The following is a 57671-nucleotide window of genomic DNA, read 5'->3' on the forward strand; positions in this document are numbered from 1 at the left end:
AAAGTAAGGACGATGGAACAAGCAACAGCGTTAAAAAATACCTTAGAGCGTATCGCCAAAGAATTTTCCATCCAACTCAATAGTGTTTTTACAGATGGAACCCAACCCGTTGGTCGTGGCATCGGGCCTGCTCTTGAAGCAAGGGATGTATTTTCTGTGCTTTCTTGTCACCCCTCAGCACCTCAAGATTTACGAGACCGTGCCTTAACCCTGGCAGGACACCTACTCGAATTTTCTCCCGAAGTTGTATCCGGTACGGGCAAACAACTGGCAGAATTCCTATTGAATAGCGGAAAAGCATTAACAAAATTCGAAGCAATTTGCCAAGCCCAAGGTGGATTTTTTGATATTCCGTCCGCACCCTACACCCAAACCATTGAATCCACACAAACAGGCAAGGTTACGAGCATTGATAATCGCTTAATTGCCCGTCTTGCAAAACTAGCCGGGGCACCCAAATCAAAAGCAGCGGGAGTTGAACTCTTAGCGCCTTTAAACACTAATGTAGAAAAAGGCCAACCTTTACTCATTGTTCATGCAGAAACTCAAGGTGAGCTTGATTATGCCTTGGCGTTTCATCGACAAGGGCATCCTGTTATCCATATTGAGGAATCCCCATGAAGCCAACACCAATCCTCTTTTCCCTGTTTGGCAGCGACCATTTTGCCAAGGCGATGCAGCCGCAACTGGGGTATGAAATGGGCAGTATCACACTGCACCAATTTCCCGACGATGAAACCGTGATTAACATCAAATCTTCAGTGAACGACAAAAACGTCATCATGATTGCTGATTTAACCCATCCCAATGACAAAATACTGCCTCTTCTCTTCGCTGCTGAAACAGCCAAAGAATTAGGAGCAAAAAAAATAGGTCTCATCGCACCCTATCTTGTTTACATGCGCCAGGATAAACGGTTCCAACCCGGAGACAGTATTACTTCTCACTATTTTGCAACACTGATTTCAAACTATTTTGATGGCTTGATGACTATTGACCCTCATCTTCATCGTTGGCATGCTTTAAATGATATTTATTCCATCCCAGCAATTGCACTGCATGCAACTAAGCCCATTGCCGCTTGGATTAAAGCTAATGTACCTGATGCATTGCTTATTGGACCCGATGCTGAAAGCGCGCAATGGGTTTCAGATATTGCTCAAAGAATTAAAGCACCCTTTTTAGTTCTGGAAAAACAAAGAAAAGGCGATAATCTCGTTGAAATATCCATTCCGCAAATTAGCTTATATCAAAGCCATACACCCATCTTAGTCGATGATATTATTTCAACCGCAGCCACCCTGATTAAAACGGTCAATCATTTAAAATCACTCCATATGAAGCCTCCTATTTGTATTGGAGTACATGCCCTATTTGCTGGCAATGCCTATGAGGACTTACAACAAGCAGGAGTAAAGCAAATCATCACCTGCAATACCATTGCCCATGCCTCGAACGCAATTGATGTAACGGATTTGATGATTCAAGCAATGGATGATTTATTTAAGACTTAAGGAGATAAGATGGAGGACGCCATTGAATCCATAAAACAGACTATGCGAGCAGCCAATTACCTCTCTGCCGCGCAAATTTATTTAATGAACAATTGCTTACTGGAACAACCACTTACCTTTGCAGACATCAAACCACGCTTATTGGGTCACTGGGGTACTTGCCCAGGCATTAATTTCATCTATGCTCATCTTAATTATCTTATTAAAAAACACAAATCATCCATCCTTTTTGTGCTTGGTCCAGGTCATGGTTATGCAGCACTACAAGCCAATCTTTTTATTGAGGGGACTCTAAAAAAATACTATCCAGAAGCAACACATACCGAACAAGGAATAGCTTACCTTATTAAAAATTTTTGCTGGCCTTATGGTTTTCCAAGCCATAGCAACCCTGGAACTCCTGGTGTTATTTTGGAAGGAGGTGAATTGGGTTATTCACTCGCTACAGCTTATGGTGCTGCACTTGATAATCCTAATCTTATTGTCGCTTGTGTTATTGGCGACGGTGAAGCTGAAACAGGACCAACAGCCACAGCCTGGCATTTGAATAAATTCATTGATCCTGCGACTAATGGTGCCGTTCTTCCTATTCTTCACCTAAATGGATACAAAATCTCTGGCCCAACCCTTTTTGGCCGAATGAGCAATAAAGAATTGAAATCACTCTTTTATGGCTACGGCTATCAGCCATTTATTGTTGAAGGTCAAGCCATTCATCAAAAAATGATGGGTGCGCTTGATCAGTGTTATCAAACCATTCGAGCCATCCAAGAATCATCTCGCAAGGGCAACCTAAAAACACCGCCAAGACTTCCAATGATGATTTTAAAAACCTTAAAAGGCTGGACGGGAATTAAAACCTTACATGGCCAAAAAATTGAAGGCAATTGCCTTTCTCATCAGGTAGTCGTCACACAAGCCAAGACTGATCGTTCAGAACTACGACTTCTAGAGCAATGGCTTAGGTCTTATCATTTTGAAACCCTGTTTAATAAAGAAAATGGATTTAACGAACACATTCGCTCTCTCGTTCCTGATAGTAAGTTATGCATGGGTAATAGCAGACATGCCTTTGGAGGCAAACCGCAAGTCAAAGCGCTTAAGCTTCCTACCATCGAACACATTGCAGAAGACGCAACCACTCCAGGAACAATAGGCTCAAGCAGCATGCGATGTACTGGAATTTATTTAAATGAACTGTGTCAATTCAATACAATTCATCGTAATTTTCGTCTCTTCTCCCCTGATGAAACCTACTCCAATAAGCTCGATAAAATTTTTGAAACTACTCAGCGCGCCAATGTGCAATTGAAAAAAGCATGGGATAAGGATATAAGCTCCGATGGACGAGTCATTGAAATGTTAAGTGAGCATGCTCTTCAAGGACTCATGCAAGGTTATGTGTTAACTGGTCGTCATGCGATTTTTGCCTCTTACGAAGCTTTTATTCAAATCGTCTCCAGCATGACGGATCAATACATGAAATTTTTACAAATTGCCCGCAACATTCCCTGGCGAGGAGACATCCCCTCTTTGAATTATATTTTAACTTCTTCAGGATGGCGGCAAGAACATAATGGATTTTCGCATCAAAATCCTGGTTTTATATCAAATCTTCTACAAAAACACGGCTGTTTTACGCGTTCCTTTTTTCCACCGGATGCCACTACTATGCTGGTGGTTTTAGAACGTTGCCTTACTTCCTGTAATGCAGTCAACGTGATTGTTGCAGGTAAAACACTAGAACCCCGCTGGCTAACGCCAGAATTAGCAAGAAAAGAACTTGAGCAGGGTCTGATGATTTGGGATTTCGCAAGCGACCTTAACCCAGATATTGTCCTTGCAGCAGCAGGAGACTATTTAACCAAAGAAGCCCTTGCAGCCATTACTTTGATTCAAGAGGACATGCCATCCATTAAAATTCGTTTTGTTAATATTCTTGAGCTTTCCGCTTTAGGCTTTGGAAATTCTGATTGTTCTTTTTCAAAAGACAATTTTAATGACTATTTCACAGAAAATAAGTCTGTCATTTTTAATTTTCACGGCTACCCCTCCGTCCTGCAACAGTTATTATTTACGATGGGCGACACCAGTAGATTTCACATTCATGGTTATGTGGAAAATGGCTCTACAACGACTCCTTTTGATATGCATATTAGAAATAAAACCAGTCGATGGCATCTTGCCAAAGAAGTATTCTCCCTTATGGCAGAACAAAAAGTTATTTCTCAGCAGGATAGTGCAGCGCTTAATAAGAAATATGATAATAAGCTCTTAGAGCACCGTGTCTATATTAAAAAACACGGTATCGACCCCGATGAAATCGAACAATGGCAGTGGAAATAAAGTCATTTAATGTGATCAGGAAAATATCGATAAAGGTGAGAATGGCGAATTATAAGTGCAAAACAAGCCCACAAAAGCGTATATGAATAATTCAAATAAAATAATGGTATCCATGAAGAAATTTGTTTGGGTATTATATTTCCTTAAACGCGATCCCAGAGTTAATTGGAACGCTAAATTAGTTGTATTTATAACTCTCGCTTATGCATTAAGCCCAATTGATTTAATTCCTGATTTCATTCCTATTTTAGGATCGATGATTTAATCATTATCCCTTTAGGAGTTTACTTAGCTATTAAACTAATACCTCAAGAAGCTTGGAATGACTGCAATCGGCTTGCAGAGATTTCTATTGATAAGGGTAAATTATTACCCAAAAACTGGGTGGTTGCGTCAATTATTGTGTTCTTATGGGTAATATTTATCGCTCTAGTTGCTAAATGGCTATGGCATTTTTTTCCTACTCAATGGCCAAACCTTATTTGACCTACACTTTATTCGCTTCGCTCATTCTGTATATAAAATTCATGCAGTTTTTCCTGCAATAGCTTTTTATCCGGCATTGAATTTTATATTCCGCAATCAGTGCGGGAGAAACTGTTCTATTTAAAGAGTATTCAACCCACCTCATTATCTTTGCTCGCACAAAAAAGAACACCAATTGCAGGATTTTAATGTGTTTTCTGGCGTCACGATCTAATGCTTCCAAATAAAATGATAATTTCCCAAGATATTCGGGTTCAAAACGCCCTACTTTTAAGCAACGAGACAATTCAATCCCCTATGAAAAAATAATAAATCCAGCAAAAATCTCGCCCCAATTCAATAAAAAAATCTTTAAGCTTTGTAAGTCAACCTTGATACAAATCTGATTCACTGTAACCATCAGGTAGTCCTAGAAACTCCACCATATATGTATCTTTAAATATACCAATAGAACCTAGATGAGACTGAGTTAATGTCATAGATGCTTTTGCTGGGCTTAGGACTTTTCTCTCGAACAAAGCTGATTTAAATTGCCTTTCTAGCTCTCTTTTGCTCCACTGTTCATTCCCCTAGTCAGCCATTTTAATCTGAAGGCTGCGCCTATTCAAACACAGTCTTCAAAACAAAATATCGACATTTATACTACAGCGATTATCGCAGCCCTATGGATAGGTTCAGGCAAAAATGGAGGTTCTTTTTTTATTGCATAAAACCCATTAATACTTGGCCTAACCCCATCAAACGATTCCTGCACCTCATCGGATTGATACACATTTATTTGTTCCAGGCGAATAATCTGTTGCTCCTGTCTGTCTAAAAGCTTGCGATACCTCTGATTACTTTCTTCTAGTTGTTTTGTAACCACTGAAAGTTTGTGTTCGGCCTCACAAATTCGGTCTGCTACCTCAACAAAGCTTTTCTCTTTATTGTTTAAAAATTCCTCCAATCTTTTTTGAAAAGCAGCCCGCTGTTCTTTGTCTTGAATCACCATGTTAGAAAATGTTTCCACTGTTCCACTTAAGACAAGTCCAACAGCCCTCGCCTGTTCCACTTCTTTCCCCATTTTTTCTTTAATGTCATCAAGTTTTTTTATTTTATCAGACAACTGATTTTGATTTTCTTTATATGCCTTTACAACCTGATCCAATTCTTTTTGAGTGTTTTCTAAAGCTTGAGACTGCCCCTCTAAAGAGCTTTTAAGTGTTTTGGCAGTAAATTCGAGTTCAATCTGAGTTGCACGCAGTGCTTTTTCGGTATCAGTAAGCTCATTAATTTGCGACTTTAATGATTTAATCTGTTCAGAAAATTGTTCGATATTCACAGTCAGGCGCGCATTTTCTTTCTGGAATGCATCAATTTCAATGGCCAGTTGTTCGCGTAAGAGCTCTAAAGTTGAAATAACCGAGTCCAGCAGATCAGCAAGACTTGAAATTCCTGCCTTTAAACCTTCGATATTATCTGTATTTTGACTCTGATGATTTTCAAGAAGGATGTGGCTTACCGTATAAACAATCCCAGTAACAATACTGAGCGTAATAAGGGCTACAAGATTTGCCATGAGTCCAATCATCAAAAGAGGTACGGTGACCACTACACCTGCGGTAATTTTTTGCCACAAAGGGATTTCGTTCCAAAAGCTGGCAGCCCGAGATAATAGACTTGGATTTTGATTCATCGCCTGAATTAATTGATTCAGATCTGCTTTAATTTTTTGTATTTTATTTTGAGTAGTTACAATCTTCTCAAAACGTTCTTTATCTTTTTTTGTTTTTTGATTGAGGTCGTCCTGCTCCTTGTTTTCTGACTGATGGAGTGAAGACACCAACTCAAGTTCCAGTTTTTGATACGTCATGATTCTTCCTTACAATGAGTGAGTCATCCACTTTTTAAAATGCTAAACAGTGTCACATGATTATCAGGCTAATCTTAAAATAAACATGGTGACGGGAAATCTTTTAAATTATTGAGTTAATTACCAGTACCTTTTACGTATTGGATTGAGATGTAATTAAAGTTTTTGTGGTAAGGTCTAACAACCCTAAAGATAAGGTCTTACGGTTGCTCATTGAGGGGGGAAATAGATTTTTAATATTTAGAATGTTACTCATTACCACGCTTCCTTAATTTGGTTTGAAACAACAATCAACCGAGCGCCTTTCCTGGAGCGGTTAAATCTTGATCATTCTATCGAATAATTTGTGTTCAGTCATTCTTTTTTTAGTGACTCAATAGTCTTAATGGTGCTGTAGATATAAGGTTACCTGAACGGATGCTTTTTGGATCCCACCAGCCACCTAAAGGTTCGTTTTCATCAAAATACTCATGCACTTTTTCAAAGGAATATTGGGATAATTGTTCGTATTCTGATTGGGGTAACAGCATGTAGTGCTCTTCGTCATCGATAATAGAGTTTAGCATCGTTCCAACCAGGCGACATCCATGCCATTTTGCACGGGTAGGGCGGTTTGATTTTAAGATAATTACTCTACTTCTATTCAAAAAAATGGCATTCAACGCACGCATTACCAACTGAGCTTCCCTTTTAGTATCGAATCTATCTATGTTTAAACAGAGTTATTCTAAACGCGTTTTAATAGCGCTTAATGAAACGACGTTTTTTATGCAACTAAAACCATTGGTTATAGTCAAAACAACGCTTAAAACTAAAATATGGAAGTTGATTTTTTTACTTAAGTGCATAAAAATTGACTTTCAGTGATGTTTTGCTAAAAGCTGATCCTTTAAACAAGAAATCATCAAACAAAGTCACTTTAGTAATTGCTTTTATCTCTTTCTGTTTTCTAACTACCACTTAATTCTATTTTTTATTAGATAAATCTTCTAATAAAATTTTTCCCTTTTGGGACAAACGATATTCTTGTAATCTACTTTTAAGCTTATCTGGGTTAGTACGTTCGATTAACTCCTCCTTGAGTAATTGATCAAGATAATTACGTTGAAAAGTTTCTCGATGCCTGATTCCTGCTACTTCTTGTAGATCTATATTTTTCAGTTCTCCTTTTAGCTTGCATGCTCTGAGTACTCACTCAATCCATGGATCCACTTGTCCGGTCATCGATGACGATTTACGCCAAATGGTCGTTTTTAATCCCTCGGATATCGAAAACTCAGGTTTGGGCAATCCAACTTCACGACAGCGACGAATCATATCGCCAGTTCCAGTCCCCATACGCTCAATATATTTCGTTAAATACAGCGGTTCGGCAAGCAATGGGTTTCTTGGAACAGAGCCAGGTGGATGACGCAATTTTTCTAAAGTTAACGAAGGAGGAAGCCCTCCTGGATTCCAAATTTCCAATCGATCAGCAAACAGCATGACCTGCACGCTTCCATTACTATCGTAGTCGCAGCCAAAGGTCAATTTCAAATTTTTTATAAAGATGAACACGATCAGCGCTAGTACCTGCCTGAATTTATCGCAGAAACAGAACGCTCCATTTTTATGATTGAAATAAAAGCACGTAAGGATTTACAGACACAATGGTGCTTGCAAAAAAGAAGCCTACAACGTGGTGTAATCATGCAACAAACCATGCAAAAACGTACAACGGTAAACCATGGCATTATTTACTTATTCCACATGACGAGATAGCAGAAAATAATACAATGGATGGATTTTTTTTAAAATTTAAAAATTGACTTTCTCTGACCAAAAATTCCAGAATAAAATAGATTTCTAAGGGAGAATTCAAGTATTAATTTCACTTAGACTTTAAATTATAGTTACGGTACCCGCAATCACACTTCAGAGACTCACTAGATCCTTTTAAGGGTATAACGTGAAGAAGTGTATTACACTGTTGACACTTAAACCTCTGCACAAGGGAGAAATAAGCATCGCGAATTTCTTTAAAATCGTCAGTTCCCATATTAGCCCATGAATTAAAATGAACCGTTGCATTCATTCCCCACATTTCACTTCTTGCCTTAGCCAAGCATGCATCGAATTCCTTTTTCTCTAACTCATAAACACCACTTAATTCAGAGTTTTTCCACGATTTTGCAGCGCTATTTGCTTTTTTCAATAAATCACCATACCTCGAAGTTACACCCGATAGTAGCTCACCCAGATCATGATCTCCAGACGCACTCCTTGGAATACTAGCTGAGAATCTTACGGACAATTCATCCATAAAATATTCAAGAAAGCGCCTAAGTGAGTGTGAGGCTCTTGGTATATTTTCATCAGCAATAAATTGGTCAATATCTTCCCAAGAGTCTTTTTCATCCCATACAGACGGTCCGGTATCAACAGTCCAATTTTTAAAATGCAAAATGGTTGAATGATTAATCAGGCCCTCTGTGACCATTTGTTTTTTCCAATACTCATCATGAGTTGTAATAATAAATTGTGTATTGGGAAATTCTTTCTTTAACAATTTACAAAAACTTTTACGGTGATCAGCATCAACAGACATTAATACATCATCTAAAATGGCTAATGTGAAATTATTGCCCAAAATTTTCTTCATCAACGCTAAATAAAGGCATAACCCCATACTGTCTTGATGGCCCTCGCTGTGATAGGCTGCAGGAGGAAATTTACCTCTATCATAAAAATTAACTTTAAACTCCAAAGCGCCCTTGTCAACGCTTAGATCGCCAACAAACGTAGACTCATCCTCTTTATTTACAATCTGATAGTAGTGGCTAAAATCTTTCTGAACCTCATCATATAAATTACATAACCTGTCCTCTACAACAGTATTAAATGTAGAAAGCATTTTTTCTGTGGTAACAAGCTTAGCATGCTCATAAACCCATTTCTGTTTAGATTCCCAATAATCGGTTAATCTTTCTTGGCAAATAATTAAATAACTTTTTGACTCGTCTTTTAAAGACTTTTCAGGTAATTTTCCAACCTCTTCTTTTAACGTAATTATTTCTCTTTTTAATGACTCAAGATTTGAAATTCCAATACCACCTATATCTAACAGGCTTTGGTAAGCATCAAAGTCTGACTCAAGATAGGCAGATATTAAGGCCAACTCCTGTCTTGTTTTGATCATCTCTGTCGTTTTGAACGATAATTTACCTGATAGTTTATTTAATAAATTTACTATATCACGCAGAGCGCTCTGCCAATAATTGGAAATAGCATGAGTACTAATTAAAAGATTGTCCTTTATTTCTTTTAAACCGGAAATTTCTATTATTTTATCTTTAATAATTTTTTGAAGCTCTTCGTCCTCCCATTCTGAGTTACAGAAGGGGCAAACATTATCGCCGATCAGAGGAAGTCCGATTTCATAAAAATTCAACTTGCTAAGATCTCTCAATTGAATTGTTTTAATTGAAAGTGCTTTGTATTGCTCAAGAAATTTAGTTGCTTGATTAGAAAATAAACCATTCTGGTCTTCAAAAATCATCATCAGAGAGGATAATTCGTGTACTATTCCTTTCTTATCTAAATCGACACTCTTTGAATTCTCCTGCATTTCTCCAAACGCTATCTGTGTAAACTCGTCCAAATGAATAATCGGTTCCAATTTTAGATTGGCTCTATGTTTATTAATTACGCATAATATTGAATCTTTATTTAATTCTTCAACAGTAAGCCATTCCCTTAATTTCTGCTTCTTTCTTTCAAATTCTTGTTTTTCAGCAAATTCTGCTTTAATAACTTTATTTTTAGCTCCCAAGAGAGAAGCCCTGATCTCATCGATCTTACTGATTTGCAGTAATGCTTGTATCTCTTTTGATCGCCTGCCTGGCTCAGAGAGCACAAACTTTAAAATTTCTCGACGAGATAAAACCAGTTCTCGTCCCAAAGGAAATGATTTAACCTGTGCCAATAAATCGCCACTGACGACGGGGTTGGTTTTAAATTTACTAGGATTATTACAATCACGTATTATTCTTAATTTATCACTAAAGTTCGCACTTTTTAGTTCAATCTCAACTTGTGCAGATTTGGGATCGTCTTTGAAATCCACGTGAGGACCATGAACTTTCACACTCACATCCCCCCGCCCTTCCCCTGATAATCTGCCAATCTCACCGGAGAGAGCAAATTCAATAGCATCGACCACTCCACTTTTCCCCGAACCATTTCGTCCGTGAATAACCCATGATTTACCAAGAATTGGAATAGTTAAATCTTTAATTCCGCGGAAATTCTTAATTGTTAGTGACTCAATCTTAATCATAACTCGTCATTCTCTTCATAAAGTAAGATTTCTATTTTCTGAGTCGTCACTTTTTCATTACTATGAAGAAGCTCTTCTAAGTTTTTGATGAAACCCTGTTTTATAAGATTGTTATCTTTTAGTTCATGAATAAAACAATCAATAATGTCGGTGACAATTTCATTGGTGCCCATATTTGCCTCATCATAAACATAGAATATTCAAATATAGTATCATAAGACTCAATCTTTAAGGACAAGAAGATAACCTTTCTGTTAAGCCCCTTTGGTCAACTGACAAAACAAGCTAATCTTTTCCATCTGATCTAGATTATTTGCACAAGTATCAAACAACAGAGGACTATAAATGATAATTGCCATACATTGAGCCCGCGTAACTGCAACATTAATCCGATTCTTATCGAACAAAAAATCAACTCCACTAGGGGACTCATTACCCTGGCTTGCACACATACTTAAAAATACTATAGGTGCTTCCTGGCCTTGAAATTTATCTACACTACCCACCTAAGCTTGCTCTCCTAAAGCATGCCGTAGCTTGTTTACCTGATGATTATAAGGTGCAACATATAAGATATCTTGCCAATTAATGGGCGTTTTCTCTCCTCTTTATCAATAAATGTTCGGCCAAGAAGAGCTTGGGTTACTAGTTAGGATGTGTGGACATGTGGCGAACTTTTGATATTCGCTAATCAACTACTCTCTTTTGTTAATTATCATAATAAGCCAATTAACTTCGATAATACCTCCATTCAGCATTAATTTTTGCTGAAACATTTGTAGTAAATTGTTGCGATTGACAAGCGTTTCACTCTTCGCACTTTTCATGTGGTTTTGTTAGAAGTGGAACTTGTTATGCCCTCCCATAAAACCACACCATTTAATAACTCATATGCATTACAGAATTTATTCATTTATTTATTGTTTAAAATCAATAAGTTATAAAAAATGTCCCCGGGGGACAATTTATTGATTTAGTAACAATTACATGAAATTAAAAGCATTTGTTCAAACAGAAACTAGATTAATTTCTAATTAAAATTTTATTCAGCAACTACTCTAAAAATAATTGAGATCACTAATAGCTCATGGGAAAAAACCAATTAATTTACATTTGCAAATAATTAAATCTCATTCTTTTAGTACATTAGTAATTAATTTTTTAAAATTTAATTACATCAAGTATAAAATTATTAGAAACACACATTTATATTCTCAAAATAATGAGATACCAATAGCAACTTGAGAAAAGTCTATGATTAAATTAGTTATTAAAAATCGTTAAACAGGAAACCTTTACAAAAAACGCACCACCGAAAATCCACTTATCAATTTCAATAGAAGCATTAATACCATTTTGTTCATCCCTAATGCCAAAGAGAATGTCAAATAGAATTAATAGAGTCACTCATTAAAGGGATGAATGACACGAGTTAAAGTACTATCAACTTAAATTTGGCCAAGCTGAGATCAGTATATTGGGAGATTACAATGCCTTAAAGGAAACCGAAAATATAACGTTACCCTGTAGAGCTAATTAGTATAGCAGTATGGAGCTATCAACGTTTTTAACAACAGCTATCGAGACGTATCTAAGAAATATTATATCGTGGCATTGAGGTTAGCTATGAAACGATACGTCAATGGCGATTTAAGTTTAACCCTTATTTTAAGGGTGTGATTAAGAAGAGGATACCTAAACCTTCTGATAAATGCATATGGATGAGCAACAGCTTAGCATTAATGACTAAGTGTACTACTTATGGCGTGCCATAAATGAAGAGGGGTATGAGCTAGATGTGTTCTTGCAAAATCACCGTAACAAAAAATCTTCGATTCGCGTCCTATTTTGTCTATTGTGCCCTATACCAAGCAGCGAGCGATTGTAGTAGGAAAATTAAAAAGCCATTCGAAGCTATTTAGCAAATGAGCAAGGGCGCACCGTGCATCGCTCACATAATGAACCCAATAAGCAGATCGAAAATACCATAAGCCGCATGAAGAAAATAAACCTAATTCATTTCAAATCATCAGTCAGTGCAAAGGTCATCCGAGATCTCATGGGGAAAAAAAGAAATCTGTTCCCCGTTCTCGGAGGACAACACCAAATCGGAGACACAATAGAGAGTCCAATTCCAAAAAGCAATGGAACTTGGACAATTAGCAGCATGATTCTTTACGCCTGAAATTCGACACTCACCGCTTTCTTGCGTTAACAAAAGTCAAGTTGGCGATATAAGAACAGTCAACAAAAAACGAGAAAAATATCAAAGAAAATTCCGAGATAATCTATTTTAAAATTCATTATGTAAAAAGCCCTCATAATATCTAAAATTTTCAAGGAAAAATACAGTTATCTAACCTAACATTTACTGCATAAAGGTCTATATAAAAAATAAAATATCCCATAAAGGTACACCATTAACATATACCTACACAATAAAGCCCCATAAAGCTACACATATAATAAAAACAAGGGATTAACCCCATATTTCTACACACAAAAACTCATAAACCTACACTATACATCCCAAATACATACACAATGAAAATGTAATAAACAATTAATAATCAATTAGTTACAGATAATTCAAGTAAGGAAGTTATGAAAAGAAGAAAAAAGATATATATTTTCTTTTTTTTAAAAAAACTTGAATAGTACAAATTACCGCTTGCAAATTGATTTCACTAAAGTTAATCTAAAAAAAGTAATAGTACAAAACACCTTATTCTAAAAAAGGGAGGACGGATGAAAGTAATTACAACAGCTGGAAACAAAGGAGGTATTGGTAAATCAACCATTGCTCTCACTCTTGCACAGTATCTAGCTAAATGTAAAAACATGAAAGGGGCATTCATTGATCTGGATCCGCAAGGAAATTCCTCGTCTAGCTTGATTCCAACTACCAGAGATCCTGCTCACCCAACCGGTTATATGCCTAAAGCCCATCCAGAATGGGATCCAAATAACTTACCAGAAGATGATCCACATTGGGATGGTGTTAGTAGTATTGCAGACATATTCATAGGAAAATCTATTTATCCATATCCAACCTGGGTTGACAATTTAGATTGTTTCCCTTCTTTTGCTTCATTACTAGAAGATGCACAACGTGTTTTAAAAGTTGATGTGAAAGAAAAAGTTATAAATCGCCTTAAAGAATTTACCGAAATGCTATCAACTCATAGTGATTATCAATTTGTTATTATCGATACGAATCCACAATTTGGCCCACTAACAATGGCCGGATTGCGCGCAGCAAGCCATGGTCTATTGCCAACTGAACTTGAACAATATGGTATTAATGGAACCATAGGAATGATTCAGGCGATTTCACAAGAGCAACTTAGAAGAGTAAAGGACGATACTATCAAAATAGCTGGAATTTTACCTAACCAAGTGCGTAAAACAGCAGTACATACGAAGTTTCTTAATGATTTGCGTTCAATAGAAAAATCAGAAGAATGGTTGTTACCTCCTATAGCTCAAAGAACCATTTATTCCGAATTGGTAGTGGAAGATGCAAAACCTAATTGTGTATTTAATCTACCACAAACACATCTAGCGAGAGTTGAAAGTGAAAAATGGTGCTCTTATGTATATGACAGGGTATTTCATAATGTATACAAAAAAATAGAGGAAAAGGAGGCTTCTTATGGTTAATAAATTCAAATTAAATCCTGTCAAAACGGAAGCTATATCAAGATCATTAGCAATTGCTAATGATTATGCAGGGGAGCTATCAATAGAAGTATTGTCCTTGGATAAAATAGAACTTGATCCGGAAAACAATCGTGAGCTAGCACTAACTCTTCATGATGCTATAAATGGAATAGAACCTTCGGATCCTGACTACGCAAAAAAGAAAAATGATTGGAAGTCACTTGAATCATTGGCGAAAACTATATTGGATGATCAATTAATTAATCCCATATTTGTATACAGATTTGGGAACAAATGTCGTTTAATTGCTGGCGAACGCAGAACATTAGCCTCAGCAATTGCTGGCAAAAAAGAAATTATAGCAAGAATCGCAAGTCAACGACCTGTTGGTACAAAGTTAAGAGTTCTACAGTGGATTGAAAATAATGAACGAGTAGACTTATCTTTAGCTGAAAGAGTTGCGAGTATTGAGGCTATTGTTAAGGAATATTTAAACGAAAATAAAGAAATAAATGATAACGAGAAAATAACATCAAAAATTTTAAGTGACTTAACGGGAATGTCCATAACACAATCTCGAAGATATATCCTGATTTTGCAAGCAAGTTCAGAAATAAAACAGGCGATTGCTGAAGGAAAAATAGAGAATATAAAATTAATTGAATTAATTATTTCAGTTGAAAATGCAGAGCATCAACAAGTTCTTTTAAAGGCAGCTATAGAAAATTTATCTTTTGATGCAATTGTTAAATTAAAAAAAGAACTTGAAGTTTCCTTAGTTACAAAAAAAGAAATAAGAGGGCGTAAACAAATAAATGTTAGTTTAGGTAAGGTAAAACCAAATATTGCAAAAATTATCTTTGATGCCTTAGTTTCAAGCAGCATTTTACGCGAGAACATTGTCGAGCAAATGAATACGATAAGCAATAATGTCCAATGGAATAATGGTAAATCGGTTGAGGAATGCTTTAAAAAAATACTTCCTCTAATTGCTCAGGAAATGTGATTAAAATGAATAAATTGAAACTCAATAATAATGAAGACGACAAGAAAATTATTACATTTACTATTAATAAAGAAATCAAAGAGTCGCTCAAAGAAATTCTGTTAAATTCTGAAAAATATAATTTAAAAAAGAAAACTGATTGGGTGAATGAAGCCATAATAATGTTGAAGGAAAATCCTGATTACAAAGAAATGGTGCTTAATGCAGAAGGGAATAGTGAAAACTTTGTATTTGATAAAATTTACATGACATTTGAGCAACGATGTTTTTTTTCTGATATGAGAAATGAAGTTGTAAAGGAATATCCTGATATAAGAGGCCCTCAAGCCGCCATAATCCGCGCTGCTATTTTGAGTAGAATAATGAGGAAAAAATAAGAAAAAAGGCCAAACGGAGTGGAACCGGTAATGTTCGCTGAAAAAATAATACGCAAACATGTCGCAATTATTCATGCATACTCGTTAATGAGTGTCTTGCAACGAAAAATTGTTAATGTGCTTTTGTATGAAGCAATAAAAGGAGATGGCCGCATACATAACCATCAAAACTCGGTTGCTGTTGAATGTAACATGCCTTTTTCTAAGCTGTTAAAAGCAGTTAAATTTAACAGTAATAATACTCAATATCTAAAAGAGTCTATTGATGGGTTGGCATCATTAAAAATACAATGGAACTTATTGAAAGATAAGGTGCCTACAGACATTTCTTTTTTAAACTTACGAGTGTTACATGGCGCACCCACATTTTATCAAAATAATACCATCAATTTTTCTTTTCATAAAATCATGCTTGATTTATTAGCTAATCCATCTATATACGGTACTATCGACGTTGATCTGCAGTCTGAATTTGAATCGAAATACGGTCATGCTCTCTATGAAAATAGTACACGGTTTATTAATTTACAAAAGAATAAAATTATTCCATTAGATACCTTCAGAAAAATTTTAGGAGTTCCTGAAGATAAATATCCAAGCATGCGAGAGCTTACGAGAAATGTTATTTCACCCTCGTTAGAAGAGGTTAATGATCGAGCTAATTTTGCTGTTAGCTTGGAACCAATAAGAATTGGTAGAAAAATTACTGGATTCGAAGTATTAGTTAATAACAAAAAAAATACATCAACATCAGAAGTCAGTCGCATTGAAAATGCTAAGATATATAAAGTAATAAAAACAATTTTTGGTACATTAAGCGAATCAATATTAGAAAATATTATAAATAATTATTCAGAAGAATACATCCAAGAGAAGATTAGCTATACCAAGAAATATGCAAAAAAAGAGAGCACAGGCTTTTATCCTATTCCATATTTTATTAGTGCTTTAAAATACGATTATAAATTCAAAGAGGAGGCTAAGCCTGAAGGTTCTCACGAAAAAGAATCTAATGAAGAAATTGAATGGGAAAAAAAATTATTTGTTTTACAGGCAGAATTCAATCATTGGGAAAAATTATTTGGTTATACTAAACCTGGAGATAATCAAGAGCATGTTAAAAAAATGCAAAAATTTGTTTTGGAGGCCCAAGAAAAATTAAACCAACATTACTTAGAAAAGCCAACTAAAGTGGAGGTGGTTTAATATGAAATTCCCTGCATTTGAGCCAATTAATCTAAAAAATGATATCCAATCTTTGGAAGCAATCGATCTGCGTTTATCAAAAATTTATCCAGATAAAAATCAAGCGAGGAAATTTTTTAGCGATATTTCACTAGAAGAGCTGGCTTCGTCAATTCGGCAACATGGAATTATACAGCCTATTCTTGTCAAAGAAATGGATCCTAATAAAAATGAATATCAAATTATTGCAGGTGAACGGCGTTGGCGTGCGGCTAAAATAGCTGGATTAGAAAAAATACCTGCCATCATTCGAAAATATGATAATGCAAATGGGATGGCGGTTTCTTTAATTGAAAATATTCAAAGAGAAGATTTAAACCCATTGGAAGAGGCGCAAGCTATAAAGAGATTAATAGATGAGTGTTGTATGACTCATGGTGAAGTTGCTGAAACTTTAGGCAGATCACGAACAACAGTTACTAATCTTCTTAGATTGCTTACTCTTACAGATGAAGTAAAAGAAATGCTAAAAACAGGCTTATTAGAAATGGGGCATGCTAGAGCCTTATTAAGTCTGTCGAGTGCACAACAAGAAGATGTTGCAAAAATAGTTATCAATAAGTCTTTATCAGTTAGGGAAACTGAACAATTGGTTCAACGCTCAAATATGCCAAAAGATAGGCAAGAGTTTTTTCTTTCTCCCCAATTTGAGCAAAGAAAGAAAGAGTGGATAGTACAATTATCAAAAAAACTTTCATCTACGGTTAACATGCATTTTAATTATGGTGGCAAAGGGAAAGTAGTTATAAGTTTTGATTCTTTAGAAGAGGCAGACTGGCTGATGTCGCATCTTAAGGTGGAAGGGTAATGCTATTTTTTATAGGTGGATAATTATATGGAAAATCTTAAGTTGTTACCTTGGGTGTTGAGTTATAATTTTATTGGTGTTTCGATACAAGATAATTTGTTTTAATTTAGTGCGTTGGCGTGATTTTTGTGGCTGTGGTCCGATAGTTATTTTTGTAGTGCGTTTCTTCGAAAATAATCCTGATATGCAATTGATAGCCAGCATTAAAAATTTCTGGTTATATAATAAAATCAAATTATGCCCAAGATATGAATATGTAGGATATAGGATTAAAAATGGATGCTGTAAAAAAAGATCGGAAAGGGGTTGTTTATTTGCATTGGTTGAATGCAATAACCACATTTAGTTTTGCTGTGTTGTTCTCCTCATTATCTCTTTATTTAATAAAGAATATTGGTTTAACTCAAATGCAATCCAATGGGATAGTTGGATTTTTTCTCGCGTCAAATTTTATTTTACATTTTGTAGCTGGATACATAGGCGATAAGTTTCTAAGTAATCGATTACTATTCGCTATCTCAACACTCATACAAACATTAGGCCTAATAGTTCTTAATTTTTCTGATTCATTAGTTTATCTAGGATTAAGTTTATTTTTGATTGGCTGCGGCTTAGGCTCTACTTGTATTAACTGCCTTATTACCCAGCAATTTAGTAATCATGAAAATGAATTACGAGAAAAAGCGTTTTTTCATAATTACAGCGCAATGAATATTGGATTTCTTTCTGGTTATATTATGGGAGGATTTATCGATATTCACGATCGATACGAGCACTTATTTGAAGTAAGCAATTTAATTAATTTGATTACCGTGTTTTTTATCGTTAAGTCATGGCGCTATTTTGATAAAAACAAAACAAATACGCGAGAGGAAATAAAAAAGGGTAGAGTAGGGCTGTTGTTAATTGTACTTATTGTGCCAATTCTTTTTGCTGGATTTCATTATTCCTGGCTGGCAAATAGTCTCATACTTTGTATAGGTGTTGCTGCTTTAATTTATATTACCTTATTAGGACATTGTTTAAGTACTAGCTTTGAGAGAAATAAAATTTATTCTTTTGTATTTTTAACCGGAAGCTCTATTGTTTTTTGGATGTTGTATTTTGTCGGACCAATAGGGGTTACGCAATTTTTGAAATATAACGTGGATATCTATATCGGCTCTTATTATATTCCTCCGCAATGGCTGATGAATTTGAATTCTATTTTTGTAATTGTTGGTTCACCTATAGTAATTGCTTTATTCGAGAGGTTAAGAAAAAAACACATCATTATTTCTATATCGAGACAATTTATATATTCCTTAGTGTTTATTGCGTTATCGTTTTTGGCACTAACTATTGGTATAGAAAATTCCAATGCTAATGGATTAACTAGCATGAGTTGGATTGTTGCGCATTATCTTTTCCAAGCCTTAGGGGAGTTGCTTCTTGCTCCGGTAGGTTATGCGATGATAGGAAGTCTTGCTCCGGAAAAATTGCAAGGACTCATGATGGGAGTATGGATGATGGCGTCAGGAATAGCAGCTACCTTATCCAATTACTTTTCCAATTTAATGACCCAATCTGAATCATTAAATCCGATTGTGAGTAATGAACATTACATGGGTACATTTACTCAGTTAAGCCTTTATGCCATTTTTGGTGCATGCATTCTTTGGCTATGCTCTAAAACTATTGAAAGCAGTATACAAAAAACATCAAGTAGCTCGATAGAGGGAATAGCATAATCTAATGCAGCGAATATTCGGCTTGCAATTTTGATAATTTTGCTTCCTCCTGAGCCAGTATTTTTAGAAAGTTTTCCAATATATTAGGGTTTTTTATCGTTTTAATATCTTTTTTAATGCCATTAATAAGACTTTGTTGCACTTGCAGTGACTTTCGTAGTTTTATGTTAGGGCAGGGCGGTTGAGGCAAATCATAAACATTTTGCAGGCGGTTATGTGTGGCAACCTCGTTCAATCCAGAGTAACCGCACTCTTCTTTTTTAAGAGTTAATCGTGCTACTTGCTCCTGCTCTTCTTTTTCTTGATAGCGTTTTGCTTCAGGAGAATATTTATTAAACCCTTTTGGTGTTTTCCAGTGATTTGCGCGAAGAAGTTGAGAGATAATATTAATTTTATGCTGGAATGTGCCAATGTTTTGAAATTGTTCCTGGTTGTTTATTGAAAATACCACTTCATCAAAAACTTTTTGGGGTGACGATAATTTTACTCCGTGCTGTCTTTGCACATTCAACAACATCCCTTTAACGATATTGAGTTCAGTAAGTGCTAATGTATTGCTTGAATTGTTATGAATAATATTATTAATTACTTTATTTTGATCTTTATTAATGGATTCTCTTAAAACGGGAGAATCCATTCTCTCGTTTATATCGTGTGCAGAATTAGGGCTCTTTTCTTTTATCTCAATGATGTTTTCAGGTTCCTTAATGATCAATTGTAATTTGTTTTGAAGTAACTCTGAAATTGCTATAAATGAACGCGGAACACCGTAATATTTAAATCTTTTACGAATAATAAACCCTGCTTCCTCCAGGTTTTTGAGATAGATATATGTGCGGCTTTCACTAAAGCCCAGTTCTTCTGCAAGCTCAGGGATTTTTTTAGTAAACCATAATCTATTCTCACGCTTCAAAAGAGTGCCTTGATGATGAAAGATAATTTTATCTAAAAGAAGGGCTTCTTTCGGGCATTTGGTTAATGAAAGAAGCTTGTTAAAGCCCAAATAATAAATCGAATTGTTCATAATACATCCATGTGCAGAAAAGTTTACTTAATTAACCCTGATGTGGTCAGCATATAAATTAATTGGGGTGTGGTTTTGCAATTGAAACTTATTTTTAGATCACTGAGTCGATAGAGAATGTATCGTTTAGACTTTTTTGTGTCCTCAGCAATGTCATTCACATGGCATCCGTTGACTATCATCTTGATGATTTGATTATCTACATGGTCGATTATCATCATATAAACTCCGTTTTTATTTAATGCATTTCAAGTAACATAATTTATAACTTGAAAAGCGTTATTGCAATAAAAAATTTTATTTTTAGTAAGTATTTTTGTTACATAAAATGCATCGTCGTTGAATATACTCAACTTCTCCTGTATTATTTCTCTCACTAACTGGACTTTGATGTTGATATCATGAGTGAATTATCTTGGGATCAGGTAAAAGCAGGCATAGCTAGAGTTAACAAGCGACTTTATGACGTGTTAGAAACCATCGATGGTATTCAAAACATGCTTTTTTCGGTGCTTGACTATCAATATGGGCAAATCATTGCAGATGAACATCATTTTTATTTGCCTAATACAGGCGGAAAATTACCGTCTGTTCCCTTTTCAATGGTTTTAGAGAAAAAACTCGAAATGTTCATTGAATTTAAAGGAAAATCAAGTACTCATCAAATATACAGCGAAGGGGATTTTTTAAACGTTAGTTCTTTGTACAATGCTTCAAATACGCATCATCCTACAGATATATTGCAAATATCGTCTGGTGCAAGGAACACGTTTTTGCTTTGCCCTGTGGCAGACGCAAGGCCTCATGCAAGTTTAGAACGATATTTTAAAGCAGATATTCCGGTTCCAGATGATCTTGGAAATCATTATTTAACGTTTAAGAGCTTGTGTGAAGCGGCTAATTGTAACTGGCGAGCCAAATTGTTAGTGTTCCCCTCTGAAATCGTTGCATTAATTAAAGCCAATAAATTACCGACTCTGTTAAGTTTAATCATGGAATTTGATTCTAATCAAAATGGATATTATGCAAATCTGCCTTTTTATAATTATCTAATGGCTTATATTAGAGCCAATCATCCTGAAATATCCCAGAATGAATTTACTAATAACGCGATTAGCCAATTAATTACTATAGGTACAGGACAGGTTCCTGGTTATGGTTTAGCTGTTAGTGATGACTTGTTGCCGTTGGATTTTATTGTTGAAACCTATCGTGATATTTACAAATCGAAATACACCCCTTTTGTTATGGAACCGGTGCATTTTGACAAAACTAAAAACAATCCCGTGTTTTATTCGATCCTCAAAGAAGAGATGGCTTTTAAGCCGACTTCTTTTGCTAATAAACCGCAGCGCTGTGAGTTGATCTATGATACGTATCTCCAGTATGCAGATTATATAAATAAATTGGGCCATTTTAAAAACACACCCTTTTTTGATAGTGCAACGATGCTTGAGTTAACCCTGTTTCATGAAAAGAGAAATCAAGTCACTAATAATTTATTTAAATTACCAAAAGAAACTATTTTTGATTACGATCCTCGATTTTTAGAAATAACCAATAAACTTGGTTATTCCGTGGAGCAATTTCCTTCGAAAACTGCTTTTTTAGTAGGATGCTTTGGTATTAAATATAATGAAAATAAAGACATTGCTGTGCATTGATCCTCTCCAGGATTATGAATTAATTGATTGTGATGTACTCCGTCAAAAGGGAATCACTCCTGTCTTTTTAATAAAAGAGCCCTCTAAGGCGGTTAAAGATCGGGAACATATATTAGTAAACTCATTTTTCTATGAAGATCTATTGACTATTTGTGCTTCGGTTCGCCCAGATTTTATTGTATGTTTTTCAGAAGATATGTTTGTGGATATCGCCAAGATTCGAGAGCATCTCAATATTTCTGGTATGAACTTGAATAAGGCCATGTTATTAAGTCATAAAGATCTCATGTATTGCCAGTTAGATGATTCATTTCCCTATCCTAAAACAACCACATTGATTGAGTCTCCAACTTTTACATCAATTAAAGAAAAAATAGGCACTCAAGAGATTTTTATTAAACCGATTAACTCTTCTGGATCTTATGAAACTTATCATATTAAAACGGAAGGGGAGTTTTGCCATTTTTTAACCAATAAGAAAGAAGGCGAAGAACAGTACATCGCTCAAGCGTATGTTGCCGATGATTTATATCATTCGGAGTTGGCGATATTTGATGGGAATATATTATTTGTGGAGGCCAGAAAATATACTCACCCAAACCATCTCATGGTCAGTAAAAATGTACCTATTTTTAGTCTAAATATTTTAGATGAACATCAGAGACAAGCAGTATTGGATGCTTCAGTGAAAGTATGCCAGTTATTAGGGTTCCATAACGGAGTACTTCACACCGAGTTTTTCATGAGTGAGGATGGTTATATTCAATTTATTGAAACCAATGCCAGACCACCAGGTATTGGTTTAAATAAATTATATCAAAAAAAATATTCCATCAGTCTTGAAACAATTTTATGTTGTATTGTGTGCGGCGTTGAGCCTCCAGATTTAGTAGAGAATCAAAGACACTTTGTGTGTGGTTACTTTCCTAGAAAACAAGGAGTGATAAAGAATATTAAAAAACCCGAGCTTAATGTTCAAAATGAATGGACTTTTTTTGTTAAACCAGAGGACACAAGTGAATACATGGCACATATGTCTAAGTCAGCGATGGTTCTTTGCTGGGATGATTCTCTTGCTAAGATAAACAAGGCAGGAACTTTTCTTGCCGAGCAAGATATTGTAGAGGTTTATTGAGTTGAATAGATTAAAGTCTCATCTTCGCTGCAGATGAGTTTTTACCTAGGTCTTTAAACAGTTGTTCGTTCATATGCACCACCCTAGTTAGATATGTATGAATTATATATATCCTTTATATAAAAAGCTACAGGTTATAAGAATGTATGAATATCAATTAATAGAGTTTAGTTCAGAACGAAAAGAAATCCAATTGGTTTCTAATAAGTCAAATTTACAACAGATACTGGCCGAATTTTATAAAGAGAAATATGAGCAGTTGTTTGATGAAGAGGGTTGCTCTAAGGGATACATTTCCGTATTCATTAATTCAAAACAAATGACATCTACCAAAGACATTACGCTTCGTTTTAATGATGAGATCTGTATTGTCGCCTCTATATCAGGAGGATAGCGAGAATGGACCGATACAAACGGCAAACAGCGGTTATTGGGGAGCATGGCCAACAACTAATAAATAATGCGTCGGTGATGATTATAGGGCTTGGTGGTATTGGAAGTCCGGTGGCTCAATACCTTGCTGCAGCAGGTGTAGGAAGGTTAATTCTGGTTGATGATGATAAAGTAGATTGCTCTAATTTACATCGACAAATTTTATTTAATGAATCTGATGTTGGGTGTTATAAGACTGAGAAAGCAAAAGATGTTTTAGGCAAAGTGAATAGTAATGTGGTTATAGAGACACATACTAAAAAATTTGATGTGGATTTGGGGGGCTCTTTAAGTACCGATATCGATTTGATTATTGATGGAACCGATAATTTTGAAACACGCTATCTGATTAACGATATTTGTGTTTTAAAAAACAAAGTATTTATCAGTTGCAGTATCTTAGTGGATATTATTCAGCTTGTTTTATTTGATACGCGAAAGGTTTGTTATCGTTGCGTCTATCCTAGTCCACCTCCTACAGGCGTTATTCCTAATTGCTCGGAGGCCGGTGTATTAGGAACAGTAACAGGAATAGCCGGAACGATGGCGGCTAATCTTGCCTTAAATTATTTACTTAATGCAGAGAATGCCCAATTACCACAACTACGAATCATTGATGCGAAAAATTTTAGCATTTCTTCTTTATCTATAAAACAGAGCAATGACTGTGTTGCCTGCAAGCAAAAAACAATCAATTTTGATAACCTGAAAAGTCAATACACTGATTATAGAATTACCTTCAATGATCTTGATAGAAACAAACATTTTCTTGTGGATATACGACAAAAAGAAGAGCGAGAACTTATTAAGTTGGATGATGATTTATTTTTTCCTATTAAGGATAATAATGATTATTCGTTTTTCCTATCTTATAAAGATAAAAAGTTGGTTTTTTATTGTGCGTCTGGATATCGAAGTAAATTGTTCTCATCAGAACTTAGAGCGTTAGGTGTGGATGCTTATTATCTTGATGAAAGGCTTTCTAAATGAATTTTGAACATACAGAAACGTCTTTAAGAGCTCGCCATTACCAGGAAACACTAAACGTATTGGCTCTTTTTAAGAGGATGGCAGGGATTACCCGATTAGCCGATTTAACCCATTTGGATTACTCAGGACTACCTGTTTATACTGCAATAAGACCGAGGGCAAAATCCTTAACTACGAGCCAAGGTAAAGGATTAACTAAAGAGGCAGCTCAATGTTCAGCGCTGATGGAGTCGATTGAAGTTTATTTTGCTGAAGAATTAATCCCACAAGTGGTGAATAAATCAGAGCTTGAGTTAGCCGAAGACAATGTTTTTTTTATACCTACAAATCATCTGGCATGTTCAGTGCATTATACTTCCCCATCTCAACCGAGGAATTGGGTTTATGCTAAGTTAGTGTTTTTGGAAAAAAGTATTCTTGTGCCTTTTGCTGAATATTCTTTGAATTCCTATTTGCCAGAGGTATTAATTTATTCACCGGATACAACAGGATTGGCCGGAGGAAACACTTACCAAGAGGCTTTGTTACATGGGCTTTTGGAAGTTATTGAGCGATGTGAGCCTGAACAGGTTTCTGAAGTGGTTGAGGTTAATAGCGAGCTGCTTAAAAATATCTCCAATAAATTTAATTGTTTTATTACTCACCAAGAAAATAGGTACGGAATTCCTGCTTTTGAGGTATTGATTCAAGCAAAAAATCCTTTTGAAAACCAAATTCTGTTTAAGGGCAATGGTTGTCATCTTAATAAACAAATCGCTTTAAATCGTGCGCTGACGGAGGCCATTCAATCGCGTGTGACTACGATAGCTGGTTCTCGTGACGATTTAGTTCATACTAAATATGATTTTGAGCGCAATGAGTTTCCAGTGATTGCAAATAAAAAGGAGTTTGCTGATGTGCCTGATCATACGATAGAAACGATAGATGAAGCACTATCGGCACTCTTTACTCGAATTAAAAAAAATAATCAGGACATTTTAGTGTATTGCTATTATGACAAAGAGCTGTGTATTTTGAAGGCAAAGCTCATTTCTAAGGACTTAATCTGTCATGCATGAAACCATTGTTTTTTTAGAAACTTCGCTATCCCAGAAAGAGGCAATGCAGTTATTCCCTGATGCAACTTATTTGCCCTCAATACAAAAAGGCGATGTGCTTAAAGCAATAAAACAAGGGTATAAACGCATTGTCATTATTGATGGCAATTTTTCTTGGGTTCCTTCGGTATGGCATAAAGAAATATTAATTGCATTAGACTACGGTATTGAGGTTTGGGGTGCGGCTTCAATGGGTGCATTGAGAGCAGCGGAGCTGGATGTTTTTGGCATGAGGGGGTATGGGCATATATATGAGAGGTATAAGAATAATGAATTAGATGGTGATGATGAAGTGGCCATTGCCTATTCTAAATACAATCAAGATCAAACGATACCGTTGATTAATGTTCGCCTCACCTTTGAGCGAATCAATGTACCTAATCCAGAGGCGATCCTAGACTCCATACGTACAATTTTTTTCGCTGAGAGAACATGGGAGAACATTGCTCGGCGTTTACCCAATGAGCTTTATGATTTGATTAAATCTCATTATATTGATGTAAAAAAAGAAGATGCCAAGTCGTTATTGCATTACTTAAATCAACAACCGGTGCCAAATAAAAACATGGTCTTGAATACAAACAAAAGAGAATTTACTTTGTTTGAAAAAAAATTGATTGAATCTACTTTTTCGCCTGATTGGCTACGTGTCCCTAAATTTCAGCAAGCAGAAGATACAACACATATGCAGCGAGCTACATGTATTCTTAAGTTACTCGCTATTCCTGCAACAAAAAAGAATAAGCATCATTATCAATCCGTGTTATTGATTCTTGATAAACAACCTTATGGCATAACTGAATATGAGCTTATCTATCAAGTGGAGCAATTTCGAGAGGAGCATAATCTATTAAAAGGTGAGTCTTTTTTTAACTGGCTAAAGGATAGGGGGCTTCATGAATCTAACTTGGAACAACTCTTTACCGATTATGTAAAACTCACTAAATATCGGATTATTACCTACGATTACAATAACTATTTTAATTAAAAAACTCACCGTAAAAAAATTTTTTCACTTTTTTCTCTTCCTTGCACCTAGGTGAATGCACTGTCATTTAAATGATGGTTCAATAACCTTATCGCTTATCAAAATAATCAATTATGACTTTAGAACAAGAAGTATTCGATATTTTAGAGAGTTGTATTTCCTGTCTACAACAGGCATCCATAAACATAAGTGGTTTGGATTTTGATAAACATGCACAAGCGGCAATCTATGCCTATTCATTATTGCGACGGCTGCAGTTGTTTTTAATGTATCCAATTGAGAATGAAACAGTGCATTAACAGATAAAAATAAGCCAATAGAAGAGGAATTAATATGTTGATTTTAACGCGCAGGGTAGGGGATACCGTGGTTATCGGAAATGAAGTGTTTTGTACTGTATTAGAACAACAACACGATGGTCAAATAAAGCTGGCATTTGATGCGCCTAAGGTTATTCCAATCCATCGTTTTGAGATTCAAACGCAAATTATGCAAAAGATTAAAGAGGGTACTTATACGCATGATATGACCTTGAATGAAACGGTGATTGAGCTTTTAACGAGTCAGTTTAATAGGATATCTCACTGGAATTAATCACTTATAAATAAGGATAATGCAATGAAGGAATACATTAAATCAGGATTGACACACTCATTGATCGTTGGAGCGATGATCGTACTTACAGGCTGTGCGGCAACTCACACTGTCCTAGAACATGGCTCGTTGCAAGTGAGTACAAAACAAAGCGACACCATCTTTTTACACCCAGTACCCAGTGCCCAAAAAACGGTTTATGTTTCTGTGCGAAATACTTCTGATGAAGAGGTTGCTATCCAGCCCCAGCTAAAAACTGCATTAATTAACCATGGGTATAAAGTACTTAATAATCCCGATGCCGCACATTATATCTTGCAAGCCAATATCTTAAAAATTGGGAAAATGAATGCTTCAGCGAGCCAATCAGCATTACTTGGTGGTTATGAGTCTGCTATAGCAGGAGCTGTGGTGGGTACGGCTGCAGGAAGTTTCACTAACTCCACGACCGGAATGGTCGCTGGTGGTTTGGGTGGTGGATTAATTGGTATGGCTGCGGATTCGTTAGTTAAAGATATTAATTACACGATGATTACTGACGTTCAAATCAGCGAAAAAGTGGGGAAAGGAATTAAGGTGAAAGAACAAGTGCAATCGAATCTAAAAAATGGCAGTAGCACAATGATCTCTCAAAACTATTCCCGAGACAGTAAGTATCAAAGCTACAAAACGCGCGTAGTGTCGAACGCAAATAAAATGAATCTAAAGTTTGTGGACGCACGTCCCGCATTAGAGCAGGGTTTGGTAAAAACAATTGCTGGTATCTTTTGATTAGCCTAAATAGAGCTCTATGAAAGAAGCATATGCCTTAAAAAATAATCTGTTAAAAAGGGAATAGTAATGAGAATAAATATACTAGCTGGACTTATTATCATGACATTAGGTGCACAATGCGCTGTTGCAGCTAATTTAAATAACTACGATTTAGAACGGCGGATTTTTGATGTGTCTTACCAATTAAACCAGATAGCCCAAGAACACACCACCGATTTATGTTCTGGAGATGTCGAAATTGCTGCTGCATACCTGGAGTCAGCAGGACATGAATTGCAGCATCAAAACAAAGACAGGGCACTGGTTTCTATGGCCTATGGGCTCAATGAATTAAAAGAAATCAGCAATGCAAGAAGTTACTGTATTCATCTAGCACCGAAGATAAAACCCTATCTTGCAAAAGTCATCGTGATGAGGAGTGAACTTGAGAACATCACCATTCCAGATACAGATCAGACATCGGATTAATTTGGAAGAATGAGAAACGAGGTGATCATGGATGAATAAGCACTCTTTTTAAAACCGCGATTTATTAAATAAAAAAGAATAAAAAATGAGCATAAATAGGGCTTAAGGGATTTCTTTAACCAAAAAACGGAGGTAGGTACTAAAAATGGATAAAAAAATGGCAACTAAGCTTGCTGTCTTGTGTTCGGCATTGTTTGTAACGGGGATGTGTTTCTCATCTCAAATTGATAAAGAAGCCATTTCCAGACGATGTGACAATGTTTACAACACCTTAGACAGGATGTTTGAAGAACAAAAACATGAGCCTTGTGCATACGATGTTCAATACGCCGGATGGGTAATGCAAGGTGCTGCTGCTTTAGTTCGTTCAGAACGATATCCAACTGCATTGAAGAATCTAAGAATCGCGGGTGGAAATCTAATTAGGGTTTATTCCAAAGCACAAGAGTGCGCTTATTTTTCACCGAAAGTTAAATCTTCTTTAGATGAAATAAGTCTTTTGATTAACGAACTAGAAAATAATTCCAACTAATTGGCAAGGGAGAACGTTATGAATGTCAGTGCAGTAATCAGAAAAAGCAGTATCAAGCTTCATGAATTTATACGGTGGTCAGTTCCCTTGTTGGTCTTAAGTTGGGTTGTTGTTTTATGCCTTTCCAATACAGGATATGCAGAAGGTCAAAATTATTTAAGTGCGATGAAAGGGGATGTCAGTGCCACCTTTGGTAAGAATTCAGATTTGCCAGGTTATTTATACGCGGGTGAAACACTGGTGGCTGGCGTTACCTGGATGAAGACCAAAAGTCCTTGGGTGTTTGTGGGATTGCCTTTGCTCATGATCTTCACGCATTGGGGTTTAAGTTATGTCGCATAACTATTCCACATTTATGTTGTCAGAGGAACCGCGCATTGCAGGGATTCCTTTGACCACTGGATTACCCGTGTATTTACTCACGGGTATTGGATTACTGATTGGTTATGGGCCGCAGCTTTTTGTGATTGGGGCTGTTTTAAGTTTAATCATGCATGTTCAGTATGGCGGGCTGCCCCTACGGGTTTTATTAGGAATGATTTATTGGTCCTTACCGCATGCCATGACGACGCTTATTTTTAGGTCATTCCCTAATTCAGCGCATCGAATCTATGTAGGGTGAGTTTATGAACAGTGTATTTCGTGACAATGTGCTTTTAAAAAATAAAGTATTGCTTCATCTGACATTGGCTTGGGCAGTCACTGCCACTCTTGCTGTGTTCATTTTAGGTGGGCTTTGTGTTCATGTCGTTAATAATAAAGAAACGCATTGGTTGCCCATTTGTACCGAAGACGGGTACTTCTTGAGTAACTCTTCTTTTTCACCTTCCTATATTAAAGACATGACTAAGAAGGTCATCCAATTACGATTAACCTACAATCCAGATACGGTCGCTGCGCGATTTGCTTCGTTAGTCCATTTAATCCCTGCATCTCATCAAGAGGCATTCAAAACCATTCTGGACTCAGAGTCAACCGTTGTGAAAGAAAAAAATATTAGTTCCGTATTTTATGAAAAGAACATTCACATTGATGAATCCACCCTGCAAGCCAAGGTAGACGGAACGTTAAATCGAACTAGTCATGGTCTTGAAGTGAAACCACAAAAGAAAGTGTATTTAGTCCAGTTTGCGCACCTTAACGGGATGATGTGGCCTAAGACTATTAAGGAGATTCGTCAATGAACGCACGTCAACTCTTCGTGTTAAGTAGCGTGTTTGCTACCTCACTGCATGCAGGCAATACGGCAGCCACGCTTAAATTTGAAGAAGGAGAACGATTTACGCTGTCTTTGTCTTCGCTTAACTTTAATCGTATTGATGTAGAAGGGGAGCGAATTGTTAAAGTCAGTTTCCCTGAGCACTCCTTTATTGTGGAGCAAAGCAAAGAATCTGAGAATGATTTAGATGGTGCTGTGGTTTTAAAGCCCTTAGCGCATATTCCGTTAACCGTCTATTTCACAACCAATCTCAATCATCATTTTTCAGCTACCGTCTCTCCGACTGAAGATTTAGGTAAGACCATTAAATTGGTATCTAAAAAATTAAAAGGGTTTGATTATGCCAAGGCGCAAGAGCAGAGCCAATATCAACAAAGTGATTTAATGACGGCGCTTATGGAGGGAACCACACCTTTTGGTTTTCAAGAAGTGGGCATCAAACCCACGACCTTCCGTTTGCATAAACAGTTAAAAGTAACCCTGGTGAAACAATACCAAGGCAAAGAGTCTTCGGGCTATGTGTATCGCATCGAAAATCAATCCAATAAACCCATGGAATTAACCGCAAGCTTATTCGAACACCCCAAACTGATGACGATGGAGTTGTCCGAAAAAATGCTGCAGCCCAGTCAAACCGCCTATTTTTATGGCATTTACCGTGAGCAATCCAACATCGGGTAATAAGGAAGCGTGTCATGATGAAACCGTTTAAAAAGTTAATGAATAAAAGTAAAAAAGCCAATCTTAATCAAAGTGCCAAAATGGAGCAGCTTCGTAATGGCTTGGCTTTTCTGCTTCTTGGTGGATTGTGTTATGGATTCTATCTTTATTCGTCAAAGCCACAACCTACGCTTCCTACAAATAAAAAGCCTGTGTTTGATGGGGTATTAGACAGCGCCTTTAGTAAATTAAGTGATGAGGCCGTACTTGAAAAACAACAACACCAAATTGATGCACTCAAAGCGTTGGTAGAAAAAAATAAAAAGAGTATACCTAATAAATCAGAGGATTTGGTTTCCGAAAACCAAGCCTTATTAAGTGCCATGCAAAAACAATTAGAGAAGCTTGCGCTTGAAAATAAAGAAATCAACGGAAAACTACAGGTAGCCCTTCTTAAAAATTCACAAACCAGTTTAGCGGCAGTGGCCGCAAGACCGCCTACGCGTGAAGAAATAGAGGCCCGTCATAAACAACGCATCCTAGATGAAAAAGCCTACTATGGCAAAGCAGGGCTTGAGACGGTTCATTTTAATTACCGCCGTCAACAAAAAGAAGAGCGTACACCAGATAATTACGTCTGGGCTGGAACCCATGCTGAAGGCATCTTATTGAGCGGAGCCAAAGGGGATGCTGGGATTAATGGTGCTAAAAATATGGGAACGGCACTGATTCGCCTGGATTCTAATGGAATTATGCCCAACAACCGCCATTCACGACTTAATGGCTGCCTGGCTATTGTTTCCACGTATGGTGATTTGTCTGATGATGCGGTAGTGATGCACCTTGAAACCCTCTCGTGTGCGAAACCTAATTTAAGTTTTGAGCAAAAGGTGTATGGGGCAGTGTATGATCTGGATGCGATGCAAGACTTACGCGGCACATCCATTTTAAAAACCAAACCTCTTTTAGAATACAGTGCGGCTGCAGGGATTTTAGCAGGCTTTGGGGATGGACTTAAAAACCTCAATACGGCTCAGACCATTAATCCAGGCGCAGGCACCATTACGACTTATGGTCAGGCCTCTACGCTGATGCAATCAGCAGCAGGAGGAGCGGTAAGTAATCCAGCCAATAAAATCTCCGATTACATCATGAAGATCGCTGATATTTATCACCCTCTGGTGGTGGCACGTGCAGGACGTCGAGTGTCCATTATGTTCACCAAAGGTTTTTGGATTGATAGGGCGCACCAATCGTTTGAATCGGGTAAATCCATTGATAATCAATCAGTTCAAAATGAAGCTGCGATTACAACAACCATTAGCCGAGCAGGCGGTGAAGTAGGGGAGAGTAGCAGTAAAGAGCCTTCAGCGCCGCAATCCACGTTTCAATCCGATACGCAAACGGCACAGCAATTTTTAAATCAGAATGGGATGCCCAATCAACCCCTCTTTTCAACAGGTAATCCTACAGGAGACGTACATGGTTAAAATATGGCTTGTTTTGCTCTGTTGTTGTTCGGCAGTGACGCTTATGGGGTGTTCACGCTCCATTTTTGATCATCAAGATGTTCGCTGTCCTTTTGTCGAGCGTGGTGGGTGCCAAAGCATGGAGCAGGTGAATCGTATGGTGGATGCACGGCGATTTACACCGGATGGGCAATACGTGCAACAAGAGCAATGCGTAGGCTGCAGCGTTTATTCAAAATAAATGAAACGGAAATTTTTTAGGATTAACTATGTTCGCAACACTAAAAAAATATGTCCAGGGTTTTAGGAATTCAATCGATGACTATTTGGTGGATGGGGAGGAGTCGTCTTCCCAAAATACCTTAAATGTTGGCGATCACCAATACCCTCTTTTTTGCAAGGAGCTTCCTTATCAGTATTATGACGAGGAATCGCATTTATTTATTAATCGCTGGAACACAGGCTTATTGTATCGCATCACCCCGTTAACCGGTGCGAATGAAAAAATAGCAGAGCAGTTGGATTCGATTTTAAGAACCAAGGTTTCTGATGAATTTACCTTACAGCTCATCTTAGTCAAACACAATCAAGTGGGGCATGAGCTGGATGCTTTTTCAAACCAGTTCATGACTCCAGATTTTGAACAGTTAAGTGTGATGGGTAAAAGCCTTCGTTCGTTTTATGGTGAGGCCGCAGTTCATGGATTTAAAACCAATACCAATATCAATCCCAGAATTACACAAACCGAGTGTTATGTCGTAGTCGATAAAATCAATGGAAAAAATGAGGAAGACGTTAAAGCCTGCTTTGCGCAATTTCGTATTGCCTTTGAAGCCTCGTTGATGTCGGCCAAAATTGGCTTTAGAACCTGTAATGCTGAAGATTTATTACGCTTACTTCATTTTTACCTGGCTCATGAACCCGATAATATTTACCCCAAATCGTCCTCTTATGATCCAAAGAAACTCATTAAGCATCAGGTGGTTGGCCGTGATTTTGATGTAGAGGTAGCCAAAGAAGGCCTGCTTGTGAGTGGGGTTAATAATCAAGGCAAGGCATTCGAAACGGTCGTCTCAGTGATGACCATTGATGGCTTACCAGGTGAATACCATCTTTGGGATAACATTAATAACAGCGCCAATATTTTTCATCCAGAACAAAGTATTCCCTGTAATCACATTATTTCTGTTACCTACCTGGTTGACGAGCAAAACAAAGCGCAGGGACGTGCGAATCGCAAGACTAGTGATTTGGATAAAAAAGCGAAAGGTGATTATGCGCTGCATGTTGCCGGTACAGAAAAAAAAGCGCGTGAATGGCGTCATTTTCGTGATGATTTGGCTTCAGGAAAGACGCGCTCTTGTAAGATGCTGTATAACGTCGTGCTATTTTCCAGACGCTCCGAATATGCTCGCGATGTGGAAGCAGCTCGTACCTGTTTTTCTTATAACGGTATTAAGCTCGCGCTAAGCCGTAGGATGCAATCCCCCTATTTTCTGGCAACATTGCCTTTTTTATTTACGAATCATCTCCAAAAAGGATTTCAGCTACCCACGATGATGTGGCCTATTTCCTCATGGAATGCGACTCAATACATGCCCATACTTTCGGATTGGTCGGGTACGGGATCGGGGATTTTATTACCGACATTACGCAATCAATTTTCTTGTATTGATCCGTTTTCAGGTAAGTTGGGCACGAATTACAACATTTCTGTGACCGGCACATCAGGCGGGGGAAAGAGTTTTTTTATTCAAATGCTAATGCTCAACGTGCTGTTTAACGGCGGGGATCTCTTTATTGTCGATGTCGGGGGAAGTTATAAGAAGTTATGCCACGCCTTAGGAGGTGTGTATCTGGAATACTCCAATTTGGCAATGAATCCCTTTACTCATGTCACGAATATTGGCAAAGAAATACAACATATTCTTTCTTTGTTTCAATTATTAGCGTGCGCTAAGGATGGGGCCAGTGATGATGATCGAGGAACGTTACGAGAGGCAATACTGCAGGCGTTTTCTGAACATCAGCAAGCCACATTAATTGATCATGTGCAGGCTAAGCTTCTGGAGTTGCATCAGAACGACCGAGAAAAATACCCTACAGGGAAAATTCTGGCGAAAAATCTTGATCCCTATTGCACTCATTCAGAGCATGGCACGGTCTTTAATGCGCCTTCTAAGTTAGCGCCTGATGCACGCATTATTGTTGTGGATTTAAAAGAAATTGAGGACGATGAACACATTCGTGCGCCTGTATTACTGTCTATTTTGTCTCAGTTTCAAGGCCGTATGTTTAATTCCGATCGTAGCCGTCAAAAAATGTGCATCATTGATGAAGCCTGGTCCTTATTCTCTGGCGATCAAATTGCAGTGAATTTCATTAACCGAGGGTTTCGTACAGGGCGGCGGCATAATGCTTCTTTTGTGACGATCACGCAAGGTATCGATGATTATTACGCCTTCCCTGAAGCACGTGCTGCTTGGGAAAATTCTGCTATCAAACTCATTTTTCTTCAAGATGGAGATTCTCTTGTTAAGCACCAACAAGAGCATAACACGTTTTCTGATTTTGAATTTAAATTACTTTCTTCCTTTCCTAAAGCGAAGGACGCTGGATTTTCACAAGTTCTGATTCGTGCAGACGGTATTTCCTCGTTTCATCGGCTCTTTGTCGATCCGTTTACACGGGTCCTATTGTCTTCTGATGGACGCGATTATCAAGCGGTAATGAATTACATCGCGCAGGGGCGATCGTACATTCATGCCGCCATGCTGGTAGCCAACAAACACTATGGCCTATCCAAAAACGTGTTAGTGGAAGGAGGGCTTGCTGATGCTGCGTAATTATAAAACGCAACTCTTGATTCTAGCGGGTTTAGTATTGTCTGGAATGGTGTTATGGAGCATGCACAAGCCCGCACCGCTGGCTGTGGTGGATATGCAGCGGCTACTGAATCAGCCGGCGGTTTTATTGAGCCAAAGTAATTTATCAGAACAAGAGCAAAAAAAGGTGTTAAAGCAGTATTCATCGTTGTTGCCTCAGACGCTTTCTGAGTATGGAGCTTCTCATCATGTGACCTTAATCACAGCAACAGTGATTTCCAGTGGACGCTTCGATGTGACGGATGAGGTGATTGCAGCAACCTTGGAAAAGCTGGGTGCACTATGAATAAAGTAACGGGTTTGATTTTAGCACTCTTAATGAACGGCGCATCGGTGTATGCCAAAAACTTAGGAAATTATGGACAGCTTTTTCCTATTATCGAGCAAGACATTCGCCAAGTCATCATGGCGAAGCTGCATCGCTTAGAGCAAACAGGTGCGTTGAAACAGCATCAGCAACAAATGGTGGCGCGAGTGGAAGAGCATGTGAGAAGACCCAAACCCCTTCATTTACCCACGACGACCACTCCTAAAACGCATGAATTAGATCCAAGTATCGTCGTGAATCAAACGCTTTATACCCATGATGGGGCGTTGATTGCTAAGAAAGGTGCGCATCTTAATCCTTTTGAACGCGTGTCGTTTTCTAAAACGCTGTTTTTTTTCGATGCCGATGATCCGAAGCAACTCGCCTGGGCCAAAGCGCATTATAAGCATTTTGACCAGGTGAAATTTATTTTAACCGGAGGTGATGTTAAGGAGGCCTCCGAGGTTTTGGGCTCGATTTATTTTGATTTAGGAGGGCGCTTGAGTAGTTATTTTCACTTAAAACATGTGCCTTCCGTAGTTAGCCAAAAGGGGTTGGTTTGGCGTATTCAAGAAATTGGTCAACACGAGTTACGCAAATAGGAGTAAGTACTATGAATAAAAAAATGGTGATTAACATAATCAAGGGTGTCCTCTGGTTGGGTATGTACGGGATTTATCATCTGTTTATTGGATTAATTCTCGCCTTCATTTTTTCTCAACATCCTTATGAGTTGCTTCATGAATTAAACGGAAGTTCATGGCCTGCCTACTTAGCTGTAGCGGGTGTTGTGATTGGAATTTATTTATCTTTGTCTTCCTGCCTTTCATTTTGTGAGGGAACAGCAAGCCATCAATACCGAATCATTGATTGGAATAAGGTTACTTTTTATATAGAAATTTTAGTCCATATGACCTGGATTTTGCTCCCAACACTCTTAATCCAGCATGCCGAATCACTAAGAGCATTGAATCATTCCTTGATTATTTTGGGTGTTGTTTTTTTCTTAAACTTTGCAATGAGAAGACGCAATCACCTGCAGATTATTGGTGGATTAGTATGATGAACCGACTGATTACACGATTCATTGTGCTGCTTTTATTGAGTTCGCTTAGCGGTGTCCATGCTTCTCAGTGTAAAGGACACTTCATCAATCCAATTACCGATGTCTGCTGGAATTGTTTGTTTCCACTCACCATTGGTAGTAGTGAGGTGGTTAAAAGTAGTTATCCTGATACAAAAAATCCAGGTAATCCTTTGTGTTTATGCCCTACACCCATTGGGGAGCGTTTAGGCGTCACTATTGGTTATTGGGAGCCAGCGGCCTTGGTTGATGTGACGCCTAAACCATGGTGTATGGTGAATTTAGGAGTGCAACTGAATGTCACTAAAAAAGGGTTAGGTGGCTCACAGATGCCGGAGACGGACGGACGCGGTGCCTTTTATTACGTTCATTGGTACAAATACCCTCTGGTATATTGGCTTCAGGTGTTGACGTCATTAGGGTGTATGGAAACTGAAGATTTTGACATCTTATATCCATCGGAGTTAGATCCCACTTGGAATGACTCAGAACTGGCCTTTGTTCTAAATCCAGAAGCCGTTTTATTTACCTCGCCACCAGCAAGAGCTTCTTGTGCCTTTGATGCGACCAAAGCACTTGCAGGCACCGCTGTGAACAGCCTTTTTTGGTGTCAAGGTGCGCAAGGTTCTACGTATCCATTAACGGGGTTTGTTGCACATCAAGCAAGCCCTATAAGTACAGCAGCCTTACTTGCAGAACGCGTTGATTTTAAATTGCATCGACCTCCAACACCCGCGATACGTGATTCAATAGGCCAAGATTGGCCTGCTGTATGTCATACCTATGCATCGAGCATTATGCCCAAAGACCGTTATCGCTATCAGTTGGTAAATACCTTGCCTGAAGCACATCGTTGCCATCCCTTTGGGCAATCGGTGATTAGTTGGGAGGCAGGGCACACCTATCCAGGTGATGGAGATAATTTTGGGTTTTTGATTTGGAAGAAAAGAAATTGTTGTTTTCTTTAAATGATGAGGATGAATCATGAATGCATTTGGAGTTTTTTTTAGTAGCCTGTTTTTAGCTATGGCAAGCCATGCCAATGTGAATGATTTTATTAATGAGGCATCGGCAACGGGGAAGGTTGCGCACGATTCCGTAAGCCAAGATACGTTGGCTCATTGGAATGCGGCATCCAATCAATCCTATGCACAAAATAAGACCTTGATTGATCAGATTATTGAACAGTCACGGCAAGGAGCCCCTATTGCTCAAAAAGGCCAAACCGTTGATGGAGCCGTATTATTTGTGTCTTTTTCCATGCCAGAACCCTTGTTGTTTTCACTGAGCGATGAGGCAGCTTCTTATAAAATCCCAGTAGTGATTAATGGTCTGATTGAGGGGGATTTTAAAAAAACCATTACGGCGTTTTCCATGCTTCATGCTAAGGCCAAAGAATCCAAATGGGCATTTAATGGGGTGTCGGTTGATCCTTTATGGTTTGAACAGTTTCATATTACTGCAGTACCTGCATTGGTTGTAAGCAAAAGGCCGAGCACTTGTGGACAGCAATTACTTTGTTCTGAACAGACTTATGATGTGGTGTATGGCAATGCGTCTATAAAAAATAGTTTACAACTCATTGCGCAGAAAGGGGACAGTGCAAATGAGGTGGCGCAGACGCTTTTGGAAAACGCTCATGTTTAGGTGGGGTGTGTTTATGGCATTACTTTCTATGGGCTGTTTTGCGAATCAAACAGAAACAGATTTTAACGGCTTTAAAAATTATGCTAAATCGTTAAATGCCCAACCTAAAGACGCCATGCGTGGGTTTGATCCTCAAACGTTTTTTGATCAGTATTCAGAGCACCCTGCACAAGAAGGGTATTATCAAGGGATTCAAAAGGAGCAAACGGATTTATCAAGCCAGGCCAATGCGGCGATTAAAAATGATCCTGGTGCCCAAACCGTTATTGAGCATTTTGGAACAAACAAATTTGAACTCAATCAAGCAAATTCCGTATTGGCTCAATCTCAATTGATTCAGGATGAAAGTTATGCGATTACGCACGGACAATCCAATAATCGCGTTCAATGCTCGAATCAAAAACCTGTTTGTACGATGACGACGCATGAGGAACAGTGTTTCAGTTCTCGTTCATTGCCCGATCAATCCTGCTCCAAGAACCTTAAGGTCCTGGTGGATTCTGAAAAAGTGGTACAACGTGCTGATTTTTCGTTTTATGTTGCTAAAAAATGGACCGGAGTGATTACTGTAAATTTGGTGACGGGCGCAATCACTAATGCTGTGGGAGGCTCGGTTCCTTATCCCATTCGGATGAAACATTCGTGTGATGGAATGAGTGCCACCATTCATTCCATACTAAATAATGGTGCGAACGCGTATTGGGTTCAGGTCATTGGTTCTCCAACGTGTGCTAATAATGGGTTATTGACCTTTTATATTAATAAAGGATGGGGACGAATTTATCCCATTCAAGTTGCTTTGACGGTCACAGCACACTCAAAACCCTACATCAGCCAAGAGTATTGGGATAATCATTGTACGAGCTTTGAAAATAATGGTTCGCTGTGTCGAATAAAAAAAGAACAATGCACGGATACTCAGTCCCCTAAAGTAATTGATGGCCTTCCTGTATCCCGTACGTGTTGGGCAAAAGAGCTGACGTACTCTTGTTCCAGTGCTGCCGCTGATGAATGCCTCGTGCAGAAAAATAAAGGATGTTTTCAAACGGCCTCTGAGTGTGCGCGTTTTGATAAGCAGACTTGTGCCCTGTATACGCAAACGTACAGTTGTCAGGAAAATGTGTGTGAAGCACCTATCGAATGCATTAAAGACTTATTTTGTGCCGATGGTGACTGTACAGAGCATTCCCAAACCCAAAATAGTGATTTCGGGCAAAGTGTTTCTTCTTTAGCGGTTGTGGGAGAAGCGGGGCATGAATTAAGTCAACAACCCAACGCGTCTCTTTTTGGCGGTAAAGCAGTTCAATGCAAAATATGGCCCTTGGATCTTATTGATTGTTGTCATGATAAAGGATGGGGAAAAGACATTGATTTGCTTCATTGTCGTGAGGAAGACAAAGCGCTGGGTCGCGCTAAATTAAATTATGTGGCTCATTATCTGGGTGAGTTTTGTAGTGAAGAAGTGGCTGGGGTTTGTTTAGAACACAAACGCTCTTATTGTGTCTTTCCAAGCAAAATGGCCCGAATTATCCAGGAGGCTCGTCTTACACAAGTTAATGGCCGTGGTTTGGGTGATGCAGAGCATCCAACCTGTGCAGGAATGAGTGTTGCGGAACTGCAGAAGATGGATTTGGGGCGGGTTGATTTTGTAACACCTATCTATCCCTTTGGTTATGGGACACCTAATAAAGCGGCAGGGATTGCAGGCGATCTAAAGATCAAATCTCAAGACCCTAAAAAGTCCATTGATGAAGTAGCTCTGCGAATGCAAAAAAAGGCAGGTGAATTATGAACCGCCTGTTGATTCTGATGGTATGGGGACTGTTCGTGACATCGATTCATGCGGACATTGTGCAGGAGCATGCAAAAGGATTTCATTGGTATAGCGTTGAAGAGGCGCCAAAACCGATTAAAAAAATAGTGCAGCCACGACCTGCTCCTGTGGTGAAATCCCCTTATGAGCGCTTAATGGATAAACGTCAGGCCACACTGAATAAATTGGCGCAAGCCCTGCTCTCTCCTTCATTTGATTCAACACATGAATACATGAAGGCGCAGATGGATTATTCAAAAAATAATCAGCAATTTGTGCGCTATTGGCAACAAGTTTTATTGGTCCATCCTGAATTGGATAGCACACTTAATTTTCCAACCGATAACTCAGCGATTGCAGTACGCAATGATGCACAAAAAGTATTAATCAACAAAGTCATTCATGAAAGCAGTGCACGTTATGGCTTTATCTTATTTTATCGTGGCACGAGCTCCATTTCACAAAAAATGGTCATGCATTTGCTTCCCTTTATTAAAGAATATGGTTTTTCCATGATTTCAGTCAGTACTGATGGCCAACTCATTGATGGACTTCCTAATCCTAAATCAATTCCTCTGGAAACGGTTCAAAAACAAGTAGCACTTGAGGCGAAGTACATGCCCGCTCTTTATTTTGTGGATTTAAAGAGCAACAAGATGTCGCCAGTGTCTTACGGGTTTTTATCTTTAGAAGAGCTGAAGCAGCGCATTTTTGATGTGATGACGCAGTTTAAACGATTCAGTTATGAAGGAGTGAATGAATGAAAAAAAGGTTCTTTTTAATCGTGCTATTCCTTCTCAGCACAGAGGCGTTTGCAAATGTAGCACTGGATGAACTAACCCAGCTCTTAAATAAAAAACAAGAGCAACAGGTATTGGAACGCACCAAGAACAAAAGAATCAATGCGCTTTCGGAACAACATTACTTTATTTTTATATACCGCTCTACATGCCCTCATTGTCATCAATTTGCGCCCATACTTCGTGATTTTGCATCCAGTTTTCATATCCCTGTAGAGGCTTACAGTTTGGATGGCGAGTCTTTAGATGGATTTGATTCAGCCAATTTAACACCTGAACTGTTCCAAACTTTATATGTGTCTGGTGAATACAAGCCTGTAGTGCCTGCCCTGTATCTCGTGAATCGTCCTACTAATCAAGCGTATGCCGTGTTGTTTGGTGAGGCAGAGCCTGCACAACTTGCAAACCGCGTGGATGAACTCATGACGCATTTGGAGGAAAAATTTCATGATGAATAGATTCACAACTTTGCGAGATGACTATGTTTAAAAAAACCGTTGCCGCCTTATTGTTGTTAGGGACCAGTCAGCTCTTTGCAAATGCAGAATCCGATTTATCCCATTTTTTTAATAATTTGGGGTTTGATGCCAATGTGACGGGATCGCATGCTTATCAAACACAAGCGGCAGGTTATGCTGCACTGGGTTCGGTGTATGCCCGTAATCAAGTACGTACCATACGTCTTGCGCATGTGGATGTTCCTGGAATGCGCTCTGGTTGTGGTGGTATTGATCTCTTCGCAGGCGGGTTTTCCTTCATCAAGTCGGATCAGATTGTGAAGTTCATGCAAAATATTTTGTCAGGAGGAGCAGGCTATGCGTTAAACCTGGCCTTAGAGACGGAGCTTCCTGAAATTGCACATGCGATGCAGTTTATGCAGAAACTGGCGAATGAAATTAATGGCACCAATTTTAATTCCTGTGAAATGGGTGAGAATTTAAGTGCCGCTGTGTGGCCGCGAAATAGGGCGGCACAACAGCGTCTTTGCGAAGATTTGGGTCGCCACAAAGGAACCTTTACGGATTGGGCCATGGCACGTCAGAAATGTTCCACGGGAGGTGAAGCTGATTCCATATTGGCTGAGGCTAAAAATAATCCTGAATACAAAGACAGGGTGCTAATCAATACCAATGTGGTTTGGGATTCCTTACAAATTAATCAGTTTATTGCACAAGATCCCAAATTAGCGGAAGTATACATGTCTATTTCAGGAACCATTGTCTTTAACGCGAAAGGGGCGTTAATGACTTATCCTTCGCTTGCAACCAATCAAGATTTCATTAAAGCCTTGTTGTACGGAGGAAAGTTACCCAGTTACCACTGCTCTGATACGGGACCGCAGTCGCATTGTTTATCTATTGATGCCACAAGCACGCAAGAAATCAGTGCCAAAAAAGCATTAGTGGCTCAAGTGCAAGAATTACTGCAGGGGATTTATGACAACATTAAAATGGGCAAAGAGTTATCCGATAAGCAAAAGGGGCTGATTGAGCTAACACAACCCGCAGTTTTTAATCTCATTTCTGCCAATGCGCAACAAAACACGGGTATTCAAGGCAGTTATGAGCTGGCTCAAAGTGTGGCAACGGACCTTTTAGCACAATACCTTTCCAATTCCCTCGATATCATTCGAGCCTCGCTCTCAGGAAAAGAACTAGGCGCTCACAATGAAGAGCGTTTATACAAAAATCTGCAGACGGCACAACAGTTTGTGACTCGGTTTGGCACGGAGAGCCGTGAGCGGTTTAATGCGGCTTTACAGACGAATGAATTAATCCGCAATAACGTCAAACAAGCATTAAGTGCATTAACACCCACCTTAAGAACCGCCTATTATGGAGACGCGCAATGAGTCTTTTAACCATTTATACGCCACAAAATGGAGAGTATCTAAAAACAGTACTGGATGCCATGGTTACTCTGTTGGGCACATCAACCTACAAATCGGCTCAGGACATTGTGAGTATTCTTGCTGTAGGGGTGGTTGGGTTTCAATACGTGAGTGGTAAAAGGATTCAAGCCATTAGTCGTTATGTTTTGTGTACGTTTGTCTTTTTGTTCTGTATTTTAGGCATCAAAACGCCGGTGGCCATCATTGACATGCAAACGGCCGATTCAGCGGGACCTGCACTAACTGTAGATCATGTACCTTTAGGCGTTGGGCTGCCTGCGGCACTTATTAGTGGCATTGGGTATGGGATCACTCAAGTATTTAGTGACGTGTTTCATATGCCGCAGGATTTAGATTACACCCGAACCGGCATGTTGTTTGGCTCACGTACCTTCTTAGCGTCCACCAGTTCTAATTTGTCTTTGTCGCCTGAGCTCTCTCGTGATTTATCCACCTACATCAGGCAATGCATTTTTTCAGCCAAACTTTTGGGGAGTCAGCAAATTTCACCCAATGAGATGAAGCACAGCTCTGATTTAATTCGGTTGTATTTTGAGCATCCATCCCCCATTTATCGTGTCTTATTTCATGATGGTACTAATTTGAGCTGCATTGAGGCAGCAGCACGTTTAAAACCAGAACTTAATGAGGGGATAGAAAAACAACTCGTTCATTTATCGAATATTATGACCAAGGGTGATAAAGAGAAGTTTAGTGATGGTTTGGCGGCAGCTCATTCCTATTTTATGAACGTGTCCAAAGATGCAGCCCAAGTACTCACACAAAATATTTTAATTAATGCCACCCGAGAATCAGCCCTTGATGCCTTTGCTTTTGCTGGTGCGGATGCGGAGCTGATGAATTACACCAACAGTTCCAGTCTGCAAAAAATGCACGTGGCTGAAGCGAATAGTTTTTGGCTTGCAGGGTATCGACTTCCTTATTACATGACCGTCTTTTGGATGCTAACTCTGTGTATTTTTCCTTTAGTGATGTTATTAGCGCTGGTGCCCGCCATGCATGGGGTATACATGATCTATATGCAAACCCAAGTGTTTTTATGGTCTTGGCCTCCGATGTTTATCATTATTCATTTTTTTGTGTCGTTAGCGTCTTCTACCACACTGACTTTATTTGGTTCTAAAAATGGTGGGGTTACTTTTTCAACCATTGATTCCATCGCCAGTATTCAAAGTAGCTTTGCGTATACGGCAGGGGGCTTGGCTATCAGTGTTCCAGTGATTTCCCTTTTTATTGTCAAAGGATTACCTAATTTATTAAGCGCTGCGTCTCAACATCTAGGAGGAATGGCGCAATCGTTATCTACAGGAGAGGCTCAATCGGCTACACAAGGAAATATTTCCATGGCTTCTTACAGTGGTTGGAACATGAACCACAACAACACCCATGCGAATAAATGGGATACCAATTATCAGCATATGGAAGGGCGAGCTACTGTTCAAGCGGATAATGGTGCCTTGCTCTCACAGGGATTGGATGGGTCGCGCGTGATTAACTCACAGTCTGCAATGAGTCAGATGGCAACGCGATTACACGCATCCGACAGAATCAGCGCTTCATTGCAAGACAGTGCAAGCCTTTCGTTCCAGAATGCCCAATCGCATCGAACCAGTGCAGATTCTCATTACCAACAAGCCTTGAGTGGACTCTCTCAATTTAATGAAAGCGATGCCAGCGAGGTGCGCGAAGGAACGGGTATTAATAGAACGCTCAGTAATGCGTTGAATCAAGATATTCGTCAAATGCAAGATGCGGTTAACCAATACAATCAGCATCATGACAAATCAGGACAGGTGTCGTGGGATGCGGCGGTTTCGGCCAGAATTGATACTCGCAAAGGGGTATTTGGATCGTTCGCTCATGCAGTCACGGGTATTTCTGGGGAAGCGAGCACGAGTTTGAAAACAGGTTTGTCTGCTTCTAACTCGGTTCAAGCCTTTTTTAACTCCAGTGAAGGTCAATCATTCTCTAGCGCATTGAACCACATGGAGGCTACAGCCAAGACGCACCACTTAGATGCCAATGATTCGTTTAATTTGTCGAAATCCGAACAAATCGCAGCCAACCTATCTCAAGGACATGCATTATCCGATATGGCCTCAGCAGAATACAGTAAGGGCGAACATTATCAACACATGGCTAACCGTGTGAAAGAGCACTCCGACGGGATGGATAGAGTATTGGATCAAGCGTTTCATGATTGGGCGGTGCAGCATCATGGGGTCCAGGTAGAAAAGGCACTGATGGGGACCGATGCTTCGAGCTTAAGCGCACAACAACAATTGGCCGATCAGTTTATGAGTTCTTCCCAAGGACAATCGGCAGTCAAAGAGCAAGTAAGCCGCATGATCCACTCATCACCTGATCAAGTGAAAAGTCAATTTGAAGCGCAACGTGCTTCGATGACTGCCCATCAAAAAGCACTCATCAACCAAGCCCATCAGGATGGTGCTGGAGGCGTTTTAAATAAATCGCAAGAGCGACATTTAAGCCAGGTGCAAGATAACACCATCCAGCAAGCGCACGATCTGCATATGGATAATCGCGAAGATTTATCGAAAGCCTATCAACACCAAGAGGGCAGTACACAACACGAGATTAAGGCCTCGCAAGCGGATTTAGCAAATCGGCAATCAAAACAAAAACAGGATTATGTGGACAATGATCGTTGGTACAAGGAAGGACGTTATGAATAAGCAAACACGTGCGCTTAGAAGAGCGGTCAAACCAATGGATTTAAAATCATGAAACAAAGTTCCTTGCAAAATATGTGGCAATTTATGAGTGGCGGTCAGATTTTTGACTATAAAACCAAAATGATGATTCAGGTAAGTAACCGTATTTTTCACTGGGCTGTCTTAGGTTTTGTCGTGCTTTTTTCGCTGATTATGGCGTTTTATGCATCGTCTGAATTAAAGCTGGTGGTGCTTAACCACATTTCAAGGTTCCTGGTTAAATTCCATTACGGGGAGTATGTGTTATGGACCAATCTGAATGGGAGTAAAATTACAGCGCTTTTTTATCAAAAAAGTCCCCTTATTCAAGCATCCGTGCAGCTGGCTCAGGATGCTCTTTGGAGAAAAGCGCAAGTTTCTTTATTTTTTGGTGGAGCGGTGTATTTGTTGATTACGCTGTTGTTTTCCCGTTTCTTTATTAAGTTAGGTGAAAAATACACCAAAGATCAATTTGTTTCCGGTACGCGCTTAGCGTCTTCGCCTAAAGAAACCATCAAATCGGTCAACGAATCACAACGCGGTGCTTCAGAAATTAAACTTTTGAATCGCCTTCCTATGCCTAAGTATTCTGAAAAACAAGGGATGTTGTTTCATGGCACAACGGGTGCTGGAAAAACGCAAGCCATGATGATGCTTTTGGAGCAAATTAGGGCCCTGGGCGAGCCTGCAATCATTTATGATAAAGAATGCACCATCAAACCGTATTTCTTTGATGAGCGCATTGATGTGGAGCTCAATCCCATTTCAAAATTATGCGCTAATTGGAAAATGTGGCGAGAATGTGCCAATCCGTTGGAGTTTGGCTCCTTTGCCACGTATTTAATTCCTAAATCAGTTCAAGGCAGCGATCCGTTTTGGGTGGACTCAGCAAGAACCATTTTTACCTCGATGGCATGGAAAATCAGGGATTATGCAGAAAAAGATCCCGTGTTTCTTCTTCAATTATTACTTACCACCTCATTGGAGGAAATCAGGAACATTCTCAAAGGGACTGAATCTGAAAATCTGGTGAGTAAGGAAATTGAAAAAACGGCCATTTCCATTAAATCCGTGTTGGCAACCTATACCAAGGCGCTGCGCTTTCTTGAGGGACTTGAGAAGTCGGGTAAAGAAGACTTTTCGATTAAAGAGTGGATTGAAAATACATCCGATCCTAAAAAGTACAATAAGGGGTGGTTATTTATTACGTCACGCTCCAAATACCATAAAGAAATAAAGCCTTTAATTTCTTTGTGGTTAGGACTTGCTATGCAAGGGGTGCAATCCTTGGCGGCTAATAATAAGGGGCGTATATGGCTTGTCATGGATGAATTGGCGAGCCTGCATCGTTTAGAAACCATTTCAGACACTCTGGCAGACATTCGTAAATTTGGAGGGTGTGTTGCCATTGGCATTCAATCTATTGCGCAATTAGATTTTATCTATGGAACCCATGAGGCCGGAGCCATTGCGGATCTACTCAATACATCCATTTATTTTAGGAGTCCAAAATCGAAAGTGGCTAAGTGGGTTTCCGACGACTTAGGTCCACAAGTGATTAATGAGATGAAAGAAAGTCAGTCTTATGGTCCTGATTCTGTTCGTGATGGTAATACGGTGGGTTCGCAACGCACCAAGCGAAATACGGTTGAAGAGGGCGATATTATGACTCTGGATGACATGGAATGCTATGTTCGTTTGGTAGGAAATCATCCCATCACCCGTTTGAAAAACAAATACATTGAGCGTAAAGAAATTTGTGTATCCCTTATTGAGCGAACCATCAATTTTGATGCATTGGAAAAAGTAAATCACCGCGCGTTAATGGTGCAGAATAACCCTCAAAGAAATGACGACGTTAAAAAAATCCATCAATTTGAAACACTGGCGCATGAGGTATCGGATAAGGATTTAGTACCTCCTGAATCACCTTATGCGGAACCCAAAGACCAAGCTGCAGCTAACAAAAACGACACCGATGCTATTGAGTTGCGTGAGGCGTCCATTGTTATAAAAGAAATTTTTTAAGTCATCCAGGGAGGTATTATGTTGACCTTAAATAAAATAAGTGCAGCCAAAGACGCGGTGCATTATTACACCAATCAAGATAATTATTATTTAAGCGATCGAGATTCGCTTAATAGTCTCTCACGATGGATAGGGAATGGTGCACAAAAGTTACAGCTGTTCGGTCAAATTGAGCCTTCGCAATTTTTGCAGTTACTAGACGGACAATTACCCAGTGGGCAATTGCTGGGTATTATCGATAAAGGAGAACGTATGCATCGTCCTGGAACTGATGTGACTTTATCAGCGCCTAAGTCCGTATCCATTTTAGCCCTGGTGGGTCAGGATGAGCGCTTGCTTCAAGCCCATCAAGAAGCCGTGAACATTACCTTTGGTCGGATTGAGCAGCTGGCAGCAGAAGCACGCATTACATTTAATGGCGAAACCACCTTTGAAAAAACTCGTAATTTAGTAGCAGCCATGTTTGTCCATACAACCTCTCGTGAATTAGATCCCGATTTGCACACGCATGTACCCATACTCAACATGACCGAGCGTTCGGATGGATTATGGCGCTCTTTATCGTCACGAGCAAAAAATGATAAAGAGCATCTGGATCATGGTTTTCGTGAATTAATTTATTCTAATCAGCATTATTTGGGATTGGTATACATGTCCTCTTTAGCGAAAAAAGTTAAGGAGCTGGGCTACGATATTCGCATTAAAGACAGGTACGGTAATTTTGAGATTGTAGGTATTAGTGATGAGGCTATTACTGCTACATCCAAAAGGCGCGTACAGATTCTTGATGATATGAAGGAACGTGGCACAAGTAGTGCGAAGGCTGCTGAAAAATCTAATTTATCAACCCGCAACCCCAAAACTGAAATAAACAGTCAAGCGCTGCATCAACAGTGGGTAGACGAAATTAAAGAGCTTGGTATTGATTTAGGCGCGATAATCCAGGATTCCAAATTAAATAACGGACGAGGAGCGGTTAAAAGCACGCACACCAAACCTCTAAGCCATGATGCGCAAAAAGCCGTGAATGATGCGCTAGCTCATTTGTCCGAATATTCCACTCAAATCCAGCATGGGGCTTTAGTACGCCAGGCCATGACTTTTTCAGCAGGTCTTGTGGGGCATGAGGATATTGAGCGGGAAATTGAATCGCTTTTGGCGGCAAGGACACTCCAGGGAAAACCCTTGGAATATTATACAACGGCGCCTCTTCTTGCCCGCGAGAAGGAGTTTATTGCAAAAATTACCAACGAGTTAAAAGTAAGTTTTTCAATTCCAGTACCAAATCATGGGCTCTCTTCTCAGATATTTAAAAATAGCGAGCGCATTCAAATCATTGATGTAGAGGGGTTTCGGTGCGAGAAAGAGCTGATTCAAGACATGGTGCATCTTGCAGAAGCACATCAACTCAATTCCTATGTGTTGCATCCAGGTCACCTAAAAACACAGCAACTTCGAGCAGATATCAAGCATTTGGAGACAGGATTTATTTCCAGGATTAAAAATTTGTTTAAAGACGATATTGTACATACGGTGTCTGGGTTTCAATATCATTATGGGAAACACATCAAATCGTCACCGTTTTTGAGAAAAAAGCAAGATTTAGTGATTGTTCATGATGCACAAAAACTTTCTTTCGATGATTTATCTGCGTTAAGCGATATTACTCAAGCAAGCCAAAGTAAACTTATTTTATTGAATAACTCGGCAGGAACCTTGGGTTTTAGTGCAGGAAATCCTATTAAGATCTTAAAAGAGCAGGGCATTCATTCGTATAAATCGTTAACAGCCCCTATCAAAGGGGAGCTCAAGCTCTCGATTGGAAAACAAGCTAATGAATCCATGAGTTCCGCTTGGCTTCAATTGACGCCAGAACAGCAGCAAAAAAGTGCGCTGGTTACTTTGAATAACAAACAAAAAGAGGCCTTGACGAGCCAGATACGAGAAGGGCTGGTGCAACAGGGTCAGTTATCTAGGCAAATGAAAAAGGTCACGGTTTTGGCAACAGTCGCTATGACACAAACGGAAAAAGGATACACCCACTCTTATAAAGCGGGTGATAAAATTACGTTTTATAATGAAGGGCGAATACCGAAGCACTATAAGGTGTGTGACGTTGGTGCCAATGGGCTGCATTTAGAAAATGCCCAGGGCAAGACGAGTCTGTTTGCTTATGATACCAAAGAAGACTTTCGTGTATCACGAGAAAAAATACTGGAAGTCGCTGTTGGTGAGCGGTTAATCAATGAACAATCCCTAGTTCATCAGCGCGTTAAATATGCGCCTAAGAGTTCGTTTGTTGTGTCAAAAATTACTGAAGAGGGAATTTATGTTCGCCATGAGTCCAACACCTTATTTTTGACTAATAAAGCGTTGTCCGAACATCATTTTGATTATGATTATTGTAAAAAACCGCATGAGATAAAACCAGACACCACACTAGTGTTTATGGCGGCAAGACCGTACCAGCTCAATCGTAATCTCATCGGAGAAATTGGTGAAAACGCGCAGCAGGTGCTTTTATTTACGGATGATGAACAAAAAGCACAGCGTTTTTTAGAAAAAGAGCAATTGAAATGGACTGCTTATGATGTGCAACAAAAAAAGCCCGATTTAGTCTATCGTGATATGGCCTATGCCAATAAAGCATTGGAACGAGAAATCAACTCGTTAATTCAGCATCTGAGTCTGAAATCAGAAGATAAAGAGGGCATTGCAGCCACAGCACTCACGTATGCGCTTGCTAAATGCACGGAACGCAATGCGGCTTTTAAACACAGTGATTTAATGACCCATGCTTTAATGCATGCATTAGGAGAGGCAGATTTTGAAGACATTGCCCCATTACTGAAAGGACGAATGGCCGATTCTCTTGTTCATTTGGATACCTATTGGACGACCAAAGAGGCATTGCACATTGAAGAAGAGATACTTAAGGCTAATTACAAAGAGCAAAATACAGTAAAGCCCATTGAGCCTTCTGCGCAAAAGCTTTTGTCATTACCTGAAACCTTAACGCAAGGGCAAAAAGATGCCATCACGTTAGTGGTGAGCACATCCGACCGGTTTGTATCCATCCAAGGGCTTGCGGGTGTTGGTAAGACCACAATGATGCGACATGTGAAGGACATTGCACAGAGCAATCAGTTTCAAGTACTTGGATTAGCGCCTACGCATAAAGCCGTAGAGGAGCTCAATGCGAATGGCATCCAGGCGCAGACCGTGGATAGTTTTTTACGCAATGACGGGGGGTTGAGTGCAAGTCATTTAGTCATTGTGGATGAAAGCTCCATGATTGATAATGAGAAGTACCATGCCTTACAACAAAAGTGCATTGGCTCCCAATCACGAATGGTGTTTACAGGGGATATTACTCAGTTACAATCCCTGGCTTCAGGGATTCCTCATGAGCTCACCATCAAAAGCCAATCGCAAAAAACAGCGTTTATGACGGAGATTGTGCGCCAGAACCCGAATCCTGAATTAAAAAAAGCAGCTGAATTTGCATCACGTAGAGAAATTGGTAAGGCTTTTGAACTCATAAAAAACATTAATCCCGAAGAGTACGTGCAACGAAAGACACCGATACAGGGATTGAATCATTCATCATTGATTGAAATTAATTGTACTGATGAGGAAGGAAAAAAGGACTATACATCCATTTACCGTGCTATTGCTGACGATTTTCTCAGCCGAACCCTTGAATGCCAAAAAAATACGCTAGTGGTCGCTCATGCTCATGAGGACAGAACACCCATTGAAGTATTACTCCGTGATGGTTTGCGCAAACAACATCAATTACACAGTCAAGATGTACTGTGTAAGCGCTTATTTCCAATCAGCCTGGATCAAGCGGACCAAGTCAAAGCGCATTCTTTTGAACCAGGTGATGTCATTCGGTTTGGTAAAAACTATTCAGTGGCTAAAAAGGACGAGTATTTCACTATCAAAGCCATTGATAGTGAATCAAATAAATTGTTCTGTGTTGATGAGTCGCAGGTTGCGTTTACAATCAGTGCTTCTATTTTACCCAAAACAATGCCTTCCTTTTACAAATTACACGAGCGGCCTTTAGCCTCAGGGGATCGGATTCGGTTAAAGCGAAATGATGATGCCCGTGGCATTATTGCCAATGAAGAATATACGGTCACACAGGTTTTTGGTAAAACAGTAGGCTTAAGCAACAATAAAAATCAGGTCACGCTTAATTTAAAGGAACAAGCAGACCTTCATTGGGATTATGCCTATACAAATACAGCTTATTCCAGCCAGGGTGCTACATCCAAGTTCATGATTGCCTTGGAATTGGAAGATCGTCTTGTGGTAACCACTCACCGATCTCATGAAATTGATGCAACTCGTGCCAGTCATCAAGCAACCTTTTATACCGATAATTTTGAAGGATTGGTTAAAAGACTTGAAGATCTCCTGAAACAACGCGATGCGGATAAAACCTCTGCTGTATTGACCGAAGAGGCTTATCGCTTGAAACAACAGAAACAGCAACGAATCAGTACGCAGTTAATGGATCGTGCTCAAGAACACATTCTGGACGAAGCTAAGGAGCTGAGAAGCGATTCTCGACCCGCAAAAAAATACGAGTCTCCTCAAAAGCCGTCTATTAATGCGGATGAACTGTATAAAGGATTATTGAACGTATCTGATGCTTTAGCTAAAAGCCTTTTAGGAGAACCCAACCCTAAACTCTCTACTAAAAATGTATATCGTTATGGTTCTCTGGGAAGTCTTAAAATAGAGCTTAATTCAGGTTTATGGCATAACTTCGAAACGGAAGAATCAGGCAATCTGTTCCATTTAATTGAGAGGGAACAAGTACTGTCTGGCTTTAAAGAAACCTTGGAATATGCCGCACGATTTATCCATTACATCCCTGAGCACGAACGTAAGGCACCACAAAAATCGAGTGAACAAAAAGAAAAGCCAATGAACGAAGGGAAGCGTCAATTGGCTCAAACATTATTTCAAAAATCACAGCCTATTAAAGGGACCATCGCTGAAAAATACTTAATTATTCATCGTGGACTGGCTCATTATGAGCATGCTGATCTGCGGTATTGTAGTTCGGTATACACCAAGACCGAAGATGGGCAAAGGCATGTTCCCGCACTATTGGCTTTTAGTAAAGACGAACAAGGTAACGTACATCATGTTCAGGTGATCAAACTAGACCCTCAATCGGCTAATAAGGATAAGTCGTGTGTGCCGGTGAAACAAACGTTTGGTTCAATCAGCAATTATTTTGTCAATTTAAATCACCAGGGTAAAGGCGATATTGCTTATTTTACTGAAGGGGTTGAGACAGGGTTAAGTATCCTCCAAGCCAATGAGTCTGCGCGCGTGTGTGCTGTTTTGGGGAAAGCAAATTTTTCAAATATTGATCCCAAAAATAGTCCTAAACAAGTGGTTTTTTGCTTGGATAATGACGGAAAAGACACCTATAAATATGCAAAAAATGAACAAACCAATACGATTATAAAAGCCGCTCAGAAATTACACGATTCTGGTATCCATGTGTCCATTGTGATCCCTAAAAAAGAAAATACCGATTTAAACGATGTGCTTGTTAAGGAAGGAAAGGACGAGCTTAAAAAACAATTAAACAGGCTCATGAGTTTAGACGAATTTAAAAAGCAGTGTGCCTTAGAGAACAAGGAGCCGGAGCTCAAAAAAATAAATCAAGATAAGAAAATTCAGTCGTTGATAAAGCAAGATCGCAAACTGAATACACAAAATGACAATGAGTTGATACGGCTCAATCAAGGGTTAATTAATGGAATTAAAGAGCGCGTGCATCACAGGGAACTTGTAGAACGTAATCGTACTTTTAATAAACCACAGCCTAACCGAGAAATGGAGCGAGAGCTTTAAATTTAAAAATGAGCAGGCTGAATTATGTCTGTGCTGCACTATTTTTTCATTAAGGTATTTATGCTTAACGGAGTTTACTATGCTAAAAATTGTATTTGCACTGTTTTTAATCTGCTTTGTAATCGAGCGATTAGCTCCTGGTTGGAAGTTACCTCATGTTACAACCTGGCCTATTAGGGTGGTATTGCTTAATTTAGTGCAAATTGGTGTTGTTACATTGGCAGGTTACACCTGGGAATTATGGTTTTCTTCCTGGTCTATATTTCATCTGTCACATTATTTACCCTCTTCCGCGGGTGGTTTTATTGCCTATTTTATCGCAACGTTTGTGTTCTATTGGTGGCATAGAGCGCGTCATGAATTTGATTTTTTATGGGTTGGGTTTCATCAGATCCATCATAGTCCACAAAGGCTTGAGGTCATCACGTCGTTTTACAAACATCCTGGCGAAATGATTGTGAACTCTATCATCGGCAGCCTACTTGTATATACAGTTCTTGGTCTATCAATTGAGGCGGGTATGGTTTATACGGCTTGTACCGCGATAGGTGAGTTTTTCTACCATACCAATGTTAAAACACCTCAGTGGATAGGGTATGTATTTCAGCGTCCAGAGATGCACAGAATTCACCATCAATTCAATCGGCATAAAAATAATTACGGGGATATTGTATGGTGGGATATGTTATTTGGCACCTACGAAAATCCCAAGGAATGGAGCAAAACCTGTGGCTTTATTCCTGAAAAAGAAGAGCAATTATTCGAAATGTTATCTTACAAAGATGTTCATTCAAATGACCTGGTTTAATCATAAAACAGATCAGTTATTTCTTTGAAAGAGAAAGTAAATTCGCTTTTTCTACCCAAAAATCTCCATAAAATCATGAAATGATGAGAGCGGTTTAAGAAATCCCTTTTAATATATTTGGAATCATTCGTTCAATCATAGCTAATGCCGTTTCTGCGTCATAAGCACCCATTTTAGACAAGTCTTTGTTGTATACACTGTACAAAATCTCAGTAATAATTTGTATGGATCGAACACTATTTTCGATTAATAGTTGAGTTGATTCATCTGTCTTGTTTTCTAAAGATTGTAGATAAATACGCGCGCCAAATGACAGCATTTCTGCTGCGGTTACATTCAATTCGTTGTTATTCATTTTTGTTATTTCATTTAACGAATGAAGAGTATCTGCTCCAATATCAATGGTTATTTCCATAGCGATTCACCTTCTTCTATAGGTACTGTTTTAAGACCAATTCCGTTCATTTTAAATCGAACTTCTTTGTAAGAATTATTCTGAAATCCTGAGAAATTATCGTTTAAATATTCGATGGTTTTTTGTTTTATTTCTTTCAAAGAATCGTCATTAATATTGGATGAAATAACTAAACTTTGATAATGATTGTGATACATCAAATGGGGTATTGATGCATGAATTTGTTCAATCATTTTTCTGATATCTTGTAATGGATTTTCATTTCTTCTCTGCGGTGAAATCTCATTATGTAAGCAAAATTCTAAAAGAAATTTTAATGCTTTTGCTGGCGAAGTGTCTGATGAGCCTCGTTTTTGTAAATTAAATTGATCTGCAATTTTATTTAAGTACGCCCGTTCATATTCTGAAATACGTAAGGTAATAACATCATTTTCTTTCATAGAGAGCTCATTTATTGAATCAATACAAGTATACAATAGTATTATTTATGTATACAACTGTAATTTTAAGTTGATATCCATTGATTTATAAGGGGTACATGTATACAATTGTATACATGATGGTTTTACTTTAAATTACTAGTTTTTTAAGGTTATTGAATTATTTATATATAAATCATATGGTTACGTGCAAATATTTTAAAGCAATCATATTGCGTGGTGTGTGTAGCATCATAAAATACAACTAGGCACAATCCTTGTGAAGTACTACTATTAGTATAGTTAGAATAGTGGATTATGGAATAAATAAAGAGCGCGTGTCTTTGCGCGTTTGTGAAGGAATAAATTAGCTATCTAAATAGGATAAAAAAATGAAACTATTTTTTCAAAAGGATGTGATAGTTGATCGTATAAAAAAATTAATACAATTACTCATCCGAATTAAAGATTTTGTATTAGAACCGCCACCAGGTTATCTTGAATATCAAAAAGCCATTGCATCAAAAGATGAGCACTTTAATTACATGGAAAATGAATATTTTAAACGGCATATTTTGCCTTATATGATTAAAGGCCATGGCATAAAGCAGGACGATCATTCTTCTATTAATCAGCAATTATTTAATAATCATTCACAGGATACGTTTAGAGTAAATCCTGCTACTGGTTTGCCTATGATTGGTTCGTATGATGCGGGAGGAAGTCCATTTGGATTTAATTACAATCACTCCATGCATCATCATATTAATTATCATTCCAGCTTTAGCAATATGCATTCAAATAACCAATTTAATTCATTTGATTATTGGAATAGATAGTTGATACGTGTTAAGAATTTGTAACATTAAGCGAGGATATAATGCCTTTAATTACTGAAGATAAAATAAAGCAAACTGAAAAAATAAGAGTTGAAATTGATGCCAATATATATAAGGAAATTCAAGCCTATTGTGAATGGGCAAAACTGAAAAAAACGGATACATTTTTTGAAAAATCAGCGTTGTATATTCTAGCAAAAGATAAAAAATGGAAAGCCTCTGATGAATATTCAATGATTGATTAAAAGTTGTATTGCAATGCAGTTAATACGGTATGTAGTTAATCAATAAATTAATATCAATAATTAATGCCAAAGGGTAATTTATGTTTATTAAAATTTGCATTGTTATGAACTCAATTGCAATGATTTTTTGTGTTTTAAGTTCTAATAAAAATAGAAAACTATTGGAATCAATGCAGCGGTGCAATGGCGATTGTGTAAAATCTAGTAAGAGGGCAGAGTACATTGTATGATGGATATGAACACTATTCTTTTATTCATTGTCGTGCTTGTATTTCTGCGGTTATTCGATCTCAGTAATTTTGAATCTACTTGTCACCACGTTATCGATCATTGGTTAACTAGAAAATATGGAATACGTGGATTTGAAAAAAGAGCTTATAAACGTGGATTTCTTGGTTTATTTCACGAAGAATTAGCTCTTCGTTCACATCGACCAATAACCCAACGTGAGTGCCATTATGCGTTTCGTGTTGCTCAGTACAAGCATGAGAATAACTATTAAAAGTAAGTGGTGTAATGGTTTGCTGATCGGCGCATTAAATGATGGTTCTATTAGCAGTATTTGGATTAGGATATGAATATAAAAATAATTTTTAAACACACATTTTATTATTTAATTCCCTTAATCATTTTGTTGGCGTTTATTATTTCTTCTTATAATGCGCACTATGAGGATACATCTGAAGTTCCAGAGCTAATCTCGTTGAAGGAATTTAGCCTTATTGCCCAAGAGAAAGGAAATTTTCGGTTATCATTTTTAGATACGCTTTCTATTAACGTTTTTGATTTTATAGTACCAGCACGATTTATACCTAAAAAAGCCAGCTTGGAGCTATTAGATCAGAAAAGGCATGCTCTTGAATCCAATCAAGCTGGTGAGAGTGTTAATCAATGTGTACGGACTTTAAATATCACGTAATGTAAGTACAAACAGCCGTTAAGCTTAACACGAATACCGAAAATTATGCTGAGCAATTACCGATTAGGGTTTTTAAGCTGTACCCGCATAAACATTCTATTTGATTGGTGCTGTTTAAATAGGTTTCAATTAAGTATTCAGATTGTTTGTTCGGATCTTCGTCATCTTCAAAAATGGCCTGAGTAATTTTTTCCATAATATTCATAGAACCGCCCCTTATGTAAAGGCCGTAATTTAAGTTTACGGCCTATTTTAATCTGCTTAATCAATTGCGGCGTAAATGTCAGTAGCTTCTTTGTGGTATTCGATGTAATCCCGCAACAAATAATATTGATGGATTGTTTTATCCGATTTAGTTTTCCAACACAGTTGATTAAGAACACATAGGGTTGTAATGATTCCAGCAGCATCTGCGCTCACTTCACCATCATAGCCGTTGCCTTCCACATATATGGGGAGTGGCTCGTCCATGTCAGGAGCTAAATAAAAACCACGATTGCTCAATTCGTAAAAATGCCAATAGCCGCCTTCGTAAGAAGAGCACATCATTTTTAAT

General features: G+C 38.4%; 61 protein-coding genes (2 of these 61 cut by a window edge). 47 read left to right on the forward strand and 14 right to left on the reverse strand.

The window, feature by feature from the left end; translation table 11 throughout:
* The 4 genes from Lste_RS00265 to Lste_RS19500 form a co-directional block, all read left to right on the forward strand.
* Positions 1 to 621 carry the final stretch of a thymidine phosphorylase family protein gene (locus Lste_RS00265; RefSeq protein ID WP_058509079.1) on the forward strand. The gene continues 897 nt to the left of window position 1, outside the view, so 621 of the gene's 1518 nt are visible here — the last part of the coding sequence; its start codon lies off the left edge, out of view; the stop codon is at positions 619 to 621.
* The gene (locus tag Lste_RS00270) at positions 618 to 1514 is read left to right on the forward strand and encodes a ribose-phosphate pyrophosphokinase (RefSeq protein ID WP_058509080.1); all 897 of its coding nucleotides are present in this window, start codon (positions 618 to 620) and stop codon (positions 1512 to 1514) included. Before Lste_RS00265 ends, Lste_RS00270 begins: the two co-directional genes overlap by 4 nt.
* Positions 1515 to 1523: 9 nt before the next feature.
* Complete coding sequence (locus tag Lste_RS00275) at positions 1524 to 3860, forward strand: phosphoketolase family protein (protein WP_058509081.1); 2337 nt, start codon at positions 1524 to 1526, stop codon at positions 3858 to 3860.
* 112 nt (positions 3861 to 3972) lie between these two features.
* Positions 3973 to 4125: a YkvA family protein gene (locus tag Lste_RS19500; protein WP_237760393.1), complete on the forward strand. Its 153-nt coding sequence runs from the start codon at positions 3973 to 3975 to the stop codon at positions 4123 to 4125.
* A gap of 222 nt (positions 4126 to 4347) precedes the next feature.
* On the opposite strand, the gene Lste_RS19765 is transcribed toward Lste_RS19500, so the two are convergent.
* The 5 genes from Lste_RS19765 to Lste_RS19505 form a co-directional block, all read right to left on the reverse strand.
* Positions 4348 to 4632 carry a PDDEXK nuclease domain-containing protein gene (locus tag Lste_RS19765; protein WP_058509082.1) on the reverse strand — a complete coding sequence of 95 codons (285 nt, stop codon included), beginning with the start codon at positions 4630 to 4632 and terminating at the stop codon, positions 4348 to 4350.
* A gap of 351 nt (positions 4633 to 4983) precedes the next feature.
* A complete protein-coding gene (locus tag Lste_RS00290) occupies positions 4984 to 6198 on the reverse strand; it encodes a LegC2/C7 family Dot/Icm T4SS effector (protein ID WP_083503881.1) in 1215 nt (404 codons plus the stop codon).
* A 365-nt stretch (positions 6199 to 6563) separates the two neighbouring features.
* Positions 6564 to 6764: a hypothetical protein gene (locus Lste_RS00295; RefSeq protein ID WP_157010448.1), complete on the reverse strand. Its 201-nt coding sequence runs from the start codon at positions 6762 to 6764 to the stop codon at positions 6564 to 6566.
* A gap of 400 nt (positions 6765 to 7164) precedes the next feature.
* On the reverse strand, positions 7165 to 7359 hold the full coding sequence (locus Lste_RS19750; protein WP_337589283.1) for a Fic family protein: 195 nt from the start codon (positions 7357 to 7359) through the stop codon (positions 7165 to 7167).
* Positions 7360 to 7389: 30 nt separating this feature from the next.
* Positions 7390 to 7683, reverse strand: coding sequence for an ATP-binding protein (locus tag Lste_RS19505; protein ID WP_058509084.1), 294 nt, complete (start codon positions 7681 to 7683; stop codon positions 7390 to 7392).
* 126 nt (positions 7684 to 7809) lie between these two features.
* Between Lste_RS19505 and Lste_RS19025 the strand changes: the two genes are divergently transcribed.
* A complete protein-coding gene (locus Lste_RS19025) occupies positions 7810 to 7959 on the forward strand; it encodes a hypothetical protein (protein WP_157070670.1) in 150 nt (49 codons plus the stop codon).
* A 109-nt stretch (positions 7960 to 8068) separates the two neighbouring features.
* On the opposite strand, the gene Lste_RS00305 is transcribed toward Lste_RS19025, so the two are convergent.
* From Lste_RS00305 to Lste_RS00310, 3 genes are all read right to left on the reverse strand, one after another.
* Positions 8069 to 10516 (reverse strand): AAA family ATPase, encoded by a 2448-nt coding sequence (locus Lste_RS00305; protein ID WP_058509085.1) that lies wholly within the window; start codon positions 10514 to 10516, stop codon positions 8069 to 8071.
* Entirely contained in the window at positions 10513 to 10689 is a 177-nt protein-coding gene (locus tag Lste_RS19030) for a hypothetical protein (protein WP_157070671.1), read from the reverse strand. Before Lste_RS19030 ends, Lste_RS00305 begins: the two co-directional genes overlap by 4 nt.
* 81 nt (positions 10690 to 10770) lie before the next feature.
* The gene (locus Lste_RS00310) at positions 10771 to 11022 is read right to left on the reverse strand and encodes an AAA domain-containing protein (RefSeq protein ID WP_058509086.1); all 252 of its coding nucleotides are present in this window, start codon (positions 11020 to 11022) and stop codon (positions 10771 to 10773) included.
* Positions 11023 to 12266: 1244 nt separating this feature from the next.
* On the opposite strand from Lste_RS00310, the gene Lste_RS19770 reads away from it, so the two are divergent.
* From Lste_RS19770 to Lste_RS00345, 7 genes are all read left to right on the forward strand, one after another.
* Positions 12267 to 12404 carry a DDE-type integrase/transposase/recombinase gene (locus Lste_RS19770; RefSeq protein WP_420324176.1) on the forward strand — a complete coding sequence of 46 codons (138 nt, stop codon included), beginning with the start codon at positions 12267 to 12269 and terminating at the stop codon, positions 12402 to 12404.
* A gap of 860 nt (positions 12405 to 13264) precedes the next feature.
* Positions 13265 to 14179 carry a ParA family protein gene (locus Lste_RS00320; RefSeq protein WP_058509088.1) on the forward strand — a complete coding sequence of 305 codons (915 nt, stop codon included), beginning with the start codon at positions 13265 to 13267 and terminating at the stop codon, positions 14177 to 14179.
* A complete protein-coding gene (locus Lste_RS00325) occupies positions 14172 to 15185 on the forward strand; it encodes a ParB/RepB/Spo0J family partition protein (RefSeq protein WP_058509089.1) in 1014 nt (337 codons plus the stop codon). Before Lste_RS00320 ends, Lste_RS00325 begins: the two co-directional genes overlap by 8 nt.
* Positions 15186 to 15190: 5 nt before the next feature.
* Complete coding sequence (locus Lste_RS00330) at positions 15191 to 15562, forward strand: hypothetical protein (protein ID WP_058509090.1); 372 nt, start codon at positions 15191 to 15193, stop codon at positions 15560 to 15562.
* Between the two features lie 30 nt (positions 15563 to 15592).
* Positions 15593 to 16768: a replication initiation protein gene (locus Lste_RS00335; protein ID WP_058509091.1), complete on the forward strand. Its 1176-nt coding sequence runs from the start codon at positions 15593 to 15595 to the stop codon at positions 16766 to 16768.
* A 1-nt stretch (position 16769) separates the two neighbouring features.
* Positions 16770 to 17615, forward strand: coding sequence for a ParB/RepB/Spo0J family partition protein (locus Lste_RS00340; protein ID WP_058509092.1), 846 nt, complete (start codon positions 16770 to 16772; stop codon positions 17613 to 17615).
* Between the two features lie 275 nt (positions 17616 to 17890).
* Positions 17891 to 19345 carry a peptide MFS transporter gene (locus tag Lste_RS00345; RefSeq protein ID WP_058509093.1) on the forward strand — a complete coding sequence of 485 codons (1455 nt, stop codon included), beginning with the start codon at positions 17891 to 17893 and terminating at the stop codon, positions 19343 to 19345.
* 1 nt (position 19346) lies between these two features.
* Here Lste_RS00345 and Lste_RS00350 read toward each other — a convergent pair whose 3' ends face one another.
* Together Lste_RS00350 and Lste_RS00355 are read right to left on the reverse strand one after the other, a co-directional pair.
* Positions 19347 to 20369: a helix-turn-helix domain-containing protein gene (locus tag Lste_RS00350; protein ID WP_058509094.1), complete on the reverse strand. Its 1023-nt coding sequence runs from the start codon at positions 20367 to 20369 to the stop codon at positions 19347 to 19349.
* 23 nt (positions 20370 to 20392) lie between these two features.
* Complete coding sequence (locus tag Lste_RS00355; RefSeq protein WP_237760394.1) at positions 20393 to 20590, reverse strand: hypothetical protein; 198 nt, start codon at positions 20588 to 20590, stop codon at positions 20393 to 20395.
* A gap of 180 nt (positions 20591 to 20770) precedes the next feature.
* Here Lste_RS00355 and Lste_RS00360 point away from each other — a divergent pair, with 180 nt between their 5' ends.
* From Lste_RS00360 to Lste_RS00510, 31 genes are all read left to right on the forward strand, one after another.
* The gene (locus Lste_RS00360) at positions 20771 to 22033 is read left to right on the forward strand and encodes a hypothetical protein (RefSeq protein WP_058509095.1); all 1263 of its coding nucleotides are present in this window, start codon (positions 20771 to 20773) and stop codon (positions 22031 to 22033) included.
* Positions 22005 to 23168, forward strand: a complete 1164-nt coding sequence (locus Lste_RS00365; protein ID WP_058509096.1) for an ATP-grasp domain-containing protein — start codon at positions 22005 to 22007, stop codon at positions 23166 to 23168. The genes Lste_RS00360 and Lste_RS00365 overlap by 29 nt, the downstream gene beginning before the upstream one ends.
* A gap of 142 nt (positions 23169 to 23310) precedes the next feature.
* The gene (locus tag Lste_RS00370) at positions 23311 to 23562 is read left to right on the forward strand and encodes a ubiquitin family protein (RefSeq protein ID WP_058509097.1); all 252 of its coding nucleotides are present in this window, start codon (positions 23311 to 23313) and stop codon (positions 23560 to 23562) included.
* 5 nt (positions 23563 to 23567) lie between these two features.
* Positions 23568 to 24590, forward strand: a complete 1023-nt coding sequence (locus Lste_RS00375; RefSeq protein WP_058509098.1) for a HesA/MoeB/ThiF family protein — start codon at positions 23568 to 23570, stop codon at positions 24588 to 24590.
* Positions 24587 to 25648, forward strand: a complete 1062-nt coding sequence (locus Lste_RS00380) for a YcaO-like family protein (RefSeq protein ID WP_058509099.1) — start codon at positions 24587 to 24589, stop codon at positions 25646 to 25648. The genes Lste_RS00375 and Lste_RS00380 overlap by 4 nt, the downstream gene beginning before the upstream one ends.
* Positions 25641 to 26675, forward strand: coding sequence for a TfuA-like protein (locus Lste_RS00385; protein WP_058509100.1), 1035 nt, complete (start codon positions 25641 to 25643; stop codon positions 26673 to 26675). Before Lste_RS00380 ends, Lste_RS00385 begins: the two co-directional genes overlap by 8 nt.
* A 113-nt stretch (positions 26676 to 26788) precedes the next feature.
* On the forward strand, positions 26789 to 26974 hold the full coding sequence (locus Lste_RS00390; RefSeq protein WP_058509101.1) for a hypothetical protein: 186 nt from the start codon (positions 26789 to 26791) through the stop codon (positions 26972 to 26974).
* A 34-nt stretch (positions 26975 to 27008) separates the two neighbouring features.
* Positions 27009 to 27269, forward strand: a complete 261-nt coding sequence (locus Lste_RS00395) for a carbon storage regulator (RefSeq protein WP_058509102.1) — start codon at positions 27009 to 27011, stop codon at positions 27267 to 27269.
* A 24-nt stretch (positions 27270 to 27293) separates the two neighbouring features.
* Complete coding sequence (locus Lste_RS00400) at positions 27294 to 28040, forward strand: complement resistance protein TraT (protein ID WP_058509103.1); 747 nt, start codon at positions 27294 to 27296, stop codon at positions 28038 to 28040.
* 69 nt (positions 28041 to 28109) lie between these two features.
* Positions 28110 to 28511: a hypothetical protein gene (locus tag Lste_RS00405; protein ID WP_058509104.1), complete on the forward strand. Its 402-nt coding sequence runs from the start codon at positions 28110 to 28112 to the stop codon at positions 28509 to 28511.
* A gap of 157 nt (positions 28512 to 28668) precedes the next feature.
* The gene (locus Lste_RS00410; protein WP_162264115.1) at positions 28669 to 29043 is read left to right on the forward strand and encodes a hypothetical protein; all 375 of its coding nucleotides are present in this window, start codon (positions 28669 to 28671) and stop codon (positions 29041 to 29043) included.
* Between the two features lie 18 nt (positions 29044 to 29061).
* The gene (locus Lste_RS00415; protein WP_058509106.1) at positions 29062 to 29385 is read left to right on the forward strand and encodes a type IV conjugative transfer system pilin TraA; all 324 of its coding nucleotides are present in this window, start codon (positions 29062 to 29064) and stop codon (positions 29383 to 29385) included.
* Complete coding sequence (traL, locus tag Lste_RS00420) at positions 29375 to 29665, forward strand: type IV conjugative transfer system protein TraL (RefSeq protein ID WP_058509107.1); 291 nt, start codon at positions 29375 to 29377, stop codon at positions 29663 to 29665. The genes Lste_RS00415 and traL overlap by 11 nt, the downstream gene beginning before the upstream one ends.
* 4 nt (positions 29666 to 29669) lie before the next feature.
* Entirely contained in the window at positions 29670 to 30227 is a 558-nt protein-coding gene (locus tag Lste_RS00425) for a TraE/TraK family type IV conjugative transfer system protein (RefSeq protein ID WP_058509108.1), read from the forward strand.
* The gene (traK, locus tag Lste_RS00430) at positions 30224 to 30943 is read left to right on the forward strand and encodes a type-F conjugative transfer system secretin TraK (RefSeq protein WP_058509109.1); all 720 of its coding nucleotides are present in this window, start codon (positions 30224 to 30226) and stop codon (positions 30941 to 30943) included. The genes Lste_RS00425 and traK overlap by 4 nt, the downstream gene beginning before the upstream one ends.
* A gap of 14 nt (positions 30944 to 30957) precedes the next feature.
* Positions 30958 to 32412 carry a TraB/TrbI/VirB10 family type IV secretion system protein gene (locus Lste_RS00435; protein ID WP_058509110.1) on the forward strand — a complete coding sequence of 485 codons (1455 nt, stop codon included), beginning with the start codon at positions 30958 to 30960 and terminating at the stop codon, positions 32410 to 32412.
* Positions 32405 to 32632 carry a hypothetical protein gene (locus Lste_RS00440; RefSeq protein ID WP_058509111.1) on the forward strand — a complete coding sequence of 76 codons (228 nt, stop codon included), beginning with the start codon at positions 32405 to 32407 and terminating at the stop codon, positions 32630 to 32632. Before Lste_RS00435 ends, Lste_RS00440 begins: the two co-directional genes overlap by 8 nt.
* Before the next feature lie 28 nt (positions 32633 to 32660).
* Positions 32661 to 35237 (forward strand): type IV secretion system protein TraC, encoded by a 2577-nt coding sequence (traC, locus tag Lste_RS00445; protein WP_058509112.1) that lies wholly within the window; start codon positions 32661 to 32663, stop codon positions 35235 to 35237.
* Complete coding sequence (gene trbI, locus Lste_RS00450) at positions 35227 to 35562, forward strand: type-F conjugative transfer system protein TrbI (protein ID WP_058509113.1); 336 nt, start codon at positions 35227 to 35229, stop codon at positions 35560 to 35562. Before traC ends, trbI begins: the two co-directional genes overlap by 11 nt.
* Positions 35559 to 36185, forward strand: a complete 627-nt coding sequence (gene traW / locus Lste_RS00455; protein ID WP_058509114.1) for a type-F conjugative transfer system protein TraW — start codon at positions 35559 to 35561, stop codon at positions 36183 to 36185. The genes trbI and traW overlap by 4 nt, the downstream gene beginning before the upstream one ends.
* 11 nt (positions 36186 to 36196) lie before the next feature.
* The gene (locus tag Lste_RS00460) at positions 36197 to 36646 is read left to right on the forward strand and encodes a hypothetical protein (RefSeq protein ID WP_058509115.1); all 450 of its coding nucleotides are present in this window, start codon (positions 36197 to 36199) and stop codon (positions 36644 to 36646) included.
* Entirely contained in the window at positions 36643 to 37635 is a 993-nt protein-coding gene (gene traU / locus Lste_RS00465) for a conjugal transfer pilus assembly protein TraU (RefSeq protein ID WP_420324177.1), read from the forward strand. Before Lste_RS00460 ends, traU begins: the two co-directional genes overlap by 4 nt.
* Before the next feature lie 16 nt (positions 37636 to 37651).
* Entirely contained in the window at positions 37652 to 38314 is a 663-nt protein-coding gene (trbC, locus tag Lste_RS00470; RefSeq protein WP_058509117.1) for a type-F conjugative transfer system pilin assembly protein TrbC, read from the forward strand.
* Positions 38307 to 40106, forward strand: coding sequence for a type-F conjugative transfer system mating-pair stabilization protein TraN (gene traN / locus Lste_RS00475; protein WP_058509118.1), 1800 nt, complete (start codon positions 38307 to 38309; stop codon positions 40104 to 40106). The genes trbC and traN overlap by 8 nt, the downstream gene beginning before the upstream one ends.
* Positions 40103 to 40891, forward strand: coding sequence for a type-F conjugative transfer system pilin assembly protein TraF (traF, locus tag Lste_RS00480; RefSeq protein ID WP_058509119.1), 789 nt, complete (start codon positions 40103 to 40105; stop codon positions 40889 to 40891). Before traN ends, traF begins: the two co-directional genes overlap by 4 nt.
* A complete protein-coding gene (gene trbB, locus Lste_RS00485; protein WP_058509120.1) occupies positions 40888 to 41385 on the forward strand; it encodes a type-F conjugative transfer system pilin assembly thiol-disulfide isomerase TrbB in 498 nt (165 codons plus the stop codon). The genes traF and trbB overlap by 4 nt, the downstream gene beginning before the upstream one ends.
* A gap of 23 nt (positions 41386 to 41408) precedes the next feature.
* Positions 41409 to 42779, forward strand: coding sequence for a conjugal transfer protein TraH (locus Lste_RS00490; protein ID WP_058509121.1), 1371 nt, complete (start codon positions 41409 to 41411; stop codon positions 42777 to 42779).
* Positions 42776 to 45535, forward strand: a complete 2760-nt coding sequence (locus Lste_RS00495; protein WP_058509122.1) for a conjugal transfer protein TraG N-terminal domain-containing protein — start codon at positions 42776 to 42778, stop codon at positions 45533 to 45535. Before Lste_RS00490 ends, Lste_RS00495 begins: the two co-directional genes overlap by 4 nt.
* A 48-nt stretch (positions 45536 to 45583) precedes the next feature.
* Entirely contained in the window at positions 45584 to 47581 is a 1998-nt protein-coding gene (gene traD / locus Lste_RS00500; protein ID WP_058509123.1) for a type IV conjugative transfer system coupling protein TraD, read from the forward strand.
* Positions 47582 to 47599: 18 nt separating this feature from the next.
* On the forward strand, positions 47600 to 53470 hold the full coding sequence (traI, locus tag Lste_RS00505) for a conjugative transfer relaxase/helicase TraI (RefSeq protein WP_058509124.1): 5871 nt from the start codon (positions 47600 to 47602) through the stop codon (positions 53468 to 53470).
* Positions 53471 to 53549: 79 nt separating this feature from the next.
* Positions 53550 to 54278 (forward strand): sterol desaturase family protein, encoded by a 729-nt coding sequence (locus tag Lste_RS00510; protein ID WP_058509125.1) that lies wholly within the window; start codon positions 53550 to 53552, stop codon positions 54276 to 54278.
* 94 nt (positions 54279 to 54372) lie between these two features.
* Here the strand turns inward: Lste_RS00510 and Lste_RS00515 are convergent, their stop codons facing one another.
* On the reverse strand, positions 54373 to 54693 hold the full coding sequence (locus Lste_RS00515) for a hypothetical protein (RefSeq protein WP_058509126.1): 321 nt from the start codon (positions 54691 to 54693) through the stop codon (positions 54373 to 54375).
* Positions 54684 to 55133 carry a hypothetical protein gene (locus Lste_RS00520; RefSeq protein WP_058509127.1) on the reverse strand — a complete coding sequence of 150 codons (450 nt, stop codon included), beginning with the start codon at positions 55131 to 55133 and terminating at the stop codon, positions 54684 to 54686. Before Lste_RS00520 ends, Lste_RS00515 begins: the two co-directional genes overlap by 10 nt.
* 371 nt (positions 55134 to 55504) lie before the next feature.
* Between Lste_RS00520 and Lste_RS00525 the strand changes: the two genes are divergently transcribed.
* The 4 genes from Lste_RS00525 (at position 55505) to Lste_RS00545 (ending at position 57115) form a co-directional block, all read left to right on the forward strand.
* A complete protein-coding gene (locus tag Lste_RS00525; protein ID WP_058509128.1) occupies positions 55505 to 55951 on the forward strand; it encodes a hypothetical protein in 447 nt (148 codons plus the stop codon).
* A gap of 41 nt (positions 55952 to 55992) precedes the next feature.
* Positions 55993 to 56196: a hypothetical protein gene (locus Lste_RS00530; RefSeq protein WP_058509129.1), complete on the forward strand. Its 204-nt coding sequence runs from the start codon at positions 55993 to 55995 to the stop codon at positions 56194 to 56196.
* A 226-nt stretch (positions 56197 to 56422) separates the two neighbouring features.
* Entirely contained in the window at positions 56423 to 56698 is a 276-nt protein-coding gene (locus tag Lste_RS00540) for a hypothetical protein (protein WP_058509131.1), read from the forward strand.
* 72 nt (positions 56699 to 56770) lie between these two features.
* Positions 56771 to 57115: a hypothetical protein gene (locus Lste_RS00545; RefSeq protein ID WP_058509132.1), complete on the forward strand. Its 345-nt coding sequence runs from the start codon at positions 56771 to 56773 to the stop codon at positions 57113 to 57115.
* 43 nt (positions 57116 to 57158) lie between these two features.
* Here Lste_RS00545 and Lste_RS19035 read toward each other — a convergent pair whose 3' ends face one another.
* Positions 57159 to 57320 carry a hypothetical protein gene (locus Lste_RS19035; RefSeq protein WP_157070673.1) on the reverse strand — a complete coding sequence of 54 codons (162 nt, stop codon included), beginning with the start codon at positions 57318 to 57320 and terminating at the stop codon, positions 57159 to 57161.
* 56 nt (positions 57321 to 57376) lie between these two features.
* Positions 57377 to 57671, reverse strand: the 3' portion of a protein-coding gene (locus Lste_RS00550; protein ID WP_058509133.1) for an antirestriction protein. It continues 110 nt past the right edge of the window; only the last 295 of its 405 coding nucleotides appear in the window; its start codon lies beyond the right edge, outside the window; the stop codon is at positions 57377 to 57379.

Source organism: Legionella steelei (assembly GCF_001468005.1).
Classification (GTDB): Bacteria; Pseudomonadota; Gammaproteobacteria; order Legionellales; family Legionellaceae; genus Legionella; species Legionella steelei.

Bases quoted from the DNA above. Each gene is read 5' to 3' on its own strand.
- Lste_RS00545 (WP_058509132.1), top strand. From the start codon at position 56,771: ATGAATATAAAAATAATTTTTAAACACACATTTTATTATTTAATTCCC.
- Lste_RS00350 (WP_058509094.1), bottom strand. From the start codon at position 20,369: ATGAACAATTCGATTTATTATTTGGGCTTTAACAAGCTTCTTTCATTA.
- Lste_RS00435 (WP_058509110.1), top strand. From the start codon at position 30,958: ATGATGAAACCGTTTAAAAAGTTAATGAATAAAAGTAAAAAAGCCAAT.
- Lste_RS00335 (WP_058509091.1), top strand. From the start codon at position 15,593: ATGTTCGCTGAAAAAATAATACGCAAACATGTCGCAATTATTCATGCA.
- Lste_RS00390 (WP_058509101.1), top strand. From the start codon at position 26,789: ATGACTTTAGAACAAGAAGTATTCGATATTTTAGAGAGTTGTATTTCC.
- Lste_RS00540 (WP_058509131.1), top strand. From the start codon at position 56,423: ATGATGGATATGAACACTATTCTTTTATTCATTGTCGTGCTTGTATTT.
- Lste_RS00340 (WP_058509092.1), top strand. From the start codon at position 16,770: ATGAAATTCCCTGCATTTGAGCCAATTAATCTAAAAAATGATATCCAA.
- Lste_RS00440 (WP_058509111.1), top strand. From the start codon at position 32,405: ATGGTTAAAATATGGCTTGTTTTGCTCTGTTGTTGTTCGGCAGTGACG.
- Lste_RS00305 (WP_058509085.1), bottom strand. From the start codon at position 10,516: ATGATTAAGATTGAGTCACTAACAATTAAGAATTTCCGCGGAATTAAA.
- Lste_RS19030 (WP_157070671.1), bottom strand. From the start codon at position 10,689: ATGGGCACCAATGAAATTGTCACCGACATTATTGATTGTTTTATTCAT.
- Lste_RS00355 (WP_237760394.1), bottom strand. From the start codon at position 20,590: ATGATGATAATCGACCATGTAGATAATCAAATCATCAAGATGATAGTC.
- Lste_RS00270 (WP_058509080.1), top strand. From the start codon at position 618: ATGAAGCCAACACCAATCCTCTTTTCCCTGTTTGGCAGCGACCATTTT.
- Lste_RS00510 (WP_058509125.1), top strand. From the start codon at position 53,550: ATGCTAAAAATTGTATTTGCACTGTTTTTAATCTGCTTTGTAATCGAG.
- traI (WP_058509124.1), top strand. From the start codon at position 47,600: ATGTTGACCTTAAATAAAATAAGTGCAGCCAAAGACGCGGTGCATTAT.
- Lste_RS00395 (WP_058509102.1), top strand. From the start codon at position 27,009: ATGTTGATTTTAACGCGCAGGGTAGGGGATACCGTGGTTATCGGAAAT.
- Lste_RS19500 (WP_237760393.1), top strand. From the start codon at position 3,973: ATGAAGAAATTTGTTTGGGTATTATATTTCCTTAAACGCGATCCCAGA.
- Lste_RS00275 (WP_058509081.1), top strand. From the start codon at position 1,524: ATGGAGGACGCCATTGAATCCATAAAACAGACTATGCGAGCAGCCAAT.
- traK (WP_058509109.1), top strand. From the start codon at position 30,224: ATGAACGCACGTCAACTCTTCGTGTTAAGTAGCGTGTTTGCTACCTCA.
- Lste_RS00360 (WP_058509095.1), top strand. From the start codon at position 20,771: ATGAGTGAATTATCTTGGGATCAGGTAAAAGCAGGCATAGCTAGAGTT.
- Lste_RS00460 (WP_058509115.1), top strand. From the start codon at position 36,197: ATGAATAAAAAAATGGTGATTAACATAATCAAGGGTGTCCTCTGGTTG.
- Lste_RS00325 (WP_058509089.1), top strand. From the start codon at position 14,172: ATGGTTAATAAATTCAAATTAAATCCTGTCAAAACGGAAGCTATATCA.
- Lste_RS00365 (WP_058509096.1), top strand. From the start codon at position 22,005: ATGAAAATAAAGACATTGCTGTGCATTGATCCTCTCCAGGATTATGAA.
- Lste_RS00400 (WP_058509103.1), top strand. From the start codon at position 27,294: ATGAAGGAATACATTAAATCAGGATTGACACACTCATTGATCGTTGGA.
- trbI (WP_058509113.1), top strand. From the start codon at position 35,227: ATGCTGCGTAATTATAAAACGCAACTCTTGATTCTAGCGGGTTTAGTA.
- Lste_RS00405 (WP_058509104.1), top strand. From the start codon at position 28,110: ATGAGAATAAATATACTAGCTGGACTTATTATCATGACATTAGGTGCA.
- traC (WP_058509112.1), top strand. From the start codon at position 32,661: ATGTTCGCAACACTAAAAAAATATGTCCAGGGTTTTAGGAATTCAATC.
- Lste_RS00495 (WP_058509122.1), top strand. From the start codon at position 42,776: ATGAGTCTTTTAACCATTTATACGCCACAAAATGGAGAGTATCTAAAA.
- Lste_RS19025 (WP_157070670.1), top strand. From the start codon at position 7,810: ATGATTGAAATAAAAGCACGTAAGGATTTACAGACACAATGGTGCTTG.
- Lste_RS00530 (WP_058509129.1), top strand. From the start codon at position 55,993: ATGCCTTTAATTACTGAAGATAAAATAAAGCAAACTGAAAAAATAAGA.
- Lste_RS00525 (WP_058509128.1), top strand. From the start codon at position 55,505: ATGAAACTATTTTTTCAAAAGGATGTGATAGTTGATCGTATAAAAAAA.
- Lste_RS19035 (WP_157070673.1), bottom strand. From the start codon at position 57,320: ATGAATATTATGGAAAAAATTACTCAGGCCATTTTTGAAGATGACGAA.
- trbB (WP_058509120.1), top strand. From the start codon at position 40,888: ATGAAAAAAAGGTTCTTTTTAATCGTGCTATTCCTTCTCAGCACAGAG.
- traU (WP_420324177.1), top strand. From the start codon at position 36,643: ATGATGAACCGACTGATTACACGATTCATTGTGCTGCTTTTATTGAGT.
- Lste_RS00370 (WP_058509097.1), top strand. From the start codon at position 23,311: ATGTATGAATATCAATTAATAGAGTTTAGTTCAGAACGAAAAGAAATC.
- Lste_RS00515 (WP_058509126.1), bottom strand. From the start codon at position 54,693: ATGGAAATAACCATTGATATTGGAGCAGATACTCTTCATTCGTTAAAT.
- traF (WP_058509119.1), top strand. From the start codon at position 40,103: ATGAACCGCCTGTTGATTCTGATGGTATGGGGACTGTTCGTGACATCG.
- Lste_RS00330 (WP_058509090.1), top strand. From the start codon at position 15,191: ATGAATAAATTGAAACTCAATAATAATGAAGACGACAAGAAAATTATT.
- traD (WP_058509123.1), top strand. From the start codon at position 45,584: ATGAAACAAAGTTCCTTGCAAAATATGTGGCAATTTATGAGTGGCGGT.
- Lste_RS00410 (WP_162264115.1), top strand. From the start codon at position 28,669: ATGGCAACTAAGCTTGCTGTCTTGTGTTCGGCATTGTTTGTAACGGGG.
- Lste_RS00425 (WP_058509108.1), top strand. From the start codon at position 29,670: ATGAACAGTGTATTTCGTGACAATGTGCTTTTAAAAAATAAAGTATTG.
- Lste_RS00385 (WP_058509100.1), top strand. From the start codon at position 25,641: ATGCATGAAACCATTGTTTTTTTAGAAACTTCGCTATCCCAGAAAGAG.
- Lste_RS00415 (WP_058509106.1), top strand. From the start codon at position 29,062: ATGAATGTCAGTGCAGTAATCAGAAAAAGCAGTATCAAGCTTCATGAA.
- Lste_RS00290 (WP_083503881.1), bottom strand. From the start codon at position 6,198: ATGACGTATCAAAAACTGGAACTTGAGTTGGTGTCTTCACTCCATCAG.
- Lste_RS00345 (WP_058509093.1), top strand. From the start codon at position 17,891: ATGGATGCTGTAAAAAAAGATCGGAAAGGGGTTGTTTATTTGCATTGG.
- Lste_RS19505 (WP_058509084.1), bottom strand. From the start codon at position 7,683: ATGCTGTTTGCTGATCGATTGGAAATTTGGAATCCAGGAGGGCTTCCT.
- Lste_RS00375 (WP_058509098.1), top strand. From the start codon at position 23,568: ATGGACCGATACAAACGGCAAACAGCGGTTATTGGGGAGCATGGCCAA.
- Lste_RS00380 (WP_058509099.1), top strand. From the start codon at position 24,587: ATGAATTTTGAACATACAGAAACGTCTTTAAGAGCTCGCCATTACCAG.
- trbC (WP_058509117.1), top strand. From the start codon at position 37,652: ATGAATGCATTTGGAGTTTTTTTTAGTAGCCTGTTTTTAGCTATGGCA.
- traN (WP_058509118.1), top strand. From the start codon at position 38,307: ATGTTTAGGTGGGGTGTGTTTATGGCATTACTTTCTATGGGCTGTTTT.
- Lste_RS00320 (WP_058509088.1), top strand. From the start codon at position 13,265: ATGAAAGTAATTACAACAGCTGGAAACAAAGGAGGTATTGGTAAATCA.
- Lste_RS00295 (WP_157010448.1), bottom strand. From the start codon at position 6,764: ATGCTAAACTCTATTATCGATGACGAAGAGCACTACATGCTGTTACCC.
- Lste_RS00490 (WP_058509121.1), top strand. From the start codon at position 41,409: ATGTTTAAAAAAACCGTTGCCGCCTTATTGTTGTTAGGGACCAGTCAG.
- traL (WP_058509107.1), top strand. From the start codon at position 29,375: ATGTCGCATAACTATTCCACATTTATGTTGTCAGAGGAACCGCGCATT.
- traW (WP_058509114.1), top strand. From the start codon at position 35,559: ATGAATAAAGTAACGGGTTTGATTTTAGCACTCTTAATGAACGGCGCA.
- Lste_RS00520 (WP_058509127.1), bottom strand. From the start codon at position 55,133: ATGAAAGAAAATGATGTTATTACCTTACGTATTTCAGAATATGAACGG.